General features: G+C 60.2%; 49 protein-coding genes (2 of these 49 cut by a window edge). 20 read left to right on the top strand and 29 right to left on the bottom strand.

All coding sequences use genetic code 11. From position 1 onward, the window contains the following. Both recR and POF45_RS25815 read left to right on the top strand, forming a co-directional pair. Window positions 1–64: the 3' portion of a recombination mediator RecR gene (recR, locus tag POF45_RS25810; RefSeq protein WP_123512184.1), read on the top strand. Its footprint begins 539 nt before the window's first position; the window shows 64 of its 603 coding nt (coding positions 540–603); the start codon falls outside the window, past its left edge; the stop codon is at window positions 62–64. Window positions 65–238: 174 nt separating this feature from the next. Further along, window positions 239–1,387 carry an acyl-CoA dehydrogenase family protein gene (locus POF45_RS25815; protein ID WP_259501426.1) on the top strand — a complete coding sequence of 383 codons (1,149 nt, stop codon included), beginning with the start codon at window positions 239–241 and terminating at the stop codon, window positions 1,385–1,387. A 65-nt stretch (window positions 1,388–1,452) separates the two neighbouring features. Here POF45_RS25815 and POF45_RS25820 read toward each other — a convergent pair whose 3' ends face one another. Continuing rightward, window positions 1,453–2,001, bottom strand: coding sequence for an adenine phosphoribosyltransferase (locus POF45_RS25820; RefSeq protein WP_282317018.1), 549 nt, complete (start codon window positions 1,999–2,001; stop codon window positions 1,453–1,455). 78 nt (window positions 2,002–2,079) lie between these two features. Beyond that, on the bottom strand, window positions 2,080–2,814 hold the full coding sequence (gene fnr / locus POF45_RS25825; RefSeq protein WP_259501428.1) for a fumarate/nitrate reduction transcriptional regulator Fnr: 735 nt from the start codon (window positions 2,812–2,814) through the stop codon (window positions 2,080–2,082). A gap of 156 nt (window positions 2,815–2,970) precedes the next feature. On the opposite strand from fnr, the gene POF45_RS25830 reads away from it, so the two are divergent. Continuing rightward, window positions 2,971–3,450 (top strand): hypothetical protein, encoded by a 480-nt coding sequence (locus POF45_RS25830; RefSeq protein ID WP_282317019.1) that lies wholly within the window; start codon window positions 2,971–2,973, stop codon window positions 3,448–3,450. On the opposite strand, the gene hemN is transcribed toward POF45_RS25830, so the two are convergent. The 15 genes from hemN to ccoN (POF45_RS25905) all read right to left on the bottom strand — a co-directional run bounded on the left by hemN (window position 3,447) and on the right by ccoN (POF45_RS25905) (window position 18,527). Further along, complete coding sequence (gene hemN, locus POF45_RS25835) at window positions 3,447–4,829, bottom strand: oxygen-independent coproporphyrinogen III oxidase (protein ID WP_259501432.1); 1,383 nt, start codon at window positions 4,827–4,829, stop codon at window positions 3,447–3,449. The two genes, POF45_RS25830 and hemN, sit on opposite strands and share 4 nt — an antisense overlap. A gap of 111 nt (window positions 4,830–4,940) precedes the next feature. Then, a complete protein-coding gene (locus POF45_RS25840) occupies window positions 4,941–5,624 on the bottom strand; it encodes a sulfite exporter TauE/SafE family protein (protein ID WP_282317020.1) in 684 nt (227 codons plus the stop codon). Beyond that, window positions 5,617–5,835 carry a cbb3-type cytochrome oxidase assembly protein CcoS gene (ccoS, locus tag POF45_RS25845; protein ID WP_259501455.1) on the bottom strand — a complete coding sequence of 73 codons (219 nt, stop codon included), beginning with the start codon at window positions 5,833–5,835 and terminating at the stop codon, window positions 5,617–5,619. The genes POF45_RS25840 and ccoS overlap by 8 nt, the downstream gene beginning before the upstream one ends. Before the next feature lie 22 nt (window positions 5,836–5,857). Beyond that, window positions 5,858–8,308, bottom strand: a complete 2,451-nt coding sequence (locus tag POF45_RS25850) for a heavy metal translocating P-type ATPase (RefSeq protein WP_282317021.1) — start codon at window positions 8,306–8,308, stop codon at window positions 5,858–5,860. 91 nt (window positions 8,309–8,399) lie between these two features. After that, window positions 8,400–8,936: a FixH family protein gene (locus POF45_RS25855; protein ID WP_259501459.1), complete on the bottom strand. Its 537-nt coding sequence runs from the start codon at window positions 8,934–8,936 to the stop codon at window positions 8,400–8,402. Between the two features lie 11 nt (window positions 8,937–8,947). Next, a complete protein-coding gene (gene ccoG / locus POF45_RS25860) occupies window positions 8,948–10,363 on the bottom strand; it encodes a cytochrome c oxidase accessory protein CcoG (RefSeq protein WP_282317022.1) in 1,416 nt (471 codons plus the stop codon). 292 nt (window positions 10,364–10,655) lie between these two features. Further along, window positions 10,656–10,853, bottom strand: a complete 198-nt coding sequence (locus tag POF45_RS25865) for a hypothetical protein (RefSeq protein WP_282317023.1) — start codon at window positions 10,851–10,853, stop codon at window positions 10,656–10,658. 775 nt (window positions 10,854–11,628) lie between these two features. Beyond that, a complete protein-coding gene (gene ccoP / locus POF45_RS25870) occupies window positions 11,629–12,606 on the bottom strand; it encodes a cytochrome-c oxidase, cbb3-type subunit III (protein ID WP_282317024.1) in 978 nt (325 codons plus the stop codon). Beyond that, complete coding sequence (locus POF45_RS25875) at window positions 12,603–12,788, bottom strand: CcoQ/FixQ family Cbb3-type cytochrome c oxidase assembly chaperone (RefSeq protein WP_003175465.1); 186 nt, start codon at window positions 12,786–12,788, stop codon at window positions 12,603–12,605. The genes ccoP (POF45_RS25870) and POF45_RS25875 overlap by 4 nt, the downstream gene beginning before the upstream one ends. A gap of 5 nt (window positions 12,789–12,793) precedes the next feature. After that, the gene (gene ccoO / locus POF45_RS25880; RefSeq protein ID WP_259501484.1) at window positions 12,794–13,402 is read right to left on the bottom strand and encodes a cytochrome-c oxidase, cbb3-type subunit II; all 609 of its coding nucleotides are present in this window, start codon (window positions 13,400–13,402) and stop codon (window positions 12,794–12,796) included. Then, window positions 13,402–14,844, bottom strand: a complete 1,443-nt coding sequence (ccoN, locus tag POF45_RS25885; RefSeq protein WP_259501488.1) for a cytochrome-c oxidase, cbb3-type subunit I — start codon at window positions 14,842–14,844, stop codon at window positions 13,402–13,404. Before ccoN (POF45_RS25885) ends, ccoO (POF45_RS25880) begins: the two co-directional genes overlap by 1 nt. Window positions 14,845–15,326: 482 nt before the next feature. Beyond that, window positions 15,327–16,280: a cytochrome-c oxidase, cbb3-type subunit III gene (gene ccoP, locus POF45_RS25890; RefSeq protein WP_282317025.1), complete on the bottom strand. Its 954-nt coding sequence runs from the start codon at window positions 16,278–16,280 to the stop codon at window positions 15,327–15,329. Beyond that, a complete protein-coding gene (locus POF45_RS25895; RefSeq protein ID WP_282317026.1) occupies window positions 16,277–16,480 on the bottom strand; it encodes a cbb3-type cytochrome oxidase subunit 3 in 204 nt (67 codons plus the stop codon). The genes ccoP (POF45_RS25890) and POF45_RS25895 overlap by 4 nt, the downstream gene beginning before the upstream one ends. A gap of 3 nt (window positions 16,481–16,483) precedes the next feature. After that, window positions 16,484–17,092: a cytochrome-c oxidase, cbb3-type subunit II gene (gene ccoO, locus POF45_RS25900; RefSeq protein WP_259501501.1), complete on the bottom strand. Its 609-nt coding sequence runs from the start codon at window positions 17,090–17,092 to the stop codon at window positions 16,484–16,486. A gap of 10 nt (window positions 17,093–17,102) precedes the next feature. After that, window positions 17,103–18,527 carry a cytochrome-c oxidase, cbb3-type subunit I gene (gene ccoN / locus POF45_RS25905; protein ID WP_259501509.1) on the bottom strand — a complete coding sequence of 475 codons (1,425 nt, stop codon included), beginning with the start codon at window positions 18,525–18,527 and terminating at the stop codon, window positions 17,103–17,105. A 109-nt stretch (window positions 18,528–18,636) separates the two neighbouring features. Between ccoN (POF45_RS25905) and POF45_RS25910 the strand changes: the two genes are divergently transcribed. Then, window positions 18,637–19,314: an alpha/beta family hydrolase gene (locus tag POF45_RS25910; protein ID WP_282317027.1), complete on the top strand. Its 678-nt coding sequence runs from the start codon at window positions 18,637–18,639 to the stop codon at window positions 19,312–19,314. A gap of 187 nt (window positions 19,315–19,501) precedes the next feature. On the opposite strand, the gene POF45_RS25915 is transcribed toward POF45_RS25910, so the two are convergent. The 3 genes from POF45_RS25915 to acnA all read right to left on the bottom strand — a co-directional run bounded on the left by POF45_RS25915 (window position 19,502) and on the right by acnA (window position 24,943). Continuing rightward, window positions 19,502–21,067, bottom strand: a complete 1,566-nt coding sequence (locus tag POF45_RS25915; RefSeq protein ID WP_282317028.1) for a methyl-accepting chemotaxis protein — start codon at window positions 21,065–21,067, stop codon at window positions 19,502–19,504. 104 nt (window positions 21,068–21,171) lie between these two features. Further along, window positions 21,172–21,963, bottom strand: coding sequence for a CPBP family intramembrane glutamic endopeptidase (locus POF45_RS25920; RefSeq protein ID WP_282317029.1), 792 nt, complete (start codon window positions 21,961–21,963; stop codon window positions 21,172–21,174). A gap of 238 nt (window positions 21,964–22,201) precedes the next feature. After that, the gene (gene acnA / locus POF45_RS25925; RefSeq protein ID WP_282317030.1) at window positions 22,202–24,943 is read right to left on the bottom strand and encodes an aconitate hydratase AcnA; all 2,742 of its coding nucleotides are present in this window, start codon (window positions 24,941–24,943) and stop codon (window positions 22,202–22,204) included. Window positions 24,944–25,166: 223 nt separating this feature from the next. On the opposite strand from acnA, the gene rlmM reads away from it, so the two are divergent. After that, complete coding sequence (gene rlmM, locus POF45_RS25930) at window positions 25,167–26,240, top strand: 23S rRNA (cytidine(2498)-2'-O)-methyltransferase RlmM (RefSeq protein ID WP_259501518.1); 1,074 nt, start codon at window positions 25,167–25,169, stop codon at window positions 26,238–26,240. 239 nt (window positions 26,241–26,479) lie between these two features. Then, entirely contained in the window at window positions 26,480–26,731 is a 252-nt protein-coding gene (gene tusA, locus POF45_RS25935; RefSeq protein ID WP_259501519.1) for a sulfurtransferase TusA, read from the top strand. On the opposite strand, the gene POF45_RS25940 is transcribed toward tusA, so the two are convergent. Further along, a complete protein-coding gene (locus POF45_RS25940; RefSeq protein ID WP_282317031.1) occupies window positions 26,728–28,137 on the bottom strand; it encodes an MATE family efflux transporter in 1,410 nt (469 codons plus the stop codon). The two genes, tusA and POF45_RS25940, sit on opposite strands and share 4 nt — an antisense overlap. Before the next feature lie 360 nt (window positions 28,138–28,497). Between POF45_RS25940 and pdxB the strand changes: the two genes are divergently transcribed. Beyond that, a complete protein-coding gene (gene pdxB, locus POF45_RS25945; RefSeq protein ID WP_282317032.1) occupies window positions 28,498–29,640 on the top strand; it encodes a 4-phosphoerythronate dehydrogenase PdxB in 1,143 nt (380 codons plus the stop codon). A 159-nt stretch (window positions 29,641–29,799) separates the two neighbouring features. On the opposite strand, the gene POF45_RS25950 is transcribed toward pdxB, so the two are convergent. Continuing rightward, window positions 29,800–29,979: a PA1571 family protein gene (locus tag POF45_RS25950; RefSeq protein WP_259501524.1), complete on the bottom strand. Its 180-nt coding sequence runs from the start codon at window positions 29,977–29,979 to the stop codon at window positions 29,800–29,802. 256 nt (window positions 29,980–30,235) lie between these two features. Between POF45_RS25950 and POF45_RS25955 the strand changes: the two genes are divergently transcribed. Further along, window positions 30,236–32,020, top strand: a complete 1,785-nt coding sequence (locus POF45_RS25955) for an ABC transporter transmembrane domain-containing protein (RefSeq protein WP_282317033.1) — start codon at window positions 30,236–30,238, stop codon at window positions 32,018–32,020. Between the two features lie 81 nt (window positions 32,021–32,101). Here the strand turns inward: POF45_RS25955 and POF45_RS25960 are convergent, their stop codons facing one another. After that, the gene (locus POF45_RS25960; protein WP_259501535.1) at window positions 32,102–34,030 is read right to left on the bottom strand and encodes a transglycosylase SLT domain-containing protein; all 1,929 of its coding nucleotides are present in this window, start codon (window positions 34,028–34,030) and stop codon (window positions 32,102–32,104) included. Between the two features lie 212 nt (window positions 34,031–34,242). Here POF45_RS25960 and POF45_RS25965 point away from each other — a divergent pair, with 212 nt between their 5' ends. Beyond that, complete coding sequence (locus POF45_RS25965; protein WP_259501542.1) at window positions 34,243–36,162, top strand: ATP-binding cassette domain-containing protein; 1,920 nt, start codon at window positions 34,243–34,245, stop codon at window positions 36,160–36,162. Between the two features lie 104 nt (window positions 36,163–36,266). On the opposite strand, the gene POF45_RS25970 is transcribed toward POF45_RS25965, so the two are convergent. After that, window positions 36,267–36,704 (bottom strand): universal stress protein, encoded by a 438-nt coding sequence (locus POF45_RS25970; RefSeq protein WP_259501543.1) that lies wholly within the window; start codon window positions 36,702–36,704, stop codon window positions 36,267–36,269. A gap of 104 nt (window positions 36,705–36,808) precedes the next feature. Between POF45_RS25970 and POF45_RS25975 the strand changes: the two genes are divergently transcribed. The 7 genes from POF45_RS25975 to POF45_RS26005 all read left to right on the top strand — a co-directional run bounded on the left by POF45_RS25975 (window position 36,809) and on the right by POF45_RS26005 (window position 45,267). After that, window positions 36,809–37,246: a hypothetical protein gene (locus POF45_RS25975; protein WP_259501545.1), complete on the top strand. Its 438-nt coding sequence runs from the start codon at window positions 36,809–36,811 to the stop codon at window positions 37,244–37,246. A 541-nt stretch (window positions 37,247–37,787) separates the two neighbouring features. Next, the gene (gene fadB, locus POF45_RS25980; RefSeq protein ID WP_259501552.1) at window positions 37,788–39,935 is read left to right on the top strand and encodes a fatty acid oxidation complex subunit alpha FadB; all 2,148 of its coding nucleotides are present in this window, start codon (window positions 37,788–37,790) and stop codon (window positions 39,933–39,935) included. A gap of 32 nt (window positions 39,936–39,967) precedes the next feature. Next, a complete protein-coding gene (gene fadA, locus POF45_RS25985; protein ID WP_282317034.1) occupies window positions 39,968–41,143 on the top strand; it encodes an acetyl-CoA C-acyltransferase FadA in 1,176 nt (391 codons plus the stop codon). Between the two features lie 99 nt (window positions 41,144–41,242). Then, entirely contained in the window at window positions 41,243–41,479 is a 237-nt protein-coding gene (locus tag POF45_RS25990) for a DUF1653 domain-containing protein (protein ID WP_095165329.1), read from the top strand. A gap of 114 nt (window positions 41,480–41,593) precedes the next feature. Continuing rightward, window positions 41,594–44,227 carry a type I DNA topoisomerase gene (topA, locus tag POF45_RS25995; RefSeq protein WP_259501568.1) on the top strand — a complete coding sequence of 878 codons (2,634 nt, stop codon included), beginning with the start codon at window positions 41,594–41,596 and terminating at the stop codon, window positions 44,225–44,227. Window positions 44,228–44,414: 187 nt separating this feature from the next. Continuing rightward, window positions 44,415–44,939 carry a DUF6586 family protein gene (locus tag POF45_RS26000; protein WP_259501569.1) on the top strand — a complete coding sequence of 175 codons (525 nt, stop codon included), beginning with the start codon at window positions 44,415–44,417 and terminating at the stop codon, window positions 44,937–44,939. Window positions 44,940–45,033: 94 nt separating this feature from the next. Beyond that, complete coding sequence (locus POF45_RS26005) at window positions 45,034–45,267, top strand: hypothetical protein (protein ID WP_259501571.1); 234 nt, start codon at window positions 45,034–45,036, stop codon at window positions 45,265–45,267. A 91-nt stretch (window positions 45,268–45,358) separates the two neighbouring features. On the opposite strand, the gene sulA is transcribed toward POF45_RS26005, so the two are convergent. After that, window positions 45,359–45,835 carry an SOS-induced cell division inhibitor SulA gene (sulA, locus tag POF45_RS26010; protein ID WP_259501573.1) on the bottom strand — a complete coding sequence of 159 codons (477 nt, stop codon included), beginning with the start codon at window positions 45,833–45,835 and terminating at the stop codon, window positions 45,359–45,361. A gap of 10 nt (window positions 45,836–45,845) precedes the next feature. Continuing rightward, entirely contained in the window at window positions 45,846–46,454 is a 609-nt protein-coding gene (lexA, locus tag POF45_RS26015) for a transcriptional repressor LexA (protein ID WP_259501580.1), read from the bottom strand. A gap of 229 nt (window positions 46,455–46,683) precedes the next feature. On the opposite strand from lexA, the gene POF45_RS26020 reads away from it, so the two are divergent. The 3 genes from POF45_RS26020 to POF45_RS26030 all read left to right on the top strand — a co-directional run bounded on the left by POF45_RS26020 (window position 46,684) and on the right by POF45_RS26030 (window position 49,310). Next, window positions 46,684–47,391, top strand: a complete 708-nt coding sequence (locus POF45_RS26020) for a TetR/AcrR family transcriptional regulator (protein WP_259501582.1) — start codon at window positions 46,684–46,686, stop codon at window positions 47,389–47,391. Window positions 47,392–47,549: 158 nt separating this feature from the next. Then, window positions 47,550–48,560 (top strand): beta-N-acetylhexosaminidase, encoded by a 1,011-nt coding sequence (gene nagZ / locus POF45_RS26025; RefSeq protein WP_282317036.1) that lies wholly within the window; start codon window positions 47,550–47,552, stop codon window positions 48,558–48,560. Window positions 48,561–48,572: 12 nt separating this feature from the next. Beyond that, window positions 48,573–49,310, top strand: a complete 738-nt coding sequence (locus POF45_RS26030; protein ID WP_259501584.1) for an S-methyl-5'-thioinosine phosphorylase — start codon at window positions 48,573–48,575, stop codon at window positions 49,308–49,310. 104 nt (window positions 49,311–49,414) lie between these two features. On the opposite strand, the gene POF45_RS26035 is transcribed toward POF45_RS26030, so the two are convergent. The 3 genes from POF45_RS26035 to mfd all read right to left on the bottom strand — a co-directional run bounded on the left by POF45_RS26035 (window position 49,415) and on the right by mfd (window position 56,419). Then, window positions 49,415–52,108: a DEAD/DEAH box helicase gene (locus tag POF45_RS26035; RefSeq protein ID WP_259501586.1), complete on the bottom strand. Its 2,694-nt coding sequence runs from the start codon at window positions 52,106–52,108 to the stop codon at window positions 49,415–49,417. A gap of 272 nt (window positions 52,109–52,380) precedes the next feature. Then, complete coding sequence (locus POF45_RS26040; protein ID WP_282317037.1) at window positions 52,381–52,959, bottom strand: CsiV family protein; 579 nt, start codon at window positions 52,957–52,959, stop codon at window positions 52,381–52,383. A gap of 10 nt (window positions 52,960–52,969) precedes the next feature. Beyond that, entirely contained in the window at window positions 52,970–56,419 is a 3,450-nt protein-coding gene (mfd, locus tag POF45_RS26045) for a transcription-repair coupling factor (RefSeq protein ID WP_259501597.1), read from the bottom strand. 362 nt (window positions 56,420–56,781) lie between these two features. On the opposite strand from mfd, the gene POF45_RS26050 reads away from it, so the two are divergent. Continuing rightward, window positions 56,782–57,515: the 5' portion of a glyceraldehyde-3-phosphate dehydrogenase gene (locus POF45_RS26050; RefSeq protein WP_282317038.1), read on the top strand. Its footprint extends 730 nt past the window's final position; only the first 734 of its 1,464 coding nucleotides appear in the window; it begins with the start codon at window positions 56,782–56,784; its stop codon lies beyond the right edge, outside the window.

Raw genomic sequence — 57,515 nt, forward strand, 5'->3', positions numbered from 1 at the left:
GGAACTGGTGGATGGCGGGACACTGGCGCATTCGTTTGCAGGGCGTAAGCCGATCGCCTTGTAGTGCCTGTACTGGCGCCTTCGCGAGCAGGCTCGCTCCCACAGTTGAAATGCGACCCTTTGTGGGAGCGAGCCTGCTCGCGAAGGGCGCGCCTCGGTCTATCTGATTCATACAATCGTGTTGAAAACCAAGCAAGCGCTCGGTTAACGTCGCTGAACCCTTCAGTGGAGTTCGCCGATGCCTGCCTTCCAGCAATACTTCGATCCCAGCCATCAACTGGTCCGCGACAGCGTCCGGCGCTTCGTCGAACGCGAGATCCTGCCGGACATCGACCAGTGGGAAGAGGCCGAAAATTTCCCCCGCGAGCTCTACCTCAAGGCCGGCGCGGCGGGGATTCTGGGTATCGGCTACCCCGAAGCGCTGGGCGGCAGCCACGAAGGTGATCTGTTCGCCAAGGTCGCCGCCAGCGAAGAGCTGATGCGCTGCGGCTCTGGCGGTCTGGTGGCGGGCCTGGGTTCGCTGGACATCGGCCTGCCGCCCATTCTGAAATGGGCCCGGCCCGACGTCCGCGACCGCGTGGTGCCGCCGGTATTGGCCGGCGAAAAGATCAGCGCCCTGGCCATCACCGAGCCCAGCGGCGGCTCCGATGTGGCCAACCTGCAAACCCGCGCTGTGCGAGATGGCGACTTTTACCGGGTCAGCGGCAGCAAAACCTTTATCACCAGCGGCGTACGGGCGGATTTCTACACCGTGGCCGTGCGCACGGGGGAGCCGGGTTTCGGCGGCATCAGCCTGTTGCTGATCGAAAAGGGCACGCCCGGTTTCACCGTTGGCCGTCAACTGAAGAAAATGGGTTGGTGGGCGTCGGATACCGCCCAATTGTTCTTCGACGATTGCCGCGTGCCGGTCGGCCATCTGATCGGCGTCGAAAACATGGGCTTCGCCTGCATCATGGGCAACTTCCAGAGCGAGCGTCTGGCGTTGGCATTAATGGCCAACATGACGGCGCAGTTGGCGCTGGAAGAAAGCCTGAAATGGGCGCGACAGCGTGAAGCGTTTGGTAAACCGATTGGCAAGTTCCAGGTGCTCAAGCATCGCCTGGCCGAGATGGCCACGGCGTTGGAGGTGTCGCGCGAATTCACCTATCGCCAGGCAGCGAAAATGGCGGCGGGGCAGAGCGTGATCAAGGAAATTTCCATGGCCAAGAATTTTGCCACCGACACGGCGGATCGCATCACCACCGATGCGGTGCAGATCCTGGGTGGGCTGGGTTACATGCGCGAGAGTCTGGTGGAGCGGTTGTATCGGGATAACCGGATCCTGTCGATCGGCGGCGGGACACGGGAAGTGATGAACGAGATCATCAGCAAGCAGATGGGGCTTTGAGTTCTGCTGTGTTGCAGCTGCCGCCTTCGCGAGCAGGCTCGCGAAGGCGTCGGTGAGGGCGCCGCCTACTGCTCGCTCAACGCAAACTGCGTCAGGCAGAACGTCGGAATCCCCATGTCTTCCAGACGCTGCGAACCACCCAGCTCTGGCAAGTCAATGATCGCCGCCGCTTCGTGAATCCTCGCCCCCATGCGCCGAATCAGGTTGGCCGCCGCAATCAGCGTCCCGCCGGTGGCGATCAGGTCGTCGAACATCACCACACAATCACCCTCGCACAGGCTGTCGGCATGCACTTCCAGGAACGCCTCGCCGTACTCGGTGGCGTAACCCTCGGCCAGTACGTCCGCCGGCAGTTTGCCCTGCTTGCGAAACAGCACCAGCGGCTTGTTCAGTTGATAGGCCAGTACCGAACCGATCAGAAAACCGCGAGCGTCCATGGCGCCGATGTGGGTGAAGTCGGCCTCCACGTAGCGGTGGGCGAAGCTGTCCATCACCAGGCGCAGGGCCGTGGGCGACTGGAACAACGGGGTGATGTCGCGAAAGATCACGCCCGGCTTGGGAAAGTCGATCACGGGGCGGATCAGGGATTTGATGTCGAAGGAGTCGAAGACCATCGTCGAGGTGTCCTGGCAGGGATGCAAACGCCGCAGTATACCCGCGGCTGAATCGATTCGCTCAGCCGCGGTTGCAGATCAGCCTTCGAGCGAGCCACCGGCCAGGGCGCAGAGCTGGATCGGGTCGAGGATGTGCACTTCCTTGCCTTCGGCAGAAATCAGTTCGTTCTGCTGGAAGCGGGTGAACACCCGGGACACGGTTTCCACCGCCAGGCCCAGGTAATTGCCGATTTCGTTGCGCGACATGCTCAGGCGGAACTGGTTGGCCGAGAAACCGCGAGCGCGAAAGCGCGCCGACAGGTTGACCAGGAACGTGGCGATGCGCTCGTCGGCGGTTTTCTTCGACAGCAGCAACATCATTTGCTGATCGTCACGAATCTCGCGGCTCATCACTCGCATCAGCTGACGACGCAGTTGCGGCAGTTGCAGCGCCAGTTCGTCGAGGCGTTCGAAAGGGATTTCGCAAACCGAGGTGGTTTCCAGCGCCTGGGCCGACACCGGATGTTTTTCGGTGTCCATGCCCGACAGGCCGACCAGTTCACTCGGCAGGTGGAAGCCGGTGAGCTGTTCTTCGCCGCCATCGCTGAGGCTGAAGGTCTTGAGGGCGCCGGAGCGTACTGCATAAACGGAATCGAAGGTGTCGCCCTGGCGGAACAGGAATTCGCCTTTTTTCAACGGGCGACCACGTTTAACGATTTCGTCCAGCGCATCCATGTCTTCCAGATTCAACGAAAGTGGCAGGCACAGAGGGGCCAGGCTGCAATCCTTGCAATGAGCCTGGTTATGAGCGCGCAGTTTAACTGGCTCGGACATTTCTTTAATCCTTGTGGGAAAAACACACATTAGCCGTAAGGGTAACTCACGGGAGGACGTTGAAGCCAGCGTGTGGCTATTTTGCCCCAGGGTTATCAAGCAAGCGGCGGAGCAGCCGATAACCTGTCATCTGATTGCTTGCAAGGAGCCGTATTCATGTCCGCTATCGGTACGCTAAGCCCCGGTAACGCCGGCCTGTCGCCGTTGATCGATAACTCGAAGGTGGCGGTGGTCGACGATGCGGACATGACGCAGGCGCCGTTTGAAAACCCGGCGATGGTCGAAGGCGTCAAAGTGACGCTGTCCGGTGCGGGAATCGATAAAGCCACTGGGGGCAAGGACGAAAACAGCGACATCGAAGAAAGCGGGTTGCCGGAAAACATTCAGCAGATCCTGAAAATGATTCGCAGGCTGCAGCAGATCGCCGAAAAAATGGCCGACATGCAGGCAGTGATGAAAGATAAACGGCTGAGCCTTGAAGAAATAAAGGCCAGGCTCGGCACCCTCCAGGCCTTCATCACCAACCTCAATGGCGGCATGATCGTCGCCAACACCGCGCTCAGCAAAGCCATGAAGCAGGCCGGCCTGGGCCCGGACCAAATCCTCAAGGCGGCATCGCTGCTGCTCAAGTCCTAGATCACTCGGGAAAACCGCTGACGGTTGTGCTGTTCCAGATACGCGTCGAAGACCATGCACACCGAACGTACCAGCAATCGGCCGGCGGGCAGGACGCCGATGTGTTCGTTATCGAGTTCGATCAACCCGTCCTCTGCCATGGCCTGCAATTGCGGCCACAGTTCGCCAAAGTAGCCGCGAAAATCGATGTTGAACGCCTGTTCGATGAGCGCGAACTCCAGGCTGAACGTGCAGATCAGTTGCTGAATCACTTCCCGGCGCAATCGATCATCGGCGTTGCACAGCAGGCCACGGCTGGTGGCCAATTGCGCTGAGGCAAGGGCGTTCTGATACTGGTTCAGGTCGCTGCTGTTCTGGCAGTACAAGTCGCCGATCTGGCTGATGGCCGACACTCCCAGACCAATCAGATCGCAATGCCCATGGGTGGTGTAGCCCTGGAAGTTGCGTTGCAGGGTTGATTCTTCCTGGGCAATCGCCAGTTCGTCGTCGGGGAGGGCGAAGTGGTCCATGCCGATGTAGCGGTAGCCGGCAGCGGTCAGTTGTTCGATGGTGCGTTGCAGCATTTCCAGTTTTTGGGCAGGCAGAGGCAGCTCGTTGCCATTGATTCGACGTTGCGGCATGAAACGTTCCGGCAGGTGGGCGTAGTTGAACACCGAAAGCCGGTCCGGTTGCAGGCTGATGACTTCGTCGACCGTGCGGGCGAAATTTTCCGGGGTCTGCTTGGGCAGGCCGTAGATCAGGTCGATGTTGATCGAGCGAAACTGCAGGGTTCGCGCAGCGTCGATCACGGCGCGCGTTTCTTCCAGGCTCTGCAGGCGATTGACCGCCCGTTGCACCGCTGGGTCGAGGTCTTGCAGGCCGATGCTGACCCGATTGAAGCCCAGCTCACGCAGCAGGCCCATGGTCGACCAGTCGGCTTCCCGGGGGTCGATCTCGATGCTGTAGTCGCCGGAATCGTCGTCCAGCAGGTTGAAGTGCTTGCGCAACTGAGCCATCAACTGGCGCAGCTCGTCATGGCTGAGAAAGGTCGGGGTACCGCCGCCGAAGTGCAGCTGTTCGACTTTTTGCGCGGGGTCGAGGTGGCAGGCGATCAGTTGGATCTCCTGCTCCAGGCGCTGCAAATAGGGCAGGGCGCGGCCCCGGTCCTTGGTGATGACTTTGTTGCAGGCGCAGTAATAGCAAATGTTCGCGCAGAACGGCACATGCACATACAAGGACAGCGGTCGCAGTGCTTTGCGGCTTTCGCGCAGGGCGTGGAACAGGTCGAAGGTGCCGACCTGGCTGTTGAATTGCACGGCGGTCGGATACGAGGTGTAGCGCGGTCCCGCCAGGTCGTAACGGCGGATCAGTTCTGAGTCCCAACGAATGGCGTCGAGCATGCGGGCATTCCCCCGGATAGGCTGGCAGTGTGAGCGAGTCTATGGGGTGCGGCGTTGGGGCATCTTGATTTGCATCAACGGTGGTTGGTGGCTTTGATCGGTTTTTGTGGGTCAGTGCCCCATGAGCCAATGCTGATGCGGCCCCGGCAATGTCCAGATGCCAAACAGAATCACCAACAACCCGCCACTCATGCGCACACTGCGCTTGCGCAACAACGCCGTGACCCGTTCCGCCGCCAGCCCCGTGGCCAATAAAATCGGCCACGTTCCCAGCCCGAACGCCAGCATCAACAGCGCACTGTCGAGCGCATTGCCCTGACTCGCCGCCCACAACAACGTGCTGTAAACCAGCCCGCACGGTAGCCAGCCCCAGAGCGCGCCCAGCAGCAGGGCGCGGGGCAGGCTTGAGACCGGCAGCAGTTTGTTGGCAACCGGCTGGATATGCCGCCACAGGCCGCGACCGAGGCTTTCGATGCGGGTCAGGCCGCTCCACCAGCCGGCCAGGTACAGGCCCATGGAAATCAGCAGCAACCCGGCGAGGATGCGCATGAACATCGCCGCCGGGCTATTGGCCACCGCCCAACCGGCCAGGCCGATCAACAGGCCGGCCGTCGCATAGCTGAGAATCCGCCCCAGGTTGTAGGCCAGCAGCAGGCGAAAGCGTCGGCTGCGTTGTTCCTTGGGAATGGCCAGGGTCAGCGCGCCCATCAGGCCGCCGCACATGCCCAGGCAATGGCCGCCGCCGAGCAGGCCGAGAATCAGCGCGGACACCAGCAAGGGCGCCAATTCAAGCATGGGGTGGCGCCTTGTCGTCCAGTTTGGCTGGCTGGCCGCTGGCTTCATCGACGGCGGCAGTGTGGTTCGGGTCCTGATCGTCGAACAGGATGCTGTGCGCCGGGCCGTCGAGGTCGTCGTACTGACCGCTGTCGACCGCCCAGAAAAAGATGTAGACGGCGATGGCCACGATCAGCAACGCGGCCGGGATCATCACATAAAGAGCTGGCATCTGGACTCCATGCCCGTGCGGCTCAGGCCGGTAGCGGGCGGGTAACGGGCGTTGGGTCGGCCTGAGGCGTGCGCGGCATGCGCGTCAGGCGCAAGGCGTTCAACACGACGGTCAACGAACTGATGGACATGCCGACCGCCGCCCAGATCGGCGTGATCCAGCCGAGGGCAGCGAACGGCAACATCAGGCCATTGTACAGCCCGGCCCACAGCAGATTCTCGATGATTACCCGGCGGGTACGCCGCGCCAGGGTGAAGGCCTGTACCAGCGCGTCGAGGCGATTGGACAGCAGCACGGCATCGGCGCTGGTTTTCGCCAGGTCGGTGGCCGAGCCCATGGCGACGCTGATGTCAGCCGCAGCCAGTACCGGCACGTCATTGACCCCGTCACCGAGCATCAACACTTTGCGGCCTTGCTTGTGCAGCTGTTGCAGCACCTGCAATTTATCATCGGGACGCAAGCCGCCACGGGCTTCGTCGATGCCCAGCTCGGCGGCGACACTGGCGACCATCGGCGAGCTGTCGCCAGACAGCAGCAGCGTACGCCAGCCACGCGCCTTGCACGCGGCGAGCAGGGCCGGGGCATCGGCGCGCAGGCGGTCGTCGAGGACGAACCAGGCCAGCGGTCCATTCTGATCGCCCAGCAATAACCATTGGCCAGCGTCCTGCGGGATCGGCGGCAGCGTGGCACCGCTGAGTTCACAGACAAACCCCGGCTGGCCGATACGCAGGCGTTGCTCGCCCACCAGGCCTTCAAGGCCCAGTCCCGGTGTGCCGTGAACGTCTTCGGCAGCCACCGGCGCCCGGCCAAACGCGCGGGCGATCGGGTGTTCGGAGCGGTTTTCCAGCGCGGCGGCGAGGCCCAGGCATTGATCGCTGTTCAGCGCGCCGAGGGGGCGGATCAGACGCAGGGCCAGACGCCCTTCGGTCAAGGTGCCGGTCTTGTCGAAAATCACCGTGTCGATCTGGTTCAGACCTTCGAGGACATGACCGCGAGTCAGCAACAGGCCGAGTTTGTGCAGCGTCCCGGTGGCGGCGGTCAATGCCGTCGGCGTAGCCAGGGACAGCGCGCACGGGCAGGTCGCGACCAGCATTGCCAGGACAATCCAGAACGCGCGAGACGAATCCAGTTCCCACCACAGCAGGCCGATAGCCGCAGCGGCGATCAGCGACAACAACAAAAACCACTGCGCAGCGCGGTCGGCGATTTCCGCCAGGCGCGGCTTTTCCGCCTGGGCGCGGTCCAGCAGGCGGACGATGGCGGACAGGCGCGTGTCCTGGCCCAGCGCCAGCACCTCCACGGTCAACGCGCCTTCGACGTTCAGGGTGCCGGCGGTGACGGCGTCACCCAGGGTGCGCGGTTGCGGCAGGTATTCGCCCGTGAGCAGGGATTCGTCGATGCTCGACTGGCCATCGAGGATCTTGCCATCAGCCGGAAGGATCGCGCCGGGATGCACCAGCACCTGATCGCCGACACGCAATTCGGTCAGCAAAATCCGTTCGCTCTGACCGTCGCCGCTCAAGCGCAGGCAAGAAGCGGGCAGCAGATTGACCAGTTGCGCGGTGGCGGCGGCGGTGCGTTCTCGGGCGCGGCGTTCCAGATAGCGCCCGGCCAGCAGGAACAGCGCAAACATGCCCACGGCGTCGAAATACAGCTCGCCCACGCCGGTAACTGCTGTCCAGATCCCGGCGAGATAGGCACTGCCAATGGCCAGCGACACCGAAACGTCCATGGTCAGGTGGCGGGTGCGCAGATCGCGCAGGGCGCCCCTGAAGAACGGTGCACAGCTGTAAAAGACGATCGGCGTTGTCAGAAACATCGCCACCCAACGCAGGATGGTGTGCAGTTCCGGGCTCAGGTCGATATTGAATTCCGGCCATGTGGCCATGGTTGCCATCATCGCCTGAAACCACAGCAACCCGGCGACGCCGAGCTGGCGCAGGGCCAGACGGTTTTCGCTGGCCAGTTGTTCGCTGGCGCGATCCGCCTGATAGGGGTGGGCGGCGTAACCGATGTGGCGCAGTTCGCTGAGCACCTGGCTCAGGGGCAGTTGCGCATCGGCCCAGCGCACATGCAGGCGATGGTTGGACAGGTTCAGCCTGGCCTCGGCCACGGCGGGCAAGCCACGCAGGTGTTTCTCGATCAACCAGCCACAGGCGGCGCAGCTGATGCCTTCCATCAACAGGGTGGTTTCAGCCAGTTCGCCTTCGTGGCGTACAAAGGGTTTTTGCACGTCGGCGCGGTCGTACAGGGCCAACTCGTCCACCAGTTGCACCGGCAGGGCTTCGGGGTTGGCCGAGGCTTCGCTGCGGTGCTGGTAATAGCTTTCCAGGCCACCGGCCACGATGGCTTCTGCCACGGCCTGACAGCCGGGGCAGCAGAACTCGCGGATTTGCCCCAGGACGGTGGCAGTGAAGCGGCTGCCGGCCGGGACGGGGAGGGCGCAGTGGTAGCAGGGGGTTGGGGTGGTCATGTGTGTCGCCATGCAAAACAATGGTGTGGCTGGTACAGCTCAGGCCCCTGTGGCGAGGGGCTTGCCCCCTCGTCACCGGGATCGCGGTGACTTATTTCATGTCTTCCGCGCCCTGCAGCGGCTCATCACCCAGCAGCAGATTCTTGTCATGGCTGACCTGTTCTTCCTCGAACATCCGCCAGATTTTCTCATCCTGCACGCCCAGCAGTTCGACAAAGCGGCGACCTTCAACCTTGTCGGTCAACTGGCCGATGTAGCGGCCTTGTTCGGTATCGCTGCGGGTCAGGGTGACCTTGCGGTCCTTCTCCGGCTGGGTCGGGGAAATCAGGTTCAGCTCCAGCGTCTGCGGCTGGCTGTTGCCGGTCAGGCGCAGGTCGACTTCGCCGGTCACCTCGTCCAGGTGCACATTGGCGTGCATTTGCAGGGTCTGGGCCAGCAGTTCGCGGTCCAGCGAACGGTTGATGCCTTTGCCGGCCTCGTAGTAATTGTCGTTGACCAGGTTGTCCGGGTTTTTCACCGCAATGGTCACCATGGACAGGGTCAGCGTGACCGAGCAGGTCAGGATGCCGATGATGATCCACGGCCATAGATGCTTGTACCAGGGGCTTGCGGCGTTTGCTGCGGGCATGTTCAGTTCTCTCAACGAATTTGTGGGCCGATGAATCGGCTCTTGGCTTCAACGTGGACGCTGTCGTCATCGGCATCCTTGAGGGTGAATTTCACCTCGTTGGTGCTTGATGGCAATTGCTCCGGTGCGCTGGACAGCTCCACCGGCTGGCTGAAAATTTCCCCGGCGGCGACCTTGATCTCGCGCTTGCCTTGTAGCTTGAGGTCCGGCAGGCCGCTGGCTTCCAGCACATAGGTATGGTCGCGCTGGTCCTTGTTCATGATCTTCAGGCTGTAGACGTTTTCGATCCGCCCTTCGGCGTTCTCGCGGTACAGCACGCGGTCCTTGCTGACATCGAAACCCACCAGTGAACGCATGAAGAACGCGGTTACCAGCAAGCCGATCATCGCCAGTAATACCAGCGCATAGCCGATCAGGCGTGGTCGCAGCTTATGGGTTTTCTGCCCGGACAAGTTGTGTTCGGTGGTGTAGCTGATCAACCCGCGAGGGTAGTTCATCTTGTCCATGATGCTGTCGCAGGCGTCGATGCACGCGGCGCAACCGATGCACTCGATTTGCAGGCCGTCGCGGATGTCGATGCCGGTCGGGCAGACCTGCACGCACATGGTGCAATCGATGCAGTCCCCCAGGCCCTGAGCCTTGTAGTCGACGCCTTTTTTGCGCGGGCCGCGGGATTCGCCACGACGCGGATCGTAGGAAACAATCAAGGTGTCCTTGTCGAACATCACGCTCTGGAAGCGCGCATACGGGCACATGTAGATGCACACCTGCTCGCGCAACCAGCCGGCGTTGCCGTAGGTGGCGAGGGTGAAGAAGCCGACCCAGAAATACGACCAGCCATCAGCTTGCCCGCTGAAAAAGTCGATCATCAATTCGCGGATGGGCGAGAAGTAACCGACGAAGGTCATGCCGGTGACGAAACCGATCAACAGCCACAGGCTGTGCTTGCCGAGTTTGCGCAGGAGTTTGTTGGCGCTCATTGGCGCCTTGTCGAGCTTGATGCGTTGGTTGCGGTCGCCTTCGGTGACTTTCTCGCACCACATGAAAATCCAGGTCCAGACGCTTTGTGGGCAGGTATAGCCGCACCACACGCGCCCGGCGTACACGGTAATGAAGAACAGGCCAAAGGCGCTGATGATCAGAAGGCCAGAGAGCAGAATGAAATCCTGCGGCCAGAAGGTCGCGCCAAAAATGAAGAATTTACGTTCCGGCAAGTTCCACCAGACGGCCTGATGGCCACCCCAGTTCAGCCATACCGTGCCGAAATACAGCAGAAACAAAGCAGCGCCGCCCATCATCCGCAGGTTGCGGAACAGACCAGTGAAAGCGCGGGTGTAGATTTTTTCTCGTGAGGCGTAAAGGTCGACGCTGTTATTCGCGTTTTTGGCAGGTGGGGTAACGTCGTGTACCGGAATCTGGTTGCTCATCATTGCATCCCACGGCAGTGGAAAAATGCCTCGGTCAGTACATGCCGACCGCGGTCAGAAAGAGGTGTTGCAGTGGCGCAATGATACGCCTGTCGCTCTATCTCAAGGGTGCGACCTTTGGTCGCGTTGGGTAAAAATTACCAATGGTGTAGCGAATGTAACAAAACATGATGCAGGTCAATTGACTATAGACGAACCGTTGTTCTCCCTGGCACTCCCTGCGCCCTACATCAGTGAAGTGAAGTGCAGTGCAGATGCGCTGCACTTCACGATTGCGAGGGTTAGTCCGGCTTCAAGGCAGTTTGCCGCTTCCCAGATTGTCCAGTCCGCCGCTGCCGCGTTTGTTATCCGTGTTGTTTTTGATATTCACGCCCTTGGAACGAGTTGTTGGATGAGGTGCCTTATTGGCAATTTCTTTCAGCGGCACATCTCCATCCTTTGCGGAATGTTGATGAGTATCGCTGTTGTCGTCGGTATTCTTGTTTGTCATGCCGTAACTTCCTTGTTTGTTGGGTAATATTTTGATTATTTCAGTGTGGTGCGTCAGGCCTTTATGTGTTTGCCATGTGCTGTGAATGAAACTATCACCGGGTGGAAGTTTGCGCTACCCGATACAAGTTTCAAGTTGTTAGGTGGGTTGGGTGGCAATAAAGTTTGCCAAGAGTGTCTTTGTGTTGTTTCGGATGATTGTCCAGTTTATATATTATTTAAGAAGGAGCTGTTTTTGGTTTGAACATCAATTTACATTGAGGATGGAGTTTTACGGCGTTTGGCGTTCGCAGGATATTCGGTTGTCTTGCCCTGCTGTCGCGGGTGTCAGCGACACGCAGCGGCTGATTCATCCCGGCACAGGCTCTTTGCTTCTGGTCCATGGTCCCCCTGTTTCCGAACACGCTTATATTCGGTCCGTTCTGTTTAAAGAGGGATTGTCTGTATGGGTTGGGTAGCCAGAATTGCGCCAACAATAGGGGGGCTGGTGTTCCGAAGTTGCGCGGCAGGCAGTGTTGTTGATTATAAAGAGTGCCACGGGGATAGCGTCGATCACCTTGATTTGCGCATCGGCGACGGTGCGCGGATTCATACGCGTTACAGTGGCAGCCTGCCTATTCAATCCGGGCCGGGGACGTCAATCTGGTGAAGAACAACAATGGCAGAAACACCCGCTGTTACAGGCAGTACCGGTGAAGTCCCTCTTAGTCAGTCGTCCATAAAAAAGGCCCTGCCAGTCAATGGCGGGGCCTTTTTTGTTGCTTCAAGCGTTTGCCTTACTGAGTGTCCGCTGCCTTCTCGCCATGAGACAGGCTGTAGACGTATGCGGCCAGCAGGTGAACCTTGTCGTTGCCTTGCAGTTGCTCCTGGGCAGGCATCTGGCCCTGACGGCCGTAACGGATGGTCTGCTGCAGTTGCGCGAAGCTCGAACCGTAGATGAACGCCGCCGGGTGAGTCAGGTTAGGCGCGCCCATCGCCGGGGTGCCTTTGCCTTCCGGACCGTGGCAGGCCACGCAGTTGCCGGCGAAGATCTTCTGGCCGGCAATCGGGTCAGCCTTGGTGCCTTCCGGCAGTTTGCGGCCGTCGAGGTTGGTCAGTACGAACGCAGCCACGTCCGCAACGCCTTGCTCACCGATCACTTCAGCCCAGGCCGGCATCACTGCGTGACGACCGCCCATGATCGTGGTCTTGATGGTTTCCGGCTCGCCGCCCCAGCGCCAGTCTTCGTCGGTCAGGTTAGGGAAGCCATACGCGCCCTTGGCGTCGGAGCCATGGCAGACCGAGCAGTTGGAGGCGAACAGGCGACCGCCCATCTTCAGGGCTTGCGGGTCCTTGGCGACCTCTTCGATCGGCATGGAGGCGAACTTGGCGAAGATCGGGCCGAACTTGGCGTCCGACCTGGCCATTTCCTTTTCCCACTCGTGAACACCGGTCCAGCCGGTCTGGCCGTTGGCGAACGCGGTCTGCTTGTCGTTATCGAGGTAGTTGTAACCCGGCAGCAGGCCTTTCCAGTTACCCAGGCCCGGGTACAGGACCAGGTAGCCAAGCGCGAAGATGATGGTGCCCACGAACAGCATGAACCACCATTTCGGCAGTGGGTTGTCGTACTCTTCGATCCCGTCGAAGGAGTGGCCAACCGTCTCTTCAGTCTGTTCGCTGCGCTGGCCCTTGCGGGTGGACAGCAGCAGCCAGGTCAGGGCGAAGATGGTGCCCAGACTGAGGACTGTGACGTACAGACTCCAGAACGTAGTCATTCTTTGTTACTCCTAGAAGCTTGCTCGACGTGCTTGATGGCTTCGGGATCATCCGCGAAGGGCAGCAAGGTCGCGTCTTCAAACTCCGACTTGCGCTTGGGGCTGAACACCCACAGCGCCAGACCGATGAAGGCCACCATCACAACAACGGTGCCCAGGCCACGAATCATCCCGATATCCATCCAGATCACCGTTTGCTTTTGATGATGGTGCCCAGGCCTTGCAGATAGGCCACCAGCGCGTCCATTTCGGTTTTGCCCTTCACGGCGTCCTTGGCTCCGGCGATGTCTTCGTCGGTGTAAGGGACGCCGAGCGTGCGCAAGACTTCCAGTTTCTTGGCGGTGTCTTTGCCGTCGAGCTTGTTTTCCACGAGGAACGGGTAGGCCGGCATTTTCGACTCAGGCACTACGTTGCGCGGGTTGTACAAGTGCGCACGCTGCCAGTCATCGGAGTAACGACCGCCGACACGGGCCAGGTCCGGACCGGTACGCTTGGAGCCCCACAGGAACGGGTGGTCCCAGACGCTTTCACCGGCAACCGAGTAGTGGCCATAGCGTTCGGTTTCAGCACGGAATGGACGGATCATCTGCGAGTGGCAGCCGACACAGCCGTTGGCGATGTAGACGTCGCGTCCTTCGACTTCAAGGGCGGGGCGCGGCTTCATGCCTTCGACCGGCTTGTTGGTGACGTCCTGGAAAAACAGTGGAACGATCTGGGTCAGGCCGCCGATGCTGACGGCGATAACCATGAAGAAGGCCAGCAGGCCGATATTCTTCTCGACTACTTCATGCTTCATCAGTGAGCTCCAACGACAGCGATCTGAGCGGCGGCTTCAGCTTCAGCCGGGTTCGAGGCACGTACGGTGCGGAACACGTTGTAAGCCATGAACAGCATGCCGCTGGCGAAGAACGCACCACCGATGGCGCGAACGATGTAGCCCGGGTGGCTGGCTTGCAGCGCTTCGACGAACGAGTAGGTGAGGGTGCCGTCATCGTTGATTGCACGCCACATCAGGCCCTGGGTGATGCCGTTGACCCACATCGAGGCGATGTACAGGACGGTACCGATGGTCGCGAGCCAGAAGTGCGTGTTGATCAGGCCGATGCTGTGCATCTGCGGACGACCAAATACCTTCGGAATCATGTGGTACAGCGCGCCGATGGAAATCATCGCCACCCAGCCCAGAGCGCCGGCGTGTACGTGGCCGATGGTCCAGTCGGTGTAGTGCGAGAGCGAGTTGACGGTCTTGATGGCCATCATCGGGCCTTCGAAGGTCGACATGCCGTAGAACGCCAGGGAGACGACCAGGAAGCGCAGGATCGGGTCGGTGCGCAGCTTATGCCAGGCGCCCGACAGGGTCATCATGCCGTTGATCATGCCGCCCCAGCTCGGAGCCAGCAGGATGATCGACATCGCCATGCCCAGCGACTGAGCCCAGTCCGGCAGCGCGGTGTAGTGCAGGTGGTGCGGACCGGCCCAGATGTACAGGGTGATCAGCGCCCAGAAGTGCACGATCGACAGGCGATAGGAGTAGATCGGACGCTCGGCCTGTTTCGGCACGAAGTAGTACATCATCCCCAGGAAGCCGGTGGTCAGGAAGAAACCCACGGCGTTGTGGCCGTACCACCACTGGATCATCGCATCAGTCGCACCGGCGTACGCCGAATAGGACTTGAAGAAGCTGACCGGCAGCGAGGCGTGGTTGACGATGTGCAGCATCGCCGTCACGACGATGAAGGCGCCGTAGAACCAGTTGCCGACATAGATGTGTTTGGTTTTGCGCTTGGTGATGGTGCCGAAGAACACCAGGCCGTAGGTGACCCAGACAATCGCCAGCAGAATAGCCAGGGGCCATTCCAGTTCAGCGTATTCCTTGGTGGTGGTGTAACCCAGCGGCAAGGTCACGATGGCGCCGACGATCACCGCTTGCCAACCCCAGAAGGTGAAGGCGGCGAGGCTGTCGGAAATCAGTCGCGTTTGGCAGGTTCGCTGCACGACGTAATAAGAAGTGGCAAACAATGCACATCCACCGAAGGCGAAAATCACCAGGTTTGTGTGCAGCGGGCGCAGGCGTCCAAAGCTCGTCCAGGGCAGACCGAAGTTCAATTCCGGCCAGACCAGTTGTGAGGCGATGAAGACACCGAGCCCCATGCCAAGGATCCCCCAGACCACCGTCATGATGGCGAACTGGCGGACTACCTTATAGTTATAAGCAGTCGGACTGATTGCTGTGCTCATTCTAAGGTTCCACGGTTTGGGTATTTTATTAGGAGTAAAAATCGGTCGCAAGTATGGAGAAAGCAGGGGGTCATTGCAACGCGCCATGACCTGGGTCAATGCTTTCCAGCGCTGATTCTGCGGCCTTTCCATGCGCCGCGTAAGGACAAAATTGCCCATGGACAAAATGTCGCAGCAGACGAAAAAGGTGAGGGGTTCAGGTCAGTTGTAACGGGGTGTGTTAAAACGCAACGATAAGGTGACCGATGGCAATTGGCACGACAGCCGGTATCTACCAGCCTTTGCGGCCTGTCATCGAGCAGATTCGTCGAACACATCGGCTAGGGTCGACCTGGAACCGGTACTTTGCCAGTCCGCATCGGGCAAGCGTAGACCCGATTCCGGGGAACCGAAAGGGAGAGTGATTGAGGGTGCGACAATGGGTCGCAAAGAAGCGGGAAACTGCCGCATCCCGAAGAATGCGGCAGCAGAGCGGTGAGTGATTATTCGTTTTTGCCTTCAGCCTGCAAGCGCTCGGTGCCGACACCGTGCGACAGGCTGTACACGTAGGCGGCCAGCAGTTGCACCTTGTCGTTGCCGAGCAATTCGTTCTGCGCCGGCATGTGGCCCTGACGGCCATGGCGAATGGTCTGTTGCAGTTGCGCCAGGCTTGTACCGTAGATGAAGCCGGCCGGGTGCGTCAGGTTCGGCGCGCCCATGGCTTCAGTGCCGTGGCCGTTCGGCCCGTGGCAGGCGATACACATTGTGCTGAAGGTTTGCTGTCCGGCTTGCAGGTCGGCGCTGCTGTCGGCTGGCAACGGCAGGCCGGCCAGTTCGTGACGCACATAAGCGGCGACGTTTTTCACCCCGGCGTCACCGAGCATTTCACCCCAGGCCGGCATCGCCGCCATACGACCACCCATGATGGTGGTCTTGATGGTGTCGGCATCGCCGCCCCAGCGCCAATCACTGTCCGCCAGGTTGGGGAAGCCGAAGGCGCCCTTGGCGTCGGAGCCGTGACACACTGCGCAGTTGGAGGCGAACAGCCGGCCGCCCATTTTCAACGCCTGCGGATCCTTGGCCACGTCTTCCACCGGCATGGCGGCGAACTTGGCGAAGATCGGCCCGAATCTGGCGTCGGCCTTGTCCATTTCCTTTTCCCATTCGTGGACGCCGGTCCAGCCGTCCTCGTAGCCCGGCAAGATGCCTTTCCAGTTGCCCAGGCCCGGGTAAAGGATCAGGTAACCCACGGCGAACACCAAGGTGCCGGCGAACAGCATGAACCACCATTGCGGCAGCGGGTTGTCGTACTCCTCGATGCCGTCGAAGCTGTGGCCCATGGTCTGGTCGACGCTGCCCTTGGTTTCGCCCTTGCGGGTGCCGATCAGCAGCCAGGTCAGGCCGATCAGGCTGCCGATGGTCAGGACACAGATCCAGGTACTCCAGAAGGTGGTCATGGCCGGGTACTCCTTGTTTCAGGTTCTTGGGTGTTGGCGTCCTCGGGTTGCGGTTCATCGGCGAACGGCAGCAGGCGCGCCTCGGCGAATGCCGTGCTGCGCTTGCCGTTGAACACCCAGATTGCCAGGCCGACGAAGGCCACGAACACCACGACCGTGCCGAGGCCGCGAATCATTCCACTGCTCATTTCAAAGACCATGGCTCACCTCTTGCTCTTGATGGCAGTGCCGAGCACTTGCAGGTAGGCGACCAGCGCGTCCATTTCGGTCTTGCCCTTGAGCGACTCGACCGAACCGGCGATATCGTCGTCGGTGTACGGCACGCCCAGGGTGCGCATCGCTCGCAGCTTGGTTTCGGTGTGGCTGCTGTCGAGCTGATTGGCGACCAGCCACGGGTAACCGGGCATTTTCGATTCCGGCACCACGTTGCGCGGGTTGTACAAGTGCGCGCGGTGCCAGTCTTCGGAGTAGCGACCGCCGACCCGTGCCAGGTCCGGCCCGGTGCGTTTCGAGCCCCAGAGGAACGGGTGATCCCAGACGCTTTCACCGGCGACCGAGTAGTGGCCATAGCGTTCGGTTTCGGCGCGAAATGGCCGGATCATCTGCGAGTGGCAGCCCACGCAGCCTTCGCGGATGTAGAGGTCACGACCTTCCAGTTGCAGCGCGGTGTAGGGCTTCATGCCTTCCACCGGTTTGTTGGTCACGTCCTGGAAGAACAGCGGGACGATCTGCGTCAGGCCGCCGATGCTCACGGCCAGAACCATCAGTAGCATCAACAGGCCGACGTTTTTCTCGATTGTTTCGTGTTTCATGGCGGACTCCTCAGGCCATCTGCGCGGCAGCGGCGGCTTCGGCAGGCTGCGAGGCCCGCACGGTGCGCCAAGTGTTGTAGGCCATCAGCAGCATGCCGCTGAAGAAGATCGCCCCGCCCACCAGTCGCACGACGAAGCCGGGGTGGCTGGCCACCAGGGTTTCGACGAAGGAGTAGGTCAGCGTGCCGTCTTCGTTGACTGCCCGCCACATCAGGCCCTGGGCGATGCCATTGACCCACATCGAGGCGATGTAGAGCACGGTGCCGATGGTGGCGAGCCAGAAGTGCGCGTTGATCAGGCCGATGCTGTGCATCTGCGGGCGACCGAAGATTTTCGGGATCATGTGGTACAGCGCGCCGATGGAAATCATCGCCACCCAGCCGAGTGCGCCGGCGTGTACGTGGCCGATGGTCCAGTCGGTGTAGTGGGAGAGGGCGTTGACGGTCTTGATCGCCATCATCGGGCCTTCGAAGGTCGACATGCCGTAGAACGCCAGCGACACCACCAGAAAGCGCAGGATCGGGTCGCTGCGCAACTTATGCCAGGCGCCCGAGAGCGTCATCATGCCGTTGATCATCCCGCCCCAACTCGGCGCCAGCAGGATCAGCGACATCACCATGCCCAGCGACTGAGCCCAGTCCGGCAGCGCGGTGTAGTGCAGGTGGTGCGGACCGGCCCAGATGTACAGGGTGATCAGCGCCCAGAAATGCACGATGGACAAGCGATAGGAATACACCGGACGCTCGGCCTGTTTCGGCACGAAGTAGTACATCATTCCGAGGAAGCCGGCGGTGAGAAAAAAGCCCACGGCGTTGTGGCCGTACCACCATTGCACCATGGCGTCGGTGGCGCCGCCGTACAGCGAGTAGGATTTGTTCCAGCTGACCGGGATTTCCAGGTTATTGACGATGTGCAGGATCGCCACGGTGATGATGAACGCACCGAAGAACCAGTTGCCGACGTAGATGTGCTTGGTGTTGCGCTTGGCTAGCGTGCCGAAGAACACGATGGCGTAGGCGACCCAGACAATGGTGATCAGGATGTCGATCGGCCATTCCAGTTCGGCGTATTCCTTGGAACTGGTGTAGCCCAGTGGCAGGCTGATGGCCGCCAGCACGATCACCAACTGCCAGCCCCAGAAGCAGAACTGCGCGATTTTTGGCGCGAACAATTGCGTCTGGCAGGTGCGTTGCACCGAATAGAACGAACTGGCGAACAGGGCGCAACCGCCGAACGCGAAAATCACCGCGTTGGTGTGCAACGGGCGCAGACGGCCGAAGCTGGTCCACGGCAGATTGAAATTGAGTTCGGGCCAGACCAACTGGGCAGCGAGAAAAACCCCGAGCCCCATGCCGACGATGCCCCACACCACCGTCATAATGGCGAATTGGCGGACCACCTTGTAGTTGTAGGCGGTACTGATAGAAGTGTTCATGGTTCCCCATCCACGGTTCAGCCGAAGTGAAGGCCTGTCTTTGCGAGTAAGCCGCAAGGCAGACGCTCCCTTCGCCTGGAGTTATAGGCAGACTAAAAGCGAGGCAAGCATGGACAAACAGCACAAGGCCAGTATTGACGGGGATCAATGGGCGCAGTGCGTACGCGATCATGGATGGCTGTGGGACGCCGCTTCAGCGCCGGCTTCGGCGACCCTGATCCTGGCGCACGGTGCCGGCGCGCCGATGGACAGTGCCTGGATGAACGACATGGCTGCGCGCCTCGTGGCACAAGGCGTCAACGTGTTGCGTTTCGAGTTTCCGTACATGGCTCAGCGGCGGATCGACGGAGTCAAGCGCCCGCCCAACCCGGCGCCGAAACTGCTCGAATGCTGGCGCGAGGTACATGCCGTGGTGCGACGTCATGTCACTGGGCCGTTGGCCATTGGCGGCAAGTCCATGGGCGGGCGAATGGCCAGTTCGCTGGCGGACGAGTTGGGGGCGGATGCGCTGGTGTGCCTGGGGTATCCGTTTTATGCGGTGGGCAAACCGGAAAAGCCGCGGGTCGAACATCTGGCGGCGCTGACAACCCGGACGCTGATTGTGCAGGGTGAGCGCGATGCGTTGGGCAATCGCGATGCGGTCGAGGCGTATGCGTTGTCGCCGAGCATCGAAGTGTTCTGGCTGGTGGCGGGGGATCATGATTTGAAGCCGTTGAAGGCTTCGGGGTTTACGCATGAGCAGCATCTGGCGGCTGCGGCAGGCAAGGTCGCGGCGTTTCTGCAATAAGTTTTGTAGCCGCAGTCAGGGCCTCATCGCGAGCAAGCTCGCTCCCACAGTTGATTGGGGGTGATGCAGAGATCCCTATGAGAGCGAGCCTGCTCGCGAAAGCAATCTACCAGGCAACATCAGGTTCAGAATGACCATAAAAAACCCGGAAGTTTTCACTGTCCGGGTTTTTGTCTTTCAACAGCTATCAGCGGTTAAACCGCTCCACCAACGAATACTGGGTATTCGCGGTCTTGGTCAGCTCTTCACTCAACAATGCCGAGTTATGCGCCTGTTCCGAGGTCTGATCGGCCAGTTGCGAGATGTTGCTGATGTTGCGGCTGATCTCCTCGGCCACCGAGCTTTGCTCCTCGGTCGCTGCGGCGATCTGCGTGGTCATGTCGGTGATGTGCGCCACCGCTTCGCTGATGCCGATCAGTGCCTGATCCGCCTCCAGCACTCGCGCCACACCTTCTTCCGCCTGGCGGTGCCCGGCGTCCATGGTTTGCACGGCGGTATTGGCCGTCTGTTGCAGCTTGGCGATCAGGGCATGGATCTGCCCGGTGGACTCGCTGGTGCGTTGGGCCAGTTGCCGCACTTCATCGGCCACCACCGCAAAACCACGCCCCATCTCGCCGGCACGGGCCGCTTCGATGGCGGCGTTCAAGGCCAGCAGGTTGGTCTGGTCGGCGATGCCTTTGATCACATCGACCACGCCACCGATTTCGTCGCTGTCCTTGGCCAGTTGCGTCACGGTCAGGCCGGTTTCACCGACCACCACCGACAGACGCTGAATGGCTTCACGGGTTTCACCGGCAATGTCACGACCGCGACCGGTCAGGCGATTGGCTTCCTGAGTCGCGTCGGCGGTGCGCTGCACGTGGCTGGCGACTTCCTGCGTGGTAGCGGCCATCTGGTTGACGGCCGTGGCCACTTGTTCGGTTTCGACGCGCTGACGTTCCAGGCCACTGGAGCTGTTGTGGGCCAGGGTGTCGGACTGCCGCGCTTGCTCGGTCAGGTGCTCGGCGGTGTCCTGCAGACGGGTCAGGCAGGTTTTCAGGCGGGCTTCCTGGCTGAGAATCGACATCTCCAGTCGCGCCTGGGCGCCACGGCTGTCGGTGTACATCTGCGCGATCAGCGGGTCGGAGGTGGTTTGTCCGGCCAACACCAGCAGGCGCTTGAGGCCGCGCTGTTGCCAGCTCAAACCCATCAGGCCCAGCGGCACCGACAGACCGGCCGCCAATGCAAACCCCCAATGGGAGTTCAGCGAAGCGCCGATCATGAAGCTCAGTTGGCTGACCAGAATGAACGGCAGCCAGTCCTGCAGCACCGGCAGCCATTTATCGGTTGAAGGAATCGCCGACTTGCCCTGGTTGATGCGTTGGTAGAGCGCTTCGGCACGGCGGATCTGTTCGGCGGTGGGTTTGATCCGCACCGACTCGTAACCGATGACCTGATTGCCTTCGAAAACCGGTGTGACATAGGCGTTGACCCAGTAGTGATCACCGGTCTTGCAGCGATTCTTGACAATGCCCATCCATGGCAAGCCTTGTTTCAATGTGCCCCACATATGCGCGAACACCGCCGCCGGGACGTCAGGGTGACGAACCAGGTTGTGCGGCGCACGGATCAACTCTTCACGGGAAAACCCACTGATTTCAACAAACGCGTCGTTGCAGTAAGTGATCACGCCTTTGGCGTCGGTTGTGGAAATCAACCGTTGCTGAGCCGGGAAGGTCCGTTCGCGTTGTGTAATGGGCTGGTTATTACGCATGGCTTTTTCAATCCGCAAGGCTTTGAGAGGTTGTCGGCGTCGTCAGGAATAAATTGAAATAATTTTTCAATAAATCAGCGGTCCGTCGCAAAACGGCCGTTGCCTCAGCTGGCAAGCATCGGGTAGGTGAACAGGGCGAAGTGCAGCAGATTCAGGCCGAAATGGGTGGCAATGGCCGCCCCCAGCCCGCCGAAACGGTAGGCCAGACCATAGCCGACACCTGCCAGCCCTGCCAGCAACGTCCATTGCCATCCAGCGCCCATGTGCACCAGGCCGAACAACAGCGAGGCCAGCAACAGTGCGAGGTTTTCGCCGTAGGGCAGGTGCTTGAAATACCGGCTCAGGCCGCCCTGGACATAGCCGCGAAACAGCGCTTCCTCGACCAGGGTCACCAGCAGCAAGTTGTTCAGCACCCATAGCCAGGTCTGATCCGGCCATTTCGGTGCCCAACTGATCATGCCCAGCAGCAATGCGCCGCCCAGGGCCAGTACCGAACTGACGGCCAGGGCCATGGCCGTGGCATAAACCGACAGCCGCAGTGAGCGCCGGGCGACAATCCAGGGGCAGACCAGCAGCAGCCAGAAGCCGATCAGGGGCTTGTCGAGGTTCAGGTACATCGCGAACGGTACGGCGTCGGCAGTGAAGCGTTGCGCGGCGATGGCCCGGCCGTTGTGGAAACCGGGAAGCCAGTGCATGGCCAGGGCCAGCGCCAGGAAAATGAACAGGCCGTGACCGAGGTAGCGACCGAGCTGCACCTGTTGTTGGCGTACGGCATAGCCGGCAAACAGCAACAGCCCGATAGAAATGGCGGCCAGCCAGCCGAGATGGCCGTAGATCAGCGCCAGGGCATAGCCGATGGAGAGAAGTGCCAGGTGGATCCATGGCAGAGCGAGCATAAAAGAGTCCTTTGAGGCTGAAGTGCTTTTGTGGCGAGGGAGCTTGCTCCCGCTGGGTTGCGAAGCGGCCCAAAACCCTGTGATGACAGTGATTTGCATTGGCTGGATTTGCGCCTGCTTCGCAGTCGAGCGGGAGCAAGCGCCCTCGCCACAGAGGTATGCGATGTTCAAGGGGCGCGATTATAGACAGACACAAACAAAAACACCGCCCGAAGGCGGTGTCTGTGTCAGCACGCGTTTATGAGGCAATCAGCTGCCGCAGCACGTAATGCAAAATCCCCCCTGACTTGAAGTACTCAACCTCATTGAGCGTATCAATGCGGCACAACACCTCGACCTTCTCGCTGCTGCCGTCTTCACGGGTGATGACCAGCGTCAGGTTCATCCGTGGCGTCACCTCGACGCCGGTCAGGCCGAGAATGTCCACGGTTTCCTTGCCGGTCAGGTTCAAGCTCTTGCGGTTCTGATCCAGCTTGAACTGCAACGGCAGCACGCCCATGCCCACCAGGTTGGAGCGGTGAATCCGCTCGAAACTCTCGGCAATGACCGCTTTCACACCCAGCAGATTGGTGCCCTTGGCCGCCCAGTCGCGGCTCGACCCGGTGCCATATTCCTGCCCGGCAATCACCACCAGTGGCGTGCCCGCCGCTTGATAACGCATGGCGGCATCGTAGATCGGCAGCTTCTCGCCGGTAGGAATGTAGATCGTGTTGCCACCTTCTTCGCCACCGAGCATCTCGTTGCGAATGCGGATGTTGGCGAACGTGCCGCGCATCATCACTTCATGATTGCCGCGACGCGAACCATAAGAGTTGAAGTCGCGCGGCTCGACGCCTTTCTCACGCAGGTAATGGCCGGCCGGGCTGTCGACCTTGATATTGCCGGCAGGGGAGATATGGTCGGTGGTCACCGAGTCGCCGAGCAGCGCCAGCACGTTGGCTTTTTTCACGTCCTGAATCACCGGCAGCGGGCCGCTGATGTCATCAAAAAACGGCGGATGCTGGATGTACGTCGAATCTTCCTGCCACACATAAGTCGCCGCTTGCGGCACTTCGATGGCTTGCCACTGTTCATCACCGGCAAACACTTCGGCGTATTCCTTGTGGAACATCGACGTGTTGACCTGATTCACCGCCTCGGCAATTTCCTGGGTGCTGGGCCAGATGTCGCGCAGGTAAACCGGATGGCCGTCCTTGTCATCGCCCAGGGATTCGCTACTGATGTCGATGCGCACCGTACCGGCCAACGCGTAAGCGACCACCAGCGGCGGGGAGGCCAGCCAGTTGGTTTTCACCAGCGGATGCACCCGGCCTTCAAAGTTACGGTTGCCGGACAGCACCGAGGCCACGGCCAGGTCGGCTTTCTGAATGGCTTTCTCGATCGGCTCCGGCAGCGGCCCGGAATTGCCGATGCAGGTGGTGCAGCCGTAACCGACCAGCGCGAAACCGAGTTCATCAAGGTATTGCGTCAGACCCGCTGCCTTGTAGTAATCGGTGACCACTTTCGAGCCGGGCGCCAGCGAACTCTTGACCCACGGTTTGCGCTTGAGGCCTTTTTCCACGGCTTTCTTCGCCACCAGACCCGCCGCCATCATCACACTCGGGTTGGAGGTGTTGGTGCAGGAGGTGATTGCCGCGATCACCACGGCGCCGTTTTTCAGGCGATAGGTGTGGCCTTCGGCCTCGTAGTCCGCTTCGCCCACCAGATCGGCGTTGCCCACGGCGACGCCACCGCCGCCTTCGCTTTCCAGGCGGCCTTCTTCCTTGCTGGTGGGTTTGAGTTGCAGGCCGAGGAAGTCACTGAAGGCCTGGGCCACATTCGGCAGCGAGACACGGTCCTGCGGGCGTTTCGGCCCGGCGAGGCTGGCTTCGACGCTGGCCATGTCCAGCGCCAGGCTGTCGGTGAAGATCGGCTCTTTGCCCGGCAGCCGCCACAGGCCCTGAGCCTTGGTATACGCCTCGACCAGTTTCACGACTTCGGTCGGGCGACCGGAGAGGCGCAGGTATTCCAGGGTCACGTCGTCCACCGGGAAGAAGCCGCAGGTCGCGCCGTATTCCGGTGCCATGTTGGCGATGGTCGCGCGGTCGGCCAGCGGCAGGTCGGCGAGGCCATCGCCATAGAACTCGACGAATTTGCCCACCACGCCTTTTTTGCGCAGCATCTGGGTGACGGTCAGCACCAGGTCGGTAGCGGTGATGCCTTCCTTGAGCTTGCCGGTCAGTTTGAAACCGATCACTTCCGGGATCAGCATCGACACCGGTTGGCCGAGCATCGCCGCTTCCGCTTCGATGCCGCCCACGCCCCAGCCGAGCACGCCCAGGCCGTTGATCATGGTGGTGTGGGAGTCGGTGCCGACCAGCGTGTCGGGGAAGGCGTAGGTGCGGCCGTCCTCGTCCTTGGTCCAGACCGTGCGCCCCAGGTATTCCAGGTTCACCTGATGGCAGATGCCGGTGCCCGGTGGCACCACGCTGAAGTTGTCGAAGGCGCTCTGGCCCCAGCGCAGGAACGCGTAACGCTCGCCATTGCGCTGCATTTCGATGTCGACGTTCTGTTCAAAGGCGCTTGGGCTGGCGAATTTATCGACCATTACCGAGTGGTCGATGACCAGGTCCACAGGTGACAGCGGATTGATGCGCTGCGGGTCGCCACCGGCCTTGGCCATGGCGGCGCGCATGGCGGCCAGGTCGACCACGGCGGGCACCCCGGTAAAGTCTTGCATCAGCACGCGGGCAGGGCGGTACTGGATTTCACGGTCGGAGCGGCGCTCCTTGAGCCAGGCGGCAATGGCTTTGAGGTCGGCGCCGGTGACGGTTTTTTCGTCCTCCCAGCGCAGCAGGTTTTCCAGCAGGACTTTCAAGGACATCGGCAGTTTGTCGAGATCACCGAGGCTTTTGGCGGCCTCGGGCAGGCTGAAATAATGGTAGGCCTTGTTGTCGACTTGTAGTGTTTTAAGGGTTTTCAGGCTATCGAGGGACGGCATTGAAATGACTCCTTTAAGTCCGCACGGCTACGAACTGGGGGGAAGGACAGAGCTTTCAACCTAGCCCTGTTTGAACGTTAAAGCTAATAACTGGACTCTATGGACAGCTCCGAGGTTCCGAACTCGGCTATCATGCGCCGGTTTTCGTGACAGGCTTTGCTTCAACGCAAGTCTGGGCATCGCGCAGTGGCGCAATTTCTTCGCCATCTGCCCAGGAGTAAAAATGAACACCCTCTTTATGCATTGCCGGCCAGGCTTCGAAGGCGAAGTCTGTTCCGAGATTTCCGAACATGCCGCGCGGCTGAACGTGGCCGGTTATGCCAAGGCGAAAACCGCCAGCGCCTGCGCCGAGTTTGTCTGCACCGAAGAAGACGGCGCCGAGCGCCTGATGCGTGGCCAGCGTTTCGCCGAGCTGATCTTCCCGCGCCAGTGGGCGCGTGGCATCTTCATCGATCTGCCGGAAACCGACCGCATCAGCGTGATCCTCGCGCACATGGCCGACTTCCCGCTGTGCGGCAGCCTGTGGCTGGAAATGGTCGACACCAACGATGGCAAGGAACTGTCGAACTTCTGCAAGAAATTCGAAGTCCACCTGCGCAAGGCGTTGCTGGCGGCCGGCAAGCTGGTGGACGACGCCAGCAAGCCGCGCCTGCTGCTGACCTTCAAGAGCGGTCGCGAAGTGTTCATGGGCCTGGCCGAGTCCAACAACTCGGCGATGTGGCCGATGGGCATTCCGCGCCTGAAGTTCCCGCGTGACGCGCCAAGCCGCTCGACGCTGAAGCTGGAAGAGGCGTGGCACCACTTCATTCCTCGCGATCAGTGGGATGAGCGCCTGCACAGCGACATGACCGGTGTCGACCTGGGCGCCGCGCCTGGCGGCTGGACCTGGCAGTTGGTCAACCGTGGCATGATCGTCACCGCCATCGACAACGGCCCGATGGCTGAAAGCCTGATGGACACCGGGCTGGTGCAACACTTGATGGCCGACGGTTTTACCTTCAAGCCTAAGCAGCCGGTGGACTGGATGGTCTGCGACATCGTTGAGAAACCGGCGCGCAACGCCGCGATGCTCGAAGAGTGGATTGGCGAGGGGCATTGCCGCGAAGCGGTGGTCAACTTGAAGTTGCCGATGAAGCAGCGCTACGCCGAGGTGAAACGCCTGCTGGAACGTATTGCCGAAGGCTTCAAGGAGCGCGGTATTCGGGTCGAGGTTGGCTGCAAGCAGCTGTATCACGACCGCGAAGAAGTGACCTGCCATTTGCGTCGGATTGATGTGAAGAAGCCCAAGTCCCGCTAAAACGCTGGTATCCCTGTGGGGAGAGCTTTTGTGTGGGAGCTGGCTTGCCTGCGATGGCATCTACTCGGTTCGACGCTTTTGTGGGAGCCGGGCTTGCCCGCGATGCAGGCGACTCGGTTTGACGTCGAACTGAGGCGACGCCATCGCAGGCAAGCCAGCTCCCACAGGGGCGGTGTACGCCTCACATGACATTGCCCCCGGCATTGCGCGACAATGCCGGCCAGTTTCAGGAGTGAATCATGAGTGACATGCTTGATACGCCGGTAGACGGCACCCTTGACGCCACCGGCCTCAACTGCCCGGAACCGGTGATGATGCTGCACCAGCACATCCGTGACCTGGTGCCCGGCGGCCTGCTCAAGGTGATCGCCACCGACCCGTCGACCCGCCGCGACATTCCCAAGTTCTGTGTGTTTCTGGACCACGAACTGGTGGCACAGCACGAAGAGGCAGGTACCTACCTCTACTGGATTCGCAAGAAACTCGCTTAACCCGCCGACCGGCTGATACGGATCTGCTTGCGTGCACTGCGCGTCAGGCGGATCGACAGCATCAAGGCTGCGCAACTCAAACCGACGATCAGACCCTGCCACAGCCCGCTCGGGCCGCTTGGCGCGCCCAGCCAGTCGGTCAGGCCCAGTGCGTAGCCCACCGGCAAGCCGATTCCCCAGTAAGCGAACAGCGTCAGAATCATCGTCACCCGCGTGTCCTGATAACCGCGCAGTGCGCCGGCCGCCGTGACCTGGATCGCATCGGAAAACTGGAACAACGCCGAATACACAATCAACATGGCCGCCACATGAATCACCGTCGGGTCGGTGGTGTAAATGGTCGCAATGTGTTCACGCAGCAACAGCATCATGCTCGCCGACAGGCAGGCATAGGCCAGCGCGCTGCCCATGCCGACACCGGCGGCGAAGCGGGCTTCGCGGGGCTCGTTACGGCCCAGGGCCTGCCCGACCCGCACGGTCACGGCCATCCCCAGCGAGTAGGGGATCATGAACACCAGCGAGCTGACGTTCAGGGCAATCTGGTGCCCGGCCACCACCGTGGCGCCGAGGCTGCCGATCAACAGTGCGATCACGGCGAAGATGCTCGACTCGGCAAACACGGCGATGCCGATCGGCAATCCGATGCTCAGCAAGCGCTTGATCACCGCCCATTGCGGCCAGTCGAAACGGCGAAACAACTCGCTTTTCTGATAGGCGGGAGCCCAGCGTGTATAGGCGACCATGCCGAGCGCCATGAACCACATCACGATTCCCGTCGCCCAACCGCAGCCAGCGCCGCCCATGGCCGGGACGCCCAGGTGGCCATAAATGAACACGTAGTTCAGCGGGATATTCAGCGCCAGCGCACACAAGCCGAGGATCATTGCCGGGCGGGTGCGACCCATGCCGTCGCTGAAGCAGCGCAGCACGTGATAGAACGCGACCGCTGGCAAACCGGCGGCAATGCCGTGCAGGTATTGCATGCACGGCGCGATCAGTTCCGGGTCGACCTTCATGATGTGCAGGACCGGCTCGGCAGCGATCAGCATGCCGGTGGCCATCAGGCCGACCACCAGCGCCAGCCACAACGCCTGACGCACAATCGGTCCGATTTCGCTGTGAGTGCCGGCGCCGAAGCGCTGGGCCACTTTTGGCGTGGTCGCCAGCAAGGTGCCGGTCATCAGCAGAAACACCGGCACCCAGATCGAATTGCCCAGCGCCACGGCGGCGAGGTCTCGCGGCCCGACGCGGCCGGCCATCACGGCATCGACGAAGCCCATGGCGGTGGTCGCCAGTTGCGCGATCATGATCGGCAACGCCAGGGCAAACAGGTTTTTCAGCTCCAGGCGAACCCGGGCAGGGCGGTTGAGCGGGCGTGTGGCGGCGGTGTCAGTTACGGAATTCACAAGCGGAGCGTCCAGAGATGTTTGTTGCGCAAGGCGACGCATTCTACGCGTTGACGCGATGGTCAGGAAAAATCCCGTGTTAGGGATTTGTAATCGATCGTCAGGTTCTTCGAGATCTTCTGTGGCGAGGGAGCTTGCTCGCGCAGGGCGGCGAAGCAGCCCCGAATCATTCGGCCCGATTTTATCATGCCCACCGCGAGCAAAGGTTTTACGACTGCTGCGCAGCCGAGCGGGAGCAAGTTCCCTCGCCACAAAGGCAATGCAGTGTCACAAAGGCGATGCCGCCCTGGCTGTGCAATGCCTGCTGGCCCATCACCGTCAACTCCGCCTACACTGCCGATCCCCCAAAGGAGCCCCGCCATGTTGATTGTTGCCGACGAAAATATCCCGCTGCTTGATGCCTTCTTCGCAGGTTTTGGCGAAATCCGCCGGGTGCCGGGACGCTCCATTGACCGCGCCACGGTAGAACAGGCCGATGTGCTGCTGGTGCGCTCGGTGACCAACGTCAATCGTTCCCTGCTCGAAGGCAGCAAGGTGCGCTTTGTCGGCACCTGCACCATTGGTACCGATCATCTGGACCTTGATTACTTTCAGCAGGCCGGCATTACCTGGTCCAGCGCTCCCGGTTGCAACGCCCGGGGCGTGGTCGATTATGTGCTGGGCAGCCTGCTGACCCTGGCCGAGATCGAGGGTGCCGACCTGACGCAACGCACTTATGGCGTGGTCGGTGCCGGTGAAGTCGGCGGGCGTCTAGTCAAGGTACTGCAAGGGCTGGGCTGGAACGTACTGGTGTGCGATCCGCCTCGCCAGGCAGATGAGGGTGGCGACTACGTCAGCCTCGAACAGATCATCGAGCAATGCGATGTCATCAGCTTGCACACCCCGTTGAAGAAGCACGGCGCTCAATCAACCTGGCACCTGTTCGACAAAAGCCGTTTGAACCAGCTCAAGCCCGGCGCCTGGCTGATCAACGCCAGCCGTGGCCCGGTGGTGGATAACACGGCCTTGCGTCAGGTGTTGCTGCAGCGCGAAGACCTGCAAGCAGTGCTGGATGTCTGGGAGGGCGAGCCTGAAGTGGACGTGGCGCTGGCCGATCTTTGCGTGCTGGCAACGCCGCACATCGCCGGTTACAGCCTCGACGGCAAACAGCGTGGGACGGCGCAGATTTATCAGGCGTTTTGCGATTTTCTCGGCCAGCCTGCCGTTGTCAGTCTGAGCGACTTGCTGCCCAAGCCGTGGTTGTCGCAAGTGACCTTGAGCGCGGACAGCGATCCAGCCTGGGCGCTGGCAATGTTGTGCCGTGGGGTGTATGACCCGCGCCGTGATGACGCGGATTTTCGGCGTAGCCTGGTGGGCAGTGTGAGCGAGCAGCGCACGGCGTTCGATGCGTTGCGCAAGCATTATCCGGCGCGGCGCGAGATTGACGGGTTGCAGGTGCGGGTTGAAGGGGATTCTCCAGCATTGCAGCAAATCGTGGCGGCGTTGGGCGCTTCGGCGGTCTGAAAACCAGGTAGGCCCATTCGCGAGCAAGCTCGCTCCCACAGGTTGATCGCAATCGATTGTGGGAGCGAGCCTGTTCGCGAAGGCAGCACCACAGATTCTGGATAATCACCCATAAAAAACCCGGCCAACCAGGGCCGGGTCAAGAAGACGGTGGCTATATCACTTTTGTTCGGCAGGCTTGACCAATCGCTGTTCCAGTTCGCGGCAAGCGTTCTGGATCATGTCTTCAGTGATCGGTACTTCGCGGCCTTGGGCATCGATAAACGAGCAACCCAGAGACTGGTGTGGCTGCGTGCGGATCACTTGAATCTTGTCATCGCTGCTGTGTTGCAAGGACATGGCCTGTCTCCTCATCAGGTTGTATTGACATTAAAACCGCCAGGTGACCGGTCTGTTACAACGCGTGCGATCTGTATCCATGTCGGTACCTTTACTCAATCAGAAATAGCGCAGTGGTGCCACTGGGACATTAGACCATTAGCGTCTAGCGGCTAGTCTTGGCGGTCATATTTAACCTGACTCATTGTGATTTACAGAGTTCCACCCCATTGAAAGGGGTAGGCTGGCCCGATTCCTTGCGTACCTGGAAACCCCGATGCTCTCTTCCCGTCACCGCCGCGCCCTTCGCCTGACCAGTCGCTTTCTCGCGCCGTACCGTTGGCAAGCGTTCGGCGCCTTGCTGGCGCTGATCATCACGGCGGGCATCACTTTGTCCATGGGGCAGGGGATTCGCCTGCTGGTCGACAAGGGTTTCATGACGCAATCCCCGCATTTGCTCAATGAGTCCATCGGGCTGTTCATGGTGCTGGTGCTCGGTCTGGCGGCCGGTACATTCGCCCGTTTTTACCTGGTGTCGTGGATTGGCGAGCGCGTGGTGGCGGATATTCGGCGTCAGGTATTCAACCATCTGGTCTACCTGCATCCGGGTTTTTATGAAGACAACCGCAGCTCGGAGATCCAGTCGCGACTGACCGCCGATACCACGTTGCTGCAATCGGTGATCGGCTCGTCGCTGTCGCTTTTTCTGCGCAATCTGTTGATGGTGATCGGCGGGATTGTCCTGCTGTTTATCACCAACCCCAAGCTCACCAGCATCGTGGTCGTGGCGTTGCCACTGGTGGTCGCGCCGATCCTGATTTTCGGTCGCCGGGTGCGCAGCCTCTCGCGCCTGAGCCAGGACCGGATTGCCGACATCGGCAGCTACGTGTCCGAAACGCTCGGCCAGATCAAGACCGTGCAGGCCTACAACCATCAGGTGCAGGACGAACAACGTTTTGCCGTGACGGTGGAAGAAGCGTTTGACACCGCACGCAAGCGCATCTTCCAGCGGGCCTGGCTGATCACGCTGGTCATCGCGCTGGTGCTGGGCGCGGTTGGCGTGATGCTGTGGGTGGGCGGCATGGACGTGATTGCCGGTCGCATCTCGGGCGGTGAACTGGCAGCGTTTGTCTTCTATAGCCTGATCGTCGGCAGTGCCTTTGGCACCTTGAGCGAAGTGATTGGCGAGTTGCAACGCGCCGCCGGCGCCGCCGAACGGATTGCCGAGTTGCTGCGTTCGGAAAATATTATCCAGCCACCGACCACCGGGCTGCAGACATTGCCGGCAAGGGTGAAGGGCGATCTGGCGCTGCAAGAGGTGCGCTTTTCCTACCCCTCGCGTCCCGAAAGTTATGCCGTCGATGGCTTGAGTCTGACGATCAACGCGGGCGAGACGCTGGCGTTGGTCGGACCTTCTGGCGCGGGCAAATCGACGGTGTATGACCTGTTATTGCGTTTCTACGACCCGACGCAGGGCCGTATCCTGATCGATGGCGTGCCGCTGACCGAACTCGATCCGCTGGACCTGCGCCGCTGCTTTGCCCTGGTCTCGCAGAACCCGGCGCTGTTTTTCGGCAGCATCGAGGAGAACATCCGCTATGGCAACCCGACGGCGACTCTGGCTCAGGTCCAGGACGCCGCGAAAATCGCCTACGCCCACGACTTCATCGAGCAAATGCCCAACGGCTACCAGACCCACCTGGGCGACGGCGGCCTCGGTTTGTCCGGTGGCCAGCGCCAACGCCTGGCCATCGCCCGGGCGCTGCTGGTGGATGCACCGATCCTGTTGCTGGACGAAGCCACCAGCGCCCTCGATGCCCAGAGCGAACACCTGATCCAGCAAGCCCTGCCCAGCCTGATGAAAAACCGCACCACCCTGGTCATCGCCCATCGCCTGGCCACGGTGAAAAACGCCGACCGGATCGCGGTGATGGACAAGGGCAAGCTGGTGGCCGTGGGCACGCATCAAGAGCTGGTGGCGGGTAATGCGCTGTATGCACGGCTGGCGGCGTTGCAGTTTAGTGATGGCCCAGATGTCCTGACCGATCCGGTAACCGACTAAGTAACCGACCAAGTAGAGCCTCATAAAAAATGCCCGCATCAATCGATGCGGGCATTTTTTGTCAGCGGCTAAACACCACGGTCATTGATCATCAAAATACCGCTCATGCCAATCCACCAGCGGTTGTGGCGAGTTCAGCTTCTGCCCGTAGATCACCGAGTACGACAGCACGTTTTGCACATATTGGCGCGTTTCGTCGAACGGGATGCTTTCCACCCACACGTCGAAGCTCAGGTGGTCGGCGCCGCGCAGCCATTGACGCACGCGACCGGGGCCGGCGTTGTAGGCGGCGGAGGCGAGGACGCGGTTGCCGTTGAACTGGCTGTGCACCTGGCTCAGGTAAGCGGCGCCGAGCTGGATGTTCTTGTCCGGGTCCAGCACCTGTTGTGGCGACGCCAGGGGAATGCTGAACTTGCGGGCGGTTTCCTTGGCGGTGCCTGGCATCAATTGCATCAGGCCGCTGGCGCCGACACCGGAACGAGCGTCATCCATGAAGGCGCTTTCCTGGCGCGTGATGGCAAACACCCAGCTCGAATGCAGGCCACGCACCTTGGCTTCGCGCACCAGTGTGTCGCGGTGGGCCATCGGGAAACGGATGTCCAGGTCGTCCCAGTACTGCGCCTGGCTGATGGTGCGGATTGCCGGGAAATACCATTTCAGGTCGTAAGCCAGTTTCGCCTGAGCGACCATTTCGTCACGGTTGAAGTGCCGGCTGACGTAATACCATTCGCGACGACCATCGACCACTTGCCCGCGGGCGTGGAATTCCAGTGCGCGGCGTATGCCTGGGGTATTACGCACCTTGTTGATGGTGGCCTGGCTCAGCACCAGCGGTTTGTTCACCAGCGAATACGGCGCCTGTGAGCGATCGGCGGCGAGGAAGCCATAGAAGTCGCGCTCCTTGGCGAGGGTCTTGTACAGCACTTGTGCTTGCGGGTTCTGCGGTTGCGCCAGTTCCAGGCTGCGGGCCTGCCAGTAGCGCCAGCGGTTGGTGGTGGCCAGGTCTTGCGGCAGGCGACGGACCAGTTGATAGGCATCGTCCCAGCGTGCCAGGCGCAGCAATAGGCGCATGCGCCATTCGGACACCGTGTTGTCGCGCAGTTCCGGATCGTACTTGGTCATCACGTCCAGGGCCCGCGGATCATAGCGGCGCGCAAGCGTCAGGCCGATTTCCCGGGCGATTGCCACTTTTTCGTCACGGGAGAAGTGCATGCTGCTGGCGTAACCGTCGAGCAGGTCCATGGCCTTGTCCGGGTCCTGCCTGGCCAGGCGGCGCAAGCCGAGGCTGACGATGTCGGACATCGCTTCGTCGGCCGGGATGAAGCGCGAAGGCTGGTTCAGCAGTTCCGGTTTCTGCGCCACATCCACCAGCAGGCGACCGCGTGGGGCGAGGGTGGTCAGGCCGTTCACCAGGCTATTGGCCAGCGGATAGTTGCGCGCCTGTGCGGCGAGCTTGGTGCGTTCCCAGCGTTTCTGTTCGGTCAATTGGCCTTCGGAGGCCCACATGCCGAACAGCGCGTCGCAGGAGGCGGGTTGCGATTTACCGGTCAGCCAGAGTTTTTCGGCGTTGGCATAGCCTTCGGCCTTCTTGTCATGACTGATCTGGTACTGCGCATTGAGGCAGTCCAGCTCGGTAAAATTCATATCGGGATCGTAATACTTGACGAAGGTCGCCCAGTCGGCACGATCGGCCAGCCAGCGCAACCAGCGCAGTTTCATCCAGTTGGCTTGCGGCAGGTCACCGTGTTCGGCGAGGAACTTTTCGATTTCCTCGTTGCTCGCGGTTTTCAGGCGCGCGGTCAGTTCGTCATAGGCCAGGTACGGTTCCAGCGGATAATCGCTGAGGGCCTGGCTGTATTGAAAGTACGGGCCAGTATCACCCTTGGCCAGGGCGCGCTTGGCCTCATCGTAATACTGGCGCTGGGTGGACAGGTCCACCGCCTGGGCGGATTGAACGGCAGTGGCCGAAAGAAGCAAACATGAAAAAAGACTGAAAAGGCGACTGCGCATGAGACATCCGGGCAGAGAAATCATGACAAGTGCCGACAATATCGACACTGATTGCCCGTAGCTTAGCCTTTTGCCAGCAACGGGTGAAAGCTTTGCCGACCTACAGGCATAAGTTCGCAACATTTGTTATGCAGAGTGCTTCGAAGGTGAAATTGCCGGCCTTCTGAGGGCTCAAGTCAGGTAGAATGCGCGCCCGGTTTTTGGAGAAGCTCATGACCCTGCTCAAATTCAGCGATGTGTCCCTTGCGTTCGGCGCTATGCCGTTGTTGGACAAGGTGTCCTGGCAGATCGCCCGTGGCGAGCGGGTGTGCATCATCGGCCGTAATGGCACTGGCAAGTCCAGCATGATGAAGCTCGTCAAGGGCGACCAGAAGCCCGATGACGGCTCGGTTTGGCGCGCACCTGGCCTCAAGATAGGCGAATTGCCGCAAGAATTGCCGGTGGCCGACGAGCGGACGGTGTTCGACGTGGTCGCCGAAGGCCTGGACGGTGTTGGCGAGTTGCTCGCGCAGTATCACCACCTGAGCCAGAACATCGTCACCGACGCCGATCTGGACAAGCTGATGCATGTCCAGCACGACCTCGAAGCCCGCGACGGCTGGCGTTTGCAGCAACTGGTAGACAGCACGCTGAGCCGTCTGCAACTGCCGGCCGACAAGACCCTCGCCGAATTGTCCGGCGGCTGGCGTCGTCGCGTCCTGCTGGCCCAGGCTCTGGTTTCCGAGCCGGACCTGCTGCTGCTCGACGAACCGACCAACCACCTGGACATCGGCGCCATTGCCTGGCTTGAAGAGGCGCTGAAGGATTTCCAGGGCGCCGTGCTGTTCATCACGCACGACCGTTCTTTCCTGCAGAACCTGGCCACCCGCATCCTCGAACTGGATCGTGGCGGCCTGATCGACTGGAACGGCGACTACGCCAGTTTCCTCGTCCACAAAGAGGCCACCCTGGCCGCTGAAGAAACCGCCAACGCGCTGTTCGACAAGAAACTCGCCCAGGAAGAAGTCTGGATTCGCCAGGGCATCAAGGCGCGCCGTACCCGTAACGAAGGTCGTGTTCGCGCTTTGAAAGCCCTGCGCGTCGAGCGCAGCGAACGTCGTGAGCGCACTGGCAAGGCCAACATCCAGCTGGACACCGCCGACAAGTCCGGCAAGCAGGTCATGGTCCTCGAGAACGTGAGTTTCGCGCATCCGGGCGGCCCGTTCCTGATCAAGGATTTCTCGATGGTCCTGACGCGAGGCGACCGTATCGGTCTGCTCGGCGCCAACGGTACCGGCAAGACCACGTTGCTGAAACTGATGCTCAGCGGTCTGCAACCTACCAGCGGCAAAGTGGAAGAGGGCACACGCATCGATGTGGCGTACTTCGACCAGTTGCGTCACCAGCTGGATCTGGAAAAAACCGTGATCGATAACGTGGCCGAAGGTCGCGACTTTATTGATATCGACGGTCAGAGCCGTCACGTGCTGAGCTACCTCGGCGACTTCCTGTTCAGCCCGCAGCGTGCTCGCACGCCGGTCAAGGCGCTGTCGGGTGGCGAGCGTGCCCGTCTGTTGCTGGCCAAGTTGTTCAGCAAGCCGGCCAACCTGCTGGTACTCGACGAACCGACCAACGACCTCGACGTGGAAACACTCGAACTGCTGGAAGAGGTCTTGCTGACCTTCAACGGCACCGTGCTGATGGTCAGCCACGACCGGGCATTCCTCGACAACGTGGTGACGAGCACCCTGGTCTTCGAAGGTGAAGGCAAGGTTCGCGAATACGTCGGTGGTTATCAGGACTGGCTGCGTCAGGGCGGCTCGCCGCGCCTGTTGGGCGTGACCGAGAGCAAGTCCGGCAAGGCCGACCTGACCTCGGCGGTCGTGACCGCCGAGCCGGCCCCGGTGGTCGCGGCAGCCGCTGCACCGGCTGCCAGGAAGAAGCTGAGCTACAAGCTGCAGCGTGAGCTGGAAGCCTTGCCAGGCGACATCGATGCCAAGGAAAAGCAGATTGCAGCCGTGGAAGCCGAGATGGCGGATGGCGGTTTCTATCAGCGTCCTGCGGCTGACACCGCCAAAGTGATTGCTCAGCTTGAGCAGTTGCAGGCTGAGCTGGACGTGTTGGTGGAGCGTTGGGCCGAGCTGGATGCCTGACTGATCCTGCAATAAAAAAAGCCCGGCGCTCAGTGATGAGCGCCGGGCTTTTCGTATGCAATGCGATTGACTGGCTGTCGCAGATCCAATGTGGGAGTGGGTTGTCAGTTTTTGATCAGGCGTACCGCCAGCACATCGCAAGGTGCACCATGCAGCACGTCGTTGGCGGTGGAGCCCAGCAAGAGCGCCAGGCCATGCCGACCATGACTGCCCACCACGATCAGGTCGCAGGTCTGTTCCTTGGCCAGGTGATGAATCTCCTGGCGCGGCTGGCCATAGGTCAGGTGGCTGTACTCCTTGGTGAGCTCCGGGTACTTGAGGATCAACCGCTCAAGACGCTCCTTGGCCTGGTCGAACTGTTGCTGCTGCAACTGGGACAGGTCCATCGGCACATCGCCACCAAAGGCCATGGCCATCGGTTCGACGATATGCACCAGTGACAATTTGGCGCCATTGCTGACCGACAGCTCGCGAGCGCGGTGGATAACAGGATCGCACTCTTCGGTTAGATCTACGGCGACCAGAATATGGTGGTAGGGCATGAGGTGCTCCTCCTGAGGATTGCAATATTGGTAAGTATGGCTGGTTTCAAGCGCATTGGTTCCAAAGTGACTCAAAGCGCTCATCAAGAATCGGGAGTACAGATATGACGGTCTGGATAGTGGTGTCAATCCTGTTGGTGGTCTTGAGTCCGCTGGCCTGGTTGCGGCCGTCCCGCCACCAGAGCGGACGCATGGCCCTGCGCATGGAGGCGCGGCGCATCGGGCTGGCCATGCAGCTGGCGCCCCAGGAATGGCCGCACTGGCTGAGCCAGGAGCCACCGAGCCCCTGCGCCCAGTACCATCGCCCGCGCCGAGGCAATCAGCCGGCGTGCTGGAGTTACTGGCAAAAGTCGCCTGGCGTCTGGGTCAACCAGTGGCAGGAAGTCTGCGAGGATCCCGTGTTGCTGATTCATTTCGAAAAGTTGCCAGACAACGTTTACAAGATCGAAGCGGACAAGCAGATGATCACCCTGTACTGGGGCGAGAAAGGCGAGGCCGAGGTTTTGCAACAGATTGATGCCACGCTCAAGGCGCTGGCATAGTTTGCTGAAATTTCGCGCCGCAATGGTGCGAAACGCCTGACAGACAGGCAATAAAAAGCCCGACATCATCATCGGGCCGGGGTTGGCCAGGCAGGCCGGTAATTCTACAAGGCGTTGATCTTGCTCCGGGTGTTCACCCAAGGCGTGTAAATTTTTCCTTCCCTGTCCGGCCAGCGTAGCTGCTTAAACAAAGGCTGCCGCTAATTAGGGCGACTTTTCTAACTATTGATTCTATGAATGGGCTCACATGCTTTGGCGTGTTGCAGGTCCTGGCGGTACGGAAGTGACCGGAAAGTCGCGTTTAAACCCGCATTTCGGGCGATTGACAATTGTCGGAAATTCCGTGAAGGTGACGTACCCAAATCAAACGGGCGTATGAATTGAGCGTTTGTATTGCAGACCGCTCCTACAGAATCCCGACTATCGCGTTGGCGGGTGTGCCGGGTGGATTGGCGTTAGCATCGACGATAAACGTCCCTGCCGCGTCATTTGCCTGCGTCCGACGTGTACTGTTCAGCTTCCATATCGTGGAGATCAGTTGATGATTTACGAAGGTAAAGCCATCACGGTTAAGGCTCTTGAAAGTGGCATCGTCGAACTGAAATTCGACCTCAAGGGTGAGTCCGTCAACAAGTTCAACCGTCTTACCCTGAACGAACTGCGTCAGGCTGTAGACACTATCAAGGCAGATGCTTCGATCAAGGGTGTGATCGTCAGCAGTGGCAAGGACGTGTTCATCGTCGGCGCCGACATCACCGAATTTGTCGAGAACTTCAAGCTGCCTGATGCAGAGCTTGTCGCTGGCAACCTCGAAGCCAACAAGATTTTCAGCGATTTCGAAGACCTCAACGTTCCAACCGTAGCCGCGATCAACGGCATCGCTTTGGGCGGCGGTCTGGAAATGTGCCTGGCGGCGGACTACCGCGTCATGTCCACCAAGGCCAAGATCGGTCTGCCGGAAGTCAAACTGGGCATCTACCCGGGCTTCGGCGGTACTGTGCGTCTGCCGCGCCTGATCGGTGCCGACAACGCCATCGAGTGGATCGCAGCCGGCAAGGAAAACCGTCCTGAAGACGCGCTGAAAGTCGGCGCCGTCGATGCGGTGGTTGCGCCTGAGAAACTGCAGGAAGCGGCGCTTGAGCTGATCAAGCGCGCCATCTCTGGCGAGTTCGACTACAAGGCCAAGCGCCAGCCGAAGCTGGAAAAGCTCAAGCTGAACGCGATCGAACAAATGATGGCTTTCGAAACCGCCAAAGGTTTTGTAGCCGGTCAGGCTGGTCCGAACTACCCGGCGCCGGTTGAAGCGATCAAGACCATCCAGAAAGCGGCGAACTTCGGTCGCGACAAGGCGCTGGAAGTCGAAGCAGCAGGTTTCGTCAAACTGGCCAAGACCTCTGCCGCGCAGAGCTTGATCGGTCTGTTCCTGAACGATCAGGAATTGAAGAAAAAGGCCAAGGCCTACGACGAGATCGCCAAGGACGTGAAGCAGGCTGCCGTATTGGGCGCCGGCATCATGGGCGGCGGTATCGCTTATCAGTCGGCCTCCAAAGGCACGCCGATCCTGATGAAGGACATCAACGAACACGGTATCGAGCAGGGTCTGGCTGAAGCCGCCAAGCTGCTGGTCGGCCGCGTTGATAAAGGTCGCATGACCCCGGCGAAAATGGCTGAAGTGCTCAACGGCATTCGTCCGACCCTGTCCTACGGCGACTTCGGTCACGTGGACCTGGTGGTTGAAGCCGTTGTCGAGAACCCGAAGGTCAAGCAGGCTGTGCTGGCTGAAGTCGAAGGTCATGTCAAAGAGGACACCATCCTCGCGTCCAACACCTCGACCATTTCCATCACCTTGCTGGCCAAGGCCCTCAAGCGTCCGGAAAACTTCGTCGGCATGCACTTCTTCAACCCGGTGCACATGATGCCGCTGGTTGAAGTGATTCGCGGCGAGAAGTCCAGTGAGCTGGCCGTTGCCACCACCGTTGCCTACGCCAAGAAAATGGGCAAGAACCCGATCGTCGTCAATGACTGCCCGGGCTTCCTGGTCAACCGCGTGCTGTTCCCGTACTTCGGTGGTTTCGCGAAATTGGTCAGCGCCGGTGTGGACTTCGTCCGTATCGACAAGATCATGGAAAAATTCGGCTGGCCAATGGGCCCGGCATACCTGATGGACGTGGTCGGCATCGACACCGGTCACCACGGTCGTGACGTGATGGCTGAAGGCTTCCCGGATCGCATGAAAGACGATCGCCGCTCGGCCATTGATGTGCTCTACGAAGCCAAGCGCCTGGGCCAGAAGAATGGCAAGGGTTTCTACGCTTACGAGGCCGACAAGCGCGGCAAGCAGAAGAAAGTGGCCGACCCTTCGGTGCTCGAACTGCTCAAGCCGATCGTTTACGAACAGCGCGAAGTCACTGATGAAGACATTATCAACTGGATGATGATCCCGCTGTGCCTGGAAACCGTGCGTTGCCTGGAAGACGGCATTGTCGAGACCGCCGCCGAAGCCGACATGGGTCTGGTCTACGGTATTGGTTTCCCTCCATTCCGTGGCGGTGCGCTGCGCTACATCGATTCGATCGGTGTTGCCGAGTTCGTTGCCCTGGCTGACCAGTACGCTGATTTGGGCGCGCTGTACCACCCGACCGCAAAACTGCGTGAAATGGCCAAGACTGGCCAACGGTTCTTCGGTTAAGCGTCCAAACACTTGAGCGAGAGTGAAATTTTATGAGCTTGAATCCAAGAGACGTCGTGATTGTCGACTTCGGTCGTACTCCGATGGGCCGCTCCAAGGGCGGCATGCACCGCAACACCCGCGCCGAAGACATGTCGGCGCACCTGATCAGCAAATTGCTGGAACGCAACGTCAAGGTTGACCCGAACGAAGTCGAAGACGTGATCTGGGGCTGCGTGAACCAGACCCTGGAGCAGGGCTGGAACATCGCGCGCATGGCGTCCCTGATGACCCAGATCCCGCACACCGCTGCCGGCCAGACCGTCAGCCGCCTGTGTGGCTCCTCGATGAGCGCGCTGCACACCGCTGCGCAAGCGATCATGACCGGTAACGGTGACGTGTTCGTGGTTGGCGGCGTCGAGCATATGGGGCACGTGAGCATGATGCACGGTGTCGATCCGAACCCGCACATGTCCCTGTACGCGGCGAAAGCCTCGGGCATGATGGGCCTGACCGCTGAAATGCTGGGCAAAATGCACGGCATCACTCGCGAACAGCAGGACGCCTTTGGCGTGCGTTCCCACCAACTCGCCCACAAGGCGACCGTGGAAGGCAAGTTCAAGGACGAAATCATCCCGATGCAGGGCTACGACGAGAACGGTTTCCTGAAACTGTTCGACTACGACGAAACCATTCGTCCGGAAACCACCCTGGAAAGCCTGGCGGCGTTGAAGCCAGCGTTTAACCCGAAGGGCGGCACCGTGACAGCCGGTACGTCGTCGCAGATCACCGACGGTGCTTCGTGCATGATCGTGATGTCGGCGCAGCGTGCACAGGACCTGGGCATTACGCCGATGGCAGTGATTCGTTCGATGGCCGTGGCGGGTGTGGATCCGGCGATCATGGGCTATGGTCCAGTACCGGCCACCCAGAAAGCACTGAAGCGTGCGGGCCTGGGCATCAACGATATCGACTTCTTCGAGCTCAACGAAGCTTTCGCCGCACAGGCCCTGCCAGTGCTGAAAGATTTGAAAGTGCTCGACAAGATGAACGAGAAGGTTAACCTGCACGGCGGCGCGATCGCCCTGGGTCACCCGTTCGGTTGCTCCGGTGCCCGTATCTCCGGCACTTTGCTGAACGTGATGAAGCAGAATGGCGGCACCTTCGGGGTAGCCACCATGTGCATTGGCCTCGGCCAAGGCATCTCCACCGTCTTCGAACGCGTCTAAGCGTCTCGTTGATGGAAGCCGGGGCCAAGTGCCCCGGTTTTTGTTTTTCTGAATTTATTTTTGTTTTTATTTTGAAAAGATTTGAGCGAGGGCCAAACCATGCCGATACAACCTGGGCTCTACCAACATTACAAAGGTCCGCAGTACCGTGTATTCAACGTTGCGCGGCATTCGGAAACTGAAGAAGAAGTGGTCTTCTACCAAGCCCTGTATGGCGATTACGGCTTTTGGGTGCGTCCCTTGAGCATGTTTCTGGAGTCGGTCGAGGTTGACGGCGAACAGGTCCCGCGCTTTGCTTTGGTGCAGGCTGAACCAAGCCTTTTTTCGAGGCCATAAGCCGAGAGCGCGCAGAACCCTGCGCTTGACCTCACCTTGTAGCCACTATATATAGCGGTGCCGCGTCAGGCGCCAATCGCCTTTCACTTCTAGAATTCAGGAATTTTCTGATCCATGGGCAAATCGCTGGTCATTGTGGAATCCCCGGCTAAGGCCAAGACCATCAACAAGTATCTGGGTAACCAATACGTGGTGAAGTCGAGTATCGGCCATATCCGAGACCTGCCCACCAGCGGTTCGGCTAGCGCCAGCAAAGAGCCAGCCGCCAAGCGCGGCAAGGCCGCCGCAGGTGAAGGTCCGGTGCTCACGCCGAAAGAGAAAGCGCGCAAGCAGCTGGTCTCGCGTATGGGTGTCGATCCCGATCATGGCTGGAAAGCCAAGTACGAGATCCTCCCGGGCAAGGAAAAGGTCATCGAAGAGCTGCGCCGGCTCGCCAAGGATGCTGACACCATCTATCTCGCAACCGACTTGGATCGCGAGGGGGAAGCCATTGCCTGGCACCTGCGCGAAGCCATCGGTGGTGACGACAGCCGCTACAAGCGCGTGGTGTTCAACGAAATCACCAAGAAGGCGATTCAGGAGGCCTTCTCCAAGCCAGGCGAGCTGGACATCGACCGTGTCAACGCCCAGCAGGCGCGTCGCTTCCTCGACCGCGTGGTGGGTTACATGGTTTCGCCGCTGCTGTGGGCGAAGATCGCCCGTGGCTTGTCGGCTGGTCGTGTGCAATCGGTTGCCGTGAAGCTGGTGGTCGAGCGTGAGCGTGAAATTCGCGCGTTCAATCCTGAAGAGTACTGGGAAGTCCACGCTGACCTCGGCACCGCCAAGGGCGCGACCGTGCGTTTCGACGTCGCTCGCGAAAAAGGCGAAGCCTTCAAGCCGCTCAACGAAACCCAGGCGATGGCTGCGCTGGAGAAGCTCAAGGCTTCCAGCTACAGCATCGTCAAGCGCGAAGACAAACCGACCAGCAGCAAACCGTCGGCACCGTTCATCACGTCCACCCTGCAACAGGCTGCGAGCAACCGCCTGGGCTTCGGCGTGAAGAAAACCATGATGATGGCCCAGCGTTTGTACGAAGCGGGTTACATCACCTATATGCGTACCGACTCCACCAACCTCTCGGCCGATGCCGTGACGATGGCGCGCACTTATATTGAGGGCGAGTTCGGCAAGCAGTACCTGCCGGAAAACCCGAACGTGTACAGCAGCAAGGAAGGCGCACAAGAGGCTCACGAAGCGATTCGTCCTTCTGATGCCAATACCGAGCCAAGCAAGCTGACGGGTATGGAGCGCGACGCTGAGCGCCTCTACGAGCTGATCTGGCGCCAGTTCCTGGCCTGCCAGATGCTGCCGGCGCAATACCTGTCGACCACCGTCACTGTCGGTGCCGGTGATTTCGAGCTGCGTGCCAAGGGCCGTATCCTGAAATTCGACGGATATACCCGCGTCATGCCGCAAATCGCCAAGCCAGGCGACGACGACGTGCTGCCGGACATGGCCCAGGGCGACGCGATGAAGCTGATCAAGCTTGATCCGACCCAACACTTCACCAAGCCACCGGCCCGTTATTCGGAAGCCAGCCTGGTTAAAGAGATGGAAAAACGCGGGATTGGTCGTCCTTCGACCTACGCAGCGATCATCTCGACCATCCAGGACCGTGGCTACGTAGCGCTGCACAACCGTCGTTTCTATTCGGAAAAGATGGGCGACATCGTCACCGAGCGTCTGTCCGAGAGCTTCTCCAATCTCATGGACTACGGCTTCACCGCCGGCATGGAAGAGAACCTCGATGATGTGGCTCAAGGCGAGCGTGACTGGAAAAACGTGCTGGACGAGTTCTACGGCGACTTCAAGAAGAAACTCGAAGTAGCCGAGAGCGCGGAAAACGGCATGCGCGCCAACCAGCCGGTCATGACCGATATTCCGTGCCTGACCTGCGGCCGGCCGATGCAGATTCGCACCGCCTCGACGGGCGTGTTCCTCGGTTGCTCGGGTTACAGCCTGCCGCCGAAAGAGCGCTGCAAGGCGACCGTGAACCTGGTGCCGGGTGACGAAATTGCTGCGGATGACGAGGGTGAATCGGAATCCCTGGTACTGCGCGGCAAGCACCGTTGCCCGATTTGCAGCACGGCGATGGACGCTTACCTGCTGGATGAGAAGCGCAAGCTGCACATCTGCGGTAACAATCCGGATTGCTCGGGTTATGAAATCGAAGAGGGCACCTACCGCATCAAGGGCTACGAAGGTCCGAGCCTGGAGTGCGACAAGTGCGGCAGCGAGATGCAGCTCAAGACCGGCCGTTTCGGCAAGTTCTTCGGTTGCACCAACCCGACCTGCAAGAACACCCGCAAGCTGCTCAAAAGCGGTGATGCGGCGCCGCCGAAGATGGATCCGGTGAAGATGCCTGAGCTCAAATGCGAAAAGGTCAACGACACCTACATTCTGCGTGACGGTGCTTCCGGCCTGTTTTTGGCGGCCAGTCAGTTCCCGAAAAACCGCGAGACCCGTGCACCGCTGGTCATGGAAATCGTGCCGCACAAGGATGAGATCGATCCCAAGTACCACTTCCTCTGCGAAGCGCCGAAGAAAGATCCGGACGGTCTGCCAGCCGTGATCCGCTACAGCCGCAAGACCAAAGAGCAGTACGTGCAAACAGAAGTCGACGGTAAGCCGACTGGCTGGAAGGCGTACTACGACGGCGGCAAGTGGACGGTAGAAGACAAGCGCCCTGCTAAAGTGGCGAAGGCTTAACAAGCGTTAACAGTGGGGCCGGCTTCGTCGGCCAGCGGGAGCAAGCTCCCTCGCCACAATAAAAGGCCGCATGACAACCCGAGGGTTTTCATGCGGCCTTTTTGTTTTGGGCTTGCGGTGGGATCGGCTGATCCCCGACACTGTGCGGCCTATGTGAAGCAATTATTTCGTTGTGGAGACTGCCGTCATGGCCCACGAACTGTACACCCGCACCAATCAGAAGATTTATTTCGCCGGGCTGTCTCTGGAAGCGCTTGCCAGGGCCGAAGAGGGGCGGGCAATGAATTCTCTGGCGTTGATTCAGGCCGGGCGCGAATCGGCCCTGTTTCATCTCTATGGTGCATTGCTCGGGTTGTGCCATGAAATCGCCGGTTTCTACCGTTTGCCTCAGGCCAATGCGCCCCGGGCAGAGATGCTGTTGACGCGTGAAGTGCTTGAAGCCATCGCGATTCCTGAAATGGCTGAAATGGTCGAGTTGGCGCAGAACCCTGAAACCTGGCTGGCCAAGCTGTTGGCGGCCCACACCGCATTGTTCCAGCCGCCTCGTGCGCCGCATAAGCCCAAGGGCGATGTCACACAGCCGTTGATCCTGGCTGTCAACCTCGACGAGGAAGAGGCTCCTCAAGAGTTGAGCCGGGAAGAGCTGGAGAGTTGGCGTCAGAACCTCAAGGGACTGGCAATTCGTTTTCGCGAAGGTCTGAACGAGTGTTGATGGATTTTCTGTCGTAACGACTTCTGGTCAAGATCCCGAGCGAAGCCTGGCCGATGCCTATATAATCCCCGCCTTTCGTGGAGAACAGACCTATATGCCAACGTCCTTTCTAGAAATTGTCGAGTTACCAGACGGCCGAATCGAGCTGCGCAGGGCTGAGGACGAGGGTTCTCTGGTTACTTTGGATTTCTCCGAGGATGCCAAAGTGTTCCTGCAAGGCCAGCACGTGGAAGTCGCCAAGGCGATGTTGAGCGTGGGAGTGCAGATGGCAGGGCGCCTGGTTGAAGGCGACTTCGACAAGGAAGAGGGGCCGCGGATTCTTCATTGATCCCGCCCGTCGGTTTCTGCCGATACCGCTATAGATCGGCTTCTCTGTCCCTGGAGAAGCCCTGCGCTGTTCAGGCGCGTCTCGTTTACAGTTAGCCCAGACGAATATTCAGGCTTTGAGCGTCCCCGGTGCGGGCGGCGCTGATCAGCTGTTGCCTTGATGTTGTATTCAGCGGGTTGAGCCAGCTGACAACCGTGTGACTGCGGCCCAGTCGCAACGCTTCGCAGGTCAATTGCTGAGCGCTTTGCGTGCCACGCGGTTGCAGCAGCAGAATACGTTCGCGGTTCAGTCCCGCGTCTCGCAACCACGTCTGAGTAAGGCTGGCGGGCGGGGCGATCAGCGTCAGCCAGCGTGCATCCTGGTCCTGGCTCAACTCCCTGAGAATCGGCGCCAGCAGGTTCAGGCAGTTCCCGGCCGCACCACGCAATGACAGCTCGCTGAATACCTCGGGATCGGCACTCCAGGGCGACGACTCGACCACGTCTTTCAGAATCGGCGTCAGTGGCTGTGCCATAAACGCTTCGAACAACGGCAGTTGGGCTTGCTGTGAGGTATGTGGGAACTGCATAAAGCCTCCTTTAGCGGCGGATCACGCCAACGCTCAAGCCTTCGATCACCAGTTCCTGATCTTTCAGGTTGACTTCGATAGGGGCGAATTCAGGGTTTTCGGCAAGCAGCCAGACTTTGCTGCCGTCACGCTTGAAGCGCTTGACGGTGACTTCGTCGCCGATGCGCGCTACCACGATCTGGCCGTTACGGGCTTCACGGGTGGTGTGCACAGCCAGCAGGTCGCCATCGAAAATGCCGACGTCTTTCATGCTCATCCCGTGAACGCGCAGCAGGTAATCGGCGCGAGGATGGAAGAAGGTCGGATTGATGTTGCAGGACTCTTCGACATGTTGCTGGGCCAGGATCGGCGCGCCGGCCGCTACTCGACCAATGATCGGCAGCGTGGAGTCGTCGGCCTTGGCTTCGAAGCCCGGAATGCGGATGCCACGGGATGCGCCCGGTGTCATCTCGATTGCGCCCTTGCGGGCCAGTGCCTTGAGGTGTTCTTCCGCTGCATTGGGCGATTTGAAACCCAGTTCCTGAGCGATTTCCGCTCGGGTCGGCGGGTAGCCGTTGTCTTCGAGGCAGCGTTTGATGAAGGCCAGAATCTCTGCTTGGCGTGGCGTCAGCTTTAGCATATTGATCGCTCTGTCTTTTTATACAGTGACTGGGATTATATACAGTGAACTGCGCTTGGCAATGCCCCTTTTTTTGCTCGCCGCTGGACGGTCGGTCTGTCCGTTGATTGAAGCCTCGCTGTTGTATGGTTAAATATCTGACCGGCCATTCCCAAAATGAACCGGCAAGCTTGACAATGCATGGACTGAAACGTATGTTTCAAACAAGTGTTTGTCAGGCGGAGTAGCCATGGCCCAGTCGGAAACCGTTGAACGCATTCTCGATGCTGCCGAGCAATTGTTCGCGGAAAAAGGGTTTGCCGAAACCTCGTTGCGTCTGATCACCAGCAAGGCCGGTGTCAATCTGGCGGCGGTGAACTACCACTTCGGTTCCAAGAAGGCGCTGATTCAAGCGGTCTTCTCGCGGTTCCTCGGTCCTTTCTGCATCAGCCTCGATAAAGAGCTGGAGCGGCGTCAGGCCAAGCCGGAGAACAGGCCTACGCTCGAAGAGCTGCTGGAAATCCTCGTCGAGCAAGCCCTCGTGGTCCAGCCACGCAGCGGCAATGACCTCTCTATATTCATGCGGTTGCTGGGGCTGGCGTTCAGTCAGAGCCAGGGCCACTTGCGTCGCTATCTGGAAGACATGTACGGCAAGGTGTTTCGCCGCTACATGACACTGGTTAATGAAGCTGCGCCGCGTATCCCGCCGATCGAGCTGTTCTGGCGCGTGCACTTCATGCTCGGTGCTGCCGCGTTCAGCATGTCCGGGATCAAGGCCTTGCGCGCCATCGCCGAGACCGATTTCGGCGTCAACACGTCAATCGAGCAGGTGATGCGTCTGATGGTGCCGTTCCTGGCGGCTGGCATGCGCGCCGAAACCGGCGTCACCGACACGGCCATGGCCACCGCGCAATTGCGTCCGCGCAGCAAATCGGCGCCGGTTGCGGCCAAGGTTTAACCGCACACCGGTGGGCGCGGCAGCTGACATCCGTTAAGCTAGCCGCCCATGCCGACTCTCGTTTTTAACCCGATTCCAAAATATATTGCCGACCTGCCGGGCACCGCCCACGGCAGCGAATGCGTGTGCGCCGGGTTTCTCGTTCTCAAGGAATTTCTATGACTGCTGGCCTGCAAGGCTCGTTGATGGTGGACGTCGCCGGTACCTGGCTGACGGCTGAAGATCGCCAATTGTTGCGTCAGCCCGAAGTGGGCGGCCTGATCATTTTTGCCCGCAACATCGAACACCCGCGCCAGGTGCGCGAGTTGAGCGCGGCGATTCGCGCTGTCCGTCCCGATCTGTTGCTGGCAGTGGACCAGGAGGGCGGCCGGGTGCAGCGTCTGCGTCAAGGTTTCGTGCGCCTGCCGGCCATGCGCGCCATCGCTGATAATCCGAACGCTGAATATCTCGCCGAACAGTGCGGCTGGATCATGGCGACCGAAGTGCTGGCGGTTGGCCTCGACCTGAGCTTCGCCCCCGTGCTGGACCTGGATTACCAGCGCAGCGCGGTGGTTGGCACCCGTTCGTTCGAAGGTAATCCACAGCGCGCCGCATTGCTGGCGGGGGCATTCATCCGTGGCATGAACAGCGCCGGCATGGCTGCCACCGGCAAGCATTTCCCCGGTCACGGCTGGGCCGAGGCGGATTCCCACGTCGCGATCCCCAACGACGAACGCAGCCTTGACGAAATCCGTGCCAAGGACCTGGTGCCGTTCGCCCGCTTGAGCAAACAACTCGCCGCAGTGATGCCGGCCCACGTTATCTATCCGCAAGTCGACGCCCAGCCTGCCGGCTTTTCCCGTCGCTGGTTGCAGGACATCCTGCGTGGCGAGCTGCAATTCGACGGTGTTATTTTCAGTGACGATTTGTCGATGGCCGGCGCCCATGTAGTGGGTGATGCTGCCAGTCGTATCGAGGCGGCACTGAGCGCCGGTTGCGACATGGGTCTGGTGTGCAATGATCGGGCGGCTGCCGAATTGGCGCTGACGGCCGCCCAGCGTATGAAGGTCACGCCTTCGCCGCGTATCGCACGCATGCGTGGCCAGTCGTTCGCGGGCACCGAATATCGCCAGGACCCACGCTGGCTCACGGCCGTCGGTGCGCTCAAAGACGCTCAACTGATTGATTAAGGACGTTTCGTTATGACGGTTTACGCGATTATCGGTGGTACCGGGCTGACTCAGCTTGAAGGTTTGAGCATTCGTCAGTCCCTGGCAGTGGACACTCCTTATGGTCCACCTTCGGCTGAGGTGCAGATTGGCGAGTACGCAGGCAAGGAAGTGCTGTTCCTCGCTCGCCACGGCCATCCGCATCGTTTCCCGCCGCATCAGGTGAACTACCGGGCCAATCTTTGGGCGCTGAAGCAGGCCGGCGCCGAAGCCATTCTGGCGGTCAACGCCGTGGGCGGGATTCACGCCGCCATGGGCACCGGGCATTTCTGCGTACCGCATCAATTGATCGACTACACCAGTGGCCGCGAACACACCTATTTCGCCGACGACCTGGAACAGGTTACCCACATCGATTTCAGCTATCCCTACAGCGAGTCTTTGCGTCAGCAGTTGATCAAGGCGCTGGCGGCTGAAGGCGTGAGTTACAGCAGTCATGGCGTTTACGCCTGCACGCAGGGGCCGCGTCTGGAAACCGTTGCTGAGGTGGCGAAACTGGAGCGTGACGGCTGCGACATCATTGGCATGACCGGCATGCCGGAAGCGGCGCTGGCTCGCGAGCTTGCGCTGGATTACGCCTGTCTGGCGCTGGTGGTGAACCCTGCAGCGGGCAAGTCCACGGCGGTGATTACCATGGCCGAGATCGAGCAGGCGTTGCATGACGGCATGGGCAAGGTGAAGTCGACGTTGGCGCGGGTGCTTAAGGGTTGAATTAGGCTCTACACCGAGTTGACTTCATCGCGGGCAAGCCACGCTCCCACAGGATTGATGTGAACCTTGTGGGAGCGTGGCTTGCCCGCGATGGCGATCTATAATCAGCGTTTATCCAGCTTCTCCGGCAACGGCGCAAACAACGCTTCAATATCATCACTCTGCAATTTCCAGTCCCCAGCCTTGCGCCCATCCAGCACGCCTGCCGCCAAGTCGGATTTTTCCTTCTGCAGGTGCTGGATTTTCTCTTCCACCGTGCCCCTGGCAATCATCTTGTAGACGAATACCGGCTTTTCCTGGCCGATACGATAGGCCCGGTCAGTCGCCTGGTTTTCCGTCGCCGGGTTCCACCACGGGTCGTAGTGAATTACCGTATCCGCTTCAGTCAGGTTCAAGCCCACACCACCAGCTTTCAGGCTGATCAGGAAAATCTGACGCTTGCCGCTCTGGAAATCCTTCACGGGCGCGCGTCGATCACGGGTCTGTCCGGTCAGTAGCGCGTATTCGATGCCGCGTTTTTTCAATTCGTCTTCGATCAATGACAACATCGAGGTGAACTGCGAAAACAGCAGGATCCGCCGGCCTTCGTCGAACAGTTCTTCAAGCATTTCCATCAGGCTGTCGAGCTTGCCGGAGGTGCTGCCACGAGTGGGCAGGGCGGCGTCGTTGACCAGGCGCAGATCGCAGCACACCTGGCGCAGCTTCAGTAGGGCCTCAAGGATGATGATTTGACTGCGGGCCACGCCTTTGCGGGTGATTTCGTCACGGACTTTCTTGTCCATGGCCAGGCGCATGGTTTCGTACACATCGCGTTGGGCTTCATTGAGTTCAACCCAATGGATGATCTCGGTTTTAGGCGGCAGCTCGGTGGCCACCTGTTCCTTGGTCCGGCGCAGCAGAAACGGTTTGATTCGGCCGTTGAGGTGCTGGAGCCTGACTTCGCTGCCGCGTTTTTCAATCGGCACACGGTAATCACGGTTGAAGCTTTTCACATCACCGAGCCAGCCGGGCAGCAGAAAGTGAAACAGCGACCATAACTCGCCCAGGTGGTTTTCTAGCGGTGTGCCACTCAGGCACAGACGCTGGCGGGCATTCAGCTCGCGGGCGGCCTGAGCGGCCTTGCTGTTGGGGTTTTTGATGTACTGCGCTTCGTCCAGTACCAACACGTGCAACGGTTGCGCGGCCAGGCGTTCGACGTCCTTTGGCAGCAGCGCATAAGTGGTCAGGATCAGGTCGTAGTCGGCCAGGTGCTCGAAATGCTTTTTACGGCCGGCCCCATAAAGGGCCAGTACCTTGAGTTGCGGCGCAAAGTGCGCGGCTTCGTCGAGCCAGTTGGGGATCAGGCTGGTGGGCATCACCACCATGCTCGGCCGATCGAGGCGTCCGGCGTTTTTTTCACAGAGAATATGCGCCAGGGTCTGTAGGGTTTTGCCCAGGCCCATGTCATCCGCGAGAATTCCGCCGACTTCCAGTTGCCGCAACGACTGCATCCAGCTCAGGCCTTCATGTTGATAAGGCCGAAGCGTGGCGTTAAGGCCTTCGGGCGCGGCGGCGCTGAAGTCCTTGATATCGCGCAGGCGCTGGGCAAAGGTGCGGATCTGATCGCCGCCCTCCCAGAGTAGAGGCAGGCCTTCCAGTGGATTCAGGCGTGTGGCGTCGGCCTTGCTCAGGCGTAGCGTGGTTTCGCCGGGTTCTTGCAGGTAAAACTCACCAAGCGTTGCCAGCACCGGTTTGAGACGACCGAAGGGCAGGGCGACCTGCAGGGCGCCGTGTTCGCTGTTATGGCGCTGGGGGATGTTGACCAGAATCAGCTCGTCGTCCCGGCGTCGGGCGAGGCGCTCCGGGTTGAGGATTTCAGTGTGGGAGCGCATCAGGTTCAACAGGATCGGCAGCAGGCTCAGCCGTTCACCATTGACGATGATCCCCAGTTCCAGATCGAACCAGTCCCGCTCCGGCACTTGCTCGACAGTGGCGTACCAGTCGTCCACGGCAGTCAGGTCGAAGCCGAATTCCTCGTCGATCTGCAACTCCCAGCCCTGGGTGCGCAGCTTTGGCAATTCATTAAGAGTGAACGTCAGCCAGGCGCTGTCATTGACCATCTCATAGAGCTCGCCAGCACTTTCCGGCAAGGCTTTGCTTTGTCGGGTGGCGATCCTGAAACCGAGGATTCGCAGCTGTTCCCTGTAGGCCTGTTCGACTTCCGGGTGGCGTTTTATCCGCAGCGTCTGTGTCTCCTGACGAATCAGGATGTCGGAGTTTTTCTGCCCGGCAACGTATTCGTCCAGATAGCTGAACGACAGCGCCGCACGATGCTGGATGTAGCGCTGCATCTTGCCGTTGCGCGGTTCGAAGGCGCTGAACTCGACACTCGCCAGCCACAGTCGCGGCATCGGTTGCACGTTATCCACCAGGACTTGGGGTGGCGCTTTGGGGCTACGGTTTTCCAGCACGGCTTGCAGTTTTTCCAACAGTTCGGCGTCTTGTGCGGCCGCGGGGTAGGCGAGGGTTTCCTGCACTTGCAGCAGCACCGCCGCGCAATGTTTGCAGTTGCTGTGGACCGGGCAAGTGCACGAGGCGTCAACCATCAGCAAGGTGCCTTTGGCTGACTCGCGCAGGCGAATGGTCTGACGGTAGACGTTGCCGCCCGAGCCTTCGCACGCGGCGACAATCGTGGCGTCACCGACTTCAACAAACCTGACTCGATTTTCCAGTGCGTACCGGCGGCCACGCTCCAGGCTTTGTTCCTTGAATCGGCTGACCCAGGAAGGTGCCAGGGGTTTGCTCAGGGTCGGGGGCATAGGGGGCGTTCTCAATTGGTTTTCCCGTCGCGTTGTTGCCTTAAAGCGGGCCAGGCAAGGCGCAGGCCGCTGGGAATGGTTGTTCCCTTTCCAAGGCCTGCAACGCAGCCTGGCCCGCTTTAAGGCACAACCCGAAGGGCCGGGCCTGCTGTTGTGCAGGGCGGCGTTGCTCGAAGCTTATTTGGAATGACCCAACCACGCTTCTCGCGCCTTGCCCTACACAACAGCAGGCGTGGCGTGGCGTGAAAACTAATTGAGAACGCCCCCTACCATCAGTCCGGGATTTCTTCAGGGGCCGGCCGAGGCGCAGGGGCGGTCAACGAAGTGATCTTGATCAACAGGCCGAGGTGGCCGTTATCAAGAAAATTCAGTTGGCCATTTTTGGTGTGGCTTTCCTGCTTCAGGCGCTCGCTGGCGGTGACCATGCCATTGCCATCGATCTGGTTGACCCAGAAGTCGGCGTCGACGTCGGTGAAGCGTCCCAGTTTGAGGCTCAACGTGCCCTCGATCGGGAACTGCCCGTATTGTTCGGCGCCCTCGCTGACCGCGATTTTGCTCCCGGCTTCGCCGAGGTTCTGCTGCCAGGCCTTGTGCATCAGCACGGTGTAGTCGGTGCTGGCGCCGAGTTTCGCCACTTCGCCATTCAGGCTTGGGCTGCGCAGGCTGTCGGGGCTGATGCGCTGGGCGCCGGCAGCCCAGTCTTCCGGTGCAGCGCGGCTGATGATGGCCGGGACGGCGTTTTGCCGGACCAGAATCATTTCAATCTGATACAGATCGTCGGCAAATGCCGTGGGCATGACCAGCGTTGTTACCAAAATGGTCAGCAAGGTCAGTGGGCGAAACAGGCGCATGCGGCGTCCTTCAAGCAGTTTTCGGGAGGAGGCGTTCAAGCAGTGCCTCTACAGTATTAAAGCGCTCTTCCGGGCGCTCCATCGGCACCATGAACTTGAATACGGTGGCGCCTTCGAATTTGTAACGTTTTGGCTGGCTCTGGATCAGCTTGATCAGTGTCAGCGGGTCGACCGGGGTTTGCGCTGCGAACTCGATGCGACCGCCTTGCGGGCCGCCGTCGACTTTCTTTATACCCAGCAATTCGGCCTGCAACTTCAGCGCCGTGATGCGGATCAGGTTCTTGGTCGGCTCCGGCAACAGGCCGAAGCGGTCGATCATCTCAACCTGCAGGTCCTTGAGGCCTTCCTCGTCGGTGGCCGAGGCGATGCGCTTGTACAGAATCAAGCGTGCATGCACGTCCGGCAGATAGTCCTCGGGAATCAACGCTGGTACTCGCAGATTGACTTCCGGACCACCGCCCAGCGGCTGGTCGAGGTTCGGTTGTTCGCCTTTGCGGATCGACTTCACCGCACGTTCGAGCATCTCCATGTACAAGGTGAAACCGACTGCCTGGATCTGCCCGCTCTGACCATCGCCCAGCAGCTCGCCGGCGCCGCGGATTTCCAGGTCGTTGGTGGCGAGCACGAAGCCCGCGCCGAGGTCCTGGGTATTGGCAATCGCTTCCAGACGCTTTTCCGCATCCGTGGTGATTTGCTGGCGCGGCGGCGTCAGCAGGTAGGCATAAGCCTGGTGGTGACTGCGTCCGACCCGGCCACGCAACTGGTGCAACTGCGCCAGGCCGAATTTGTCGGCGCGCTCGATGATGATGGTGTTGGCGCTCGGCACGTCGATGCCGGTCTCGATGATGGTCGAGGCGATCAGCACGTTGAAGCGCTTGTGGTAGAAGTCGCTCATCACCTGTTCGAGTTCGCGCTCGCGCATCTGCCCGTGGCCGATGCCGATTCGCGCTTCCGGCACCAGTTCGGCGAGGTCGGCGGCACATTTCTCGATGGTCTTCACATCGTTGTGCAGGTAATAGACCTGGCCGCCACGCAGCAACTCACGGAGCAAGGCCTCTTTGACCGTGCTCTTGTTCTGTTCCATGACAAAAGTGCGTACCGAGAGGCGACGGGCCGGTGGTGTGGCAATGATCGACAGGTCGCGCATGCCCGACACCGCCATGTTCAGCGTGCGCGGGATGGGCGTCGCGGTCAGGGTAAGAATGTCGACTTCGCTACGCAGGGCCTTGAGCTGTTCTTTCTGACGCACACCAAAACGGTGTTCTTCGTCGATGATCACCAGGCCCAGGTTCTTGATCTTCACGTCGTCCTGCAGCAGCTTGTGCGTGCCAATGACGATGTCGATCTTGCCTTCGGCGAGGTCCGCAACGGCAGCGTTCACTTCCTTGGTCGACTTGAAGCGGCTCATCACCTCCACGGTCACCGGCCAGTCGGCGAAGCGGTCGCGGAAGCTGTTGTAGTGCTGCTGGGCGAGCAGGGTGGTCGGCACCAGGATCGCCACCTGACGGCCTCCGTGTACCGCAATGAACGCGGCGCGCATCGCCACTTCGGTCTTGCCGAAACCAACGTCGCCACACACCAGGCGGTCCATCGGTTTGGGGGCGAGCATGTCCGCGCGCACGGCGTCGATGGTGGTTTGCTGGTCCGGGGTTTCTTCGAACGGGAAGCCGGCGCTGAAGGTGGCGTAATCGGCTTTCGGGTCGGCGAAGGCATAGCCTTCGCGCGCGGCGCGGCGGGCATAGATGTCGAGCAATTCGGCGGCCACGTCGCGCACCTGTTCGGCGGCTTTGCGCTTGGCTTTCTGCCAGGTTTCGGAGCCGAGGCGATGCAGCGGGGCCAGGGCATCGTCACTGCCGGTGTAGCGCGCGATCAGATGCAGGTTGGCCACCGGCACATACAGCTTGGCGCCTTCGGCGTATTGCAGGGTCAGGAATTCGGCAGCCTGATCGTCGATCTCCAGCGTCGCCAGGCCCAGGTAACGACCGACACCGTGATCGATGTGCACCACCGGCGCGCCTTCGCGCAGCTCGGTTAGGTTCTTGATCACGGCATCATTATTACCGTCGGCGCGTTTTTCCCGACGACGGCGCTGCATGACTCGCTGACCGAACAACGGGCTTTCGGCGATCAACGCCAGCGCCGGATCGTCCAGCAACAAGCCTTCATCCAGCGGCGCGATGGTGATCGCCAGGCGATCCTTGCCCGCGACGAAGTCCGGCCAGCTGTCGACGGTTTTCGGTCGCAGCTTCAGGCGTTCGAGCAGCTCCAGCAGCACTTCGCGACGGCCCGCAGACTCGGCGGTAAACAGCACGCGACCGGGGAATTCATCAAGGAAGCCGGCCAGTGCGGCCAATGGCTGAGTGGCCTTGGCTTCGATGGCCAGGTTGGGCAGGGTCTGCGCCGGAAAGCGTTCGCGGCCAACGCCGGTTTCCACGTCTTGCTGACTGGCGACCACTCGGGGCCAGCTCTTCAGACGGGCGAAGCAATCTTCCACCGGCAGGAACAATTCGGCGGGTGGCAATAAAGGACGGGATGGATCGACGCGACGCTCTTCATAACGATTGCGCACGTCGTTCCAGAAGTTCTCCGCCGCCTGTTCGATGCCCGGCAGCGAGAACACCTGAGTGTCCTGGGGCAGGTAATCGAACAGGGTCGAGGTTTCGTCGAAGAACAACGGCAGGTAGTACTCGATACCGGCCGGGGTGATCCCGCTGCTCAGGTCCTGGAAGATCGGGCAGCGACGGAAGTCCACGTCGAAGCGCTCACGGAAGCGCGCCTTGAAACGGGTTACCGCATCCTTTTGCAACGGAAACTCGCGTGCCGGCAGCAGGCGAACCGATTCGACCTTGTCGATGGAGCGCTGGTTGTCCGGATCGAAGGTGCGCAGGGTCTCGATTTCGTCGTCGAACAGGTCGATACGAAAGGGCAGTTTGCTGCCCATTGGGAACAGGTCGATCAGCGACCCACGCACGGTGAATTCACCGTGCTCGTACACCGTGTCGACATATCGATAGCCGCTGGCCTCAAGCCGGGTGCGCATCTGCTCGACGTCGAGCTTCTGGCCGATGTCCAGCACCAGGCTGCTGCCGAGCAGGAACTTGGTCGGCGCCAGGCGATGCAGCGCGGTGGTGATCGGCACCACCAGCACGCCATGTTCCAGTTCCGGCAACCGATAAAGGCTGGCGATGCGCTGGGAAATGATGTCCTGGTGTGGCGAAAACAGGTCGTAGGGCAGGGTTTCCCAGTCCGGGAAATGCAACACCGGCAAATCCGGGGCGAAGAAACCCAGCTCCTGCTCCAGTCGCTCGGCACTTTGACTGTCGGCGGTCAGTAGCAGGGTAAAGCGCTTGGCAGCGCTGGCAGCCTCGGCAATGGCCAGGCTCAGGGCGGCACCGGGCAGATTGCCCCAGTGCTGTTTACCTGCCGCGGCAGGGAGAAGCGGTAGACGCAGAACGGGCACGGAAGGTTGAGCTCCAAGCGTTGCGACAAAGTCGGTAATTGTAGCGGCCCAAAGCGTTGGCTGTCAGTTACAGATGTGTCTATTACGCCGGTTTGGTGAAATGTAGTGGTAAAGACAAAATCGGCCGCTTTTTTCGGGTTTTTTGGCGATTATGTAGTGCCAAAACGGTAGGGTGTTACGGATGGTTACGGACAAGGCAGCGCTGTCTCCAAAAAAATGACGTCGCTGGAGGCCCCGGTTTTATTGGGCTTCAGCGAGGCGTATTTTTTTGGGGCGCAAAATTGTTACGTCTCGCACGACAGGCGCGCATTGCTACGGGAGGGACTCGGCGGCATAATGTAGCCCCTTTTTTCTGCCCCTACATGTGGAAGGTTCCCGTGACTCAGAAGCCCGACCAGTGTCTTGGTGAATGGATCGACCGTGAAGCACTCGCAGAAGCGATGATTCCGCTTATCGGTCAGCTTTACCGCAATAACAATGTGGTGAGCTCGATCTATGGCCGCAGCCTGATCAATCGTTCAGTCATCGCGATTCTCAAAGCTCACCGCTTTGCCCGTCATCGTCAGTCCGATGACAGCGAATTGTCCGTCCACGAAACATTCCCGCTGCTCAAAGCAATGAGCGAGCTCAAGCTCGGCGCCGCTTCGGTAGACCTGGGCAAGCTTGCGGTCAAGTTCAAGGCCGAAGGCAATGGCCGTACCGCCGAGCAGTTCGTGCGTGAAGAACTGGCCGATGTGGTTGGCCAGCAAAACGTCGCCGCTCGCAAGGGCACTGATGTTGTCCTGTACGGCTTCGGTCGTATCGGCCGTCTGCTGGCGCGCATCCTGATCGAGAAAACCGGTGGTGGCGACGGTCTGCGTCTGCGTGCCATCGTTGTGCGCAAAGGCGCCGAGAACGATCTGGTCAAGCGTGCCAGCCTGCTGCGTCGCGACTCGGTTCATGGCCCGTTCGATGGCACCATCACCATTGATGAAGCCAACAACACCATCACCGCCAACGGCAACCTGATCCAGGTTATCTACGCGAAGAACCCGACTGAAGTGGATTACACCCAGTACGGCATCAAGAACGCACTGCTGGTGGACAACACCGGTGT

Origin of the sequence: Pseudomonas fungipugnans, assembly GCF_029955235.1 — a bacterium.
Taxonomy (GTDB): Bacteria; Pseudomonadota; Gammaproteobacteria; order Pseudomonadales; family Pseudomonadaceae; genus Aquipseudomonas; species Aquipseudomonas fungipugnans.

Bases quoted from the DNA above. Each gene is read 5' to 3' on its own strand.
- POF45_RS25815 (WP_259501426.1), top strand. From the start codon at position 239: ATGCCTGCCTTCCAGCAATACTTCGATCCCAGCCATCAACTGGTCCGC.
- POF45_RS25820 (WP_282317018.1), bottom strand. From the start codon at position 2,001: ATGGTCTTCGACTCCTTCGACATCAAATCCCTGATCCGCCCCGTGATC.
- fnr (WP_259501428.1), bottom strand. From the start codon at position 2,814: ATGTCCGAGCCAGTTAAACTGCGCGCTCATAACCAGGCTCATTGCAAG.
- POF45_RS25830 (WP_282317019.1), top strand. From the start codon at position 2,971: ATGTCCGCTATCGGTACGCTAAGCCCCGGTAACGCCGGCCTGTCGCCG.
- hemN (WP_259501432.1), bottom strand. From the start codon at position 4,829: ATGCTCGACGCCATTCGTTGGGACTCAGAACTGATCCGCCGTTACGAC.
- POF45_RS25840 (WP_282317020.1), bottom strand. From the start codon at position 5,624: ATGCTTGAATTGGCGCCCTTGCTGGTGTCCGCGCTGATTCTCGGCCTG.
- ccoS (WP_259501455.1), bottom strand. From the start codon at position 5,835: ATGCCAGCTCTTTATGTGATGATCCCGGCCGCGTTGCTGATCGTGGCC.
- POF45_RS25850 (WP_282317021.1), bottom strand. From the start codon at position 8,308: ATGACCACCCCAACCCCCTGCTACCACTGCGCCCTCCCCGTCCCGGCC.
- POF45_RS25855 (WP_259501459.1), bottom strand. From the start codon at position 8,936: ATGCCCGCAGCAAACGCCGCAAGCCCCTGGTACAAGCATCTATGGCCG.
- ccoG (WP_282317022.1), bottom strand. From the start codon at position 10,363: ATGAGCAACCAGATTCCGGTACACGACGTTACCCCACCTGCCAAAAAC.
- POF45_RS25865 (WP_282317023.1), bottom strand. From the start codon at position 10,853: ATGACAAACAAGAATACCGACGACAACAGCGATACTCATCAACATTCC.
- ccoP (WP_282317024.1), bottom strand. From the start codon at position 12,606: ATGACTACGTTCTGGAGTCTGTACGTCACAGTCCTCAGTCTGGGCACC.
- POF45_RS25875 (WP_003175465.1), bottom strand. From the start codon at position 12,788: ATGGATATCGGGATGATTCGTGGCCTGGGCACCGTTGTTGTGATGGTG.
- ccoO (WP_259501484.1), bottom strand. From the start codon at position 13,402: ATGAAGCATGAAGTAGTCGAGAAGAATATCGGCCTGCTGGCCTTCTTC.
- ccoN (WP_259501488.1), bottom strand. From the start codon at position 14,844: ATGAGCACAGCAATCAGTCCGACTGCTTATAACTATAAGGTAGTCCGC.
- ccoP (WP_282317025.1), bottom strand. From the start codon at position 16,280: ATGACCACCTTCTGGAGTACCTGGATCTGTGTCCTGACCATCGGCAGC.
- POF45_RS25895 (WP_282317026.1), bottom strand. From the start codon at position 16,480: ATGGTCTTTGAAATGAGCAGTGGAATGATTCGCGGCCTCGGCACGGTC.
- ccoO (WP_259501501.1), bottom strand. From the start codon at position 17,092: ATGAAACACGAAACAATCGAGAAAAACGTCGGCCTGTTGATGCTACTG.
- ccoN (WP_259501509.1), bottom strand. From the start codon at position 18,527: ATGAACACTTCTATCAGTACCGCCTACAACTACAAGGTGGTCCGCCAA.
- POF45_RS25910 (WP_282317027.1), top strand. From the start codon at position 18,637: ATGGACAAACAGCACAAGGCCAGTATTGACGGGGATCAATGGGCGCAG.
- POF45_RS25915 (WP_282317028.1), bottom strand. From the start codon at position 21,067: ATGCGTAATAACCAGCCCATTACACAACGCGAACGGACCTTCCCGGCT.
- POF45_RS25920 (WP_282317029.1), bottom strand. From the start codon at position 21,963: ATGCTCGCTCTGCCATGGATCCACCTGGCACTTCTCTCCATCGGCTAT.
- acnA (WP_282317030.1), bottom strand. From the start codon at position 24,943: ATGCCGTCCCTCGATAGCCTGAAAACCCTTAAAACACTACAAGTCGAC.
- rlmM (WP_259501518.1), top strand. From the start codon at position 25,167: ATGAACACCCTCTTTATGCATTGCCGGCCAGGCTTCGAAGGCGAAGTC.
- tusA (WP_259501519.1), top strand. From the start codon at position 26,480: ATGAGTGACATGCTTGATACGCCGGTAGACGGCACCCTTGACGCCACC.
- pdxB (WP_282317032.1), top strand. From the start codon at position 28,498: ATGTTGATTGTTGCCGACGAAAATATCCCGCTGCTTGATGCCTTCTTC.
- POF45_RS25950 (WP_259501524.1), bottom strand. From the start codon at position 29,979: ATGTCCTTGCAACACAGCAGCGATGACAAGATTCAAGTGATCCGCACG.
- POF45_RS25955 (WP_282317033.1), top strand. From the start codon at position 30,236: ATGCTCTCTTCCCGTCACCGCCGCGCCCTTCGCCTGACCAGTCGCTTT.
- POF45_RS25960 (WP_259501535.1), bottom strand. From the start codon at position 34,030: ATGCGCAGTCGCCTTTTCAGTCTTTTTTCATGTTTGCTTCTTTCGGCC.
- POF45_RS25965 (WP_259501542.1), top strand. From the start codon at position 34,243: ATGACCCTGCTCAAATTCAGCGATGTGTCCCTTGCGTTCGGCGCTATG.
- POF45_RS25970 (WP_259501543.1), bottom strand. From the start codon at position 36,704: ATGCCCTACCACCATATTCTGGTCGCCGTAGATCTAACCGAAGAGTGC.
- POF45_RS25975 (WP_259501545.1), top strand. From the start codon at position 36,809: ATGACGGTCTGGATAGTGGTGTCAATCCTGTTGGTGGTCTTGAGTCCG.
- fadB (WP_259501552.1), top strand. From the start codon at position 37,788: ATGATTTACGAAGGTAAAGCCATCACGGTTAAGGCTCTTGAAAGTGGC.
- fadA (WP_282317034.1), top strand. From the start codon at position 39,968: ATGAGCTTGAATCCAAGAGACGTCGTGATTGTCGACTTCGGTCGTACT.
- POF45_RS25990 (WP_095165329.1), top strand. From the start codon at position 41,243: ATGCCGATACAACCTGGGCTCTACCAACATTACAAAGGTCCGCAGTAC.
- topA (WP_259501568.1), top strand. From the start codon at position 41,594: ATGGGCAAATCGCTGGTCATTGTGGAATCCCCGGCTAAGGCCAAGACC.
- POF45_RS26000 (WP_259501569.1), top strand. From the start codon at position 44,415: ATGGCCCACGAACTGTACACCCGCACCAATCAGAAGATTTATTTCGCC.
- POF45_RS26005 (WP_259501571.1), top strand. From the start codon at position 45,034: ATGCCAACGTCCTTTCTAGAAATTGTCGAGTTACCAGACGGCCGAATC.
- sulA (WP_259501573.1), bottom strand. From the start codon at position 45,835: ATGCAGTTCCCACATACCTCACAGCAAGCCCAACTGCCGTTGTTCGAA.
- lexA (WP_259501580.1), bottom strand. From the start codon at position 46,454: ATGCTAAAGCTGACGCCACGCCAAGCAGAGATTCTGGCCTTCATCAAA.
- POF45_RS26020 (WP_259501582.1), top strand. From the start codon at position 46,684: ATGGCCCAGTCGGAAACCGTTGAACGCATTCTCGATGCTGCCGAGCAA.
- nagZ (WP_282317036.1), top strand. From the start codon at position 47,550: ATGACTGCTGGCCTGCAAGGCTCGTTGATGGTGGACGTCGCCGGTACC.
- POF45_RS26030 (WP_259501584.1), top strand. From the start codon at position 48,573: ATGACGGTTTACGCGATTATCGGTGGTACCGGGCTGACTCAGCTTGAA.
- POF45_RS26035 (WP_259501586.1), bottom strand. From the start codon at position 52,108: ATGCCCCCGACCCTGAGCAAACCCCTGGCACCTTCCTGGGTCAGCCGA.
- POF45_RS26040 (WP_282317037.1), bottom strand. From the start codon at position 52,959: ATGCGCCTGTTTCGCCCACTGACCTTGCTGACCATTTTGGTAACAACG.